50 protein-coding genes (1 of these 50 only partly in view) are annotated in these 57,671 nt (G+C 31.5%); 29 read left to right on the forward strand and 21 right to left on the reverse strand.

All coding sequences use genetic code 11. The features are described from left to right. Positions 1-632: hypothetical protein (locus AXG55_RS14805; protein WP_233231361.1), on the reverse strand; the 632-nt coding region annotated here is incomplete at its 3' end. Positions 633-719: 87 nt separating this feature from the next. Continuing rightward, complete coding sequence (locus AXG55_RS03985) at positions 720-1,094, reverse strand: ester cyclase (protein ID WP_148696840.1); 375 nt, start codon at positions 1,092-1,094, stop codon at positions 720-722. 377 nt (positions 1,095-1,471) lie between these two features. On the opposite strand from AXG55_RS03985, the gene AXG55_RS14810 reads away from it, so the two are divergent. The 3 genes from AXG55_RS14810 (at position 1,472) to ilvD (ending at position 3,646) form a co-directional block, all read left to right on the forward strand. Further along, positions 1,472-1,660, forward strand: a complete 189-nt coding sequence (locus AXG55_RS14810) for a Rossmann-fold NAD(P)-binding domain-containing protein (protein ID WP_233231362.1) — start codon at positions 1,472-1,474, stop codon at positions 1,658-1,660. 54 nt (positions 1,661-1,714) lie between these two features. Next, positions 1,715-1,867, forward strand: coding sequence for a hypothetical protein (locus tag AXG55_RS14815; protein ID WP_237243993.1), 153 nt, complete (start codon positions 1,715-1,717; stop codon positions 1,865-1,867). A gap of 99 nt (positions 1,868-1,966) precedes the next feature. Further along, on the forward strand, positions 1,967-3,646 hold the full coding sequence (gene ilvD, locus AXG55_RS03995; RefSeq protein ID WP_148696841.1) for a dihydroxy-acid dehydratase: 1,680 nt from the start codon (positions 1,967-1,969) through the stop codon (positions 3,644-3,646). 8 nt (positions 3,647-3,654) lie between these two features. Here the strand turns inward: ilvD and AXG55_RS04000 are convergent, their stop codons facing one another. Next, positions 3,655-4,023, reverse strand: a complete 369-nt coding sequence (locus tag AXG55_RS04000) for a response regulator (RefSeq protein WP_148696842.1) — start codon at positions 4,021-4,023, stop codon at positions 3,655-3,657. Positions 4,024-4,253: 230 nt separating this feature from the next. Between AXG55_RS04000 and AXG55_RS04005 the strand changes: the two genes are divergently transcribed. The 10 genes from AXG55_RS04005 to AXG55_RS04050 all read left to right on the forward strand — a co-directional run bounded on the left by AXG55_RS04005 (position 4,254) and on the right by AXG55_RS04050 (position 17,731). Then, positions 4,254-5,462 carry a GAF domain-containing sensor histidine kinase gene (locus AXG55_RS04005; RefSeq protein WP_148696843.1) on the forward strand — a complete coding sequence of 403 codons (1,209 nt, stop codon included), beginning with the start codon at positions 4,254-4,256 and terminating at the stop codon, positions 5,460-5,462. Positions 5,463-5,607: 145 nt separating this feature from the next. Continuing rightward, positions 5,608-6,243 carry a hypothetical protein gene (locus AXG55_RS04010; RefSeq protein WP_148696844.1) on the forward strand — a complete coding sequence of 212 codons (636 nt, stop codon included), beginning with the start codon at positions 5,608-5,610 and terminating at the stop codon, positions 6,241-6,243. Between the two features lie 112 nt (positions 6,244-6,355). Continuing rightward, the gene (locus AXG55_RS04015; RefSeq protein ID WP_148696845.1) at positions 6,356-8,104 is read left to right on the forward strand and encodes a chemotaxis protein CheA; all 1,749 of its coding nucleotides are present in this window, start codon (positions 6,356-6,358) and stop codon (positions 8,102-8,104) included. Beyond that, complete coding sequence (locus tag AXG55_RS04020; RefSeq protein WP_148696846.1) at positions 8,101-8,583, forward strand: chemotaxis protein CheW; 483 nt, start codon at positions 8,101-8,103, stop codon at positions 8,581-8,583. Before AXG55_RS04015 ends, AXG55_RS04020 begins: the two co-directional genes overlap by 4 nt. A 16-nt stretch (positions 8,584-8,599) precedes the next feature. Then, complete coding sequence (locus tag AXG55_RS04025; RefSeq protein WP_233231363.1) at positions 8,600-10,834, forward strand: methyl-accepting chemotaxis protein; 2,235 nt, start codon at positions 8,600-8,602, stop codon at positions 10,832-10,834. Continuing rightward, positions 10,834-13,191, forward strand: coding sequence for a chemotaxis-specific protein-glutamate methyltransferase CheB (gene cheB / locus AXG55_RS04030; RefSeq protein WP_148696848.1), 2,358 nt, complete (start codon positions 10,834-10,836; stop codon positions 13,189-13,191). Before AXG55_RS04025 ends, cheB (AXG55_RS04030) begins: the two co-directional genes overlap by 1 nt. Positions 13,192-13,200: 9 nt before the next feature. Continuing rightward, positions 13,201-13,905 (forward strand): response regulator, encoded by a 705-nt coding sequence (locus tag AXG55_RS04035; RefSeq protein ID WP_148696849.1) that lies wholly within the window; start codon positions 13,201-13,203, stop codon positions 13,903-13,905. A gap of 112 nt (positions 13,906-14,017) precedes the next feature. Then, complete coding sequence (locus tag AXG55_RS04040) at positions 14,018-14,506, forward strand: hypothetical protein (protein ID WP_148696850.1); 489 nt, start codon at positions 14,018-14,020, stop codon at positions 14,504-14,506. Between the two features lie 120 nt (positions 14,507-14,626). Continuing rightward, complete coding sequence (locus AXG55_RS04045) at positions 14,627-16,162, forward strand: methyl-accepting chemotaxis protein (protein ID WP_233231364.1); 1,536 nt, start codon at positions 14,627-14,629, stop codon at positions 16,160-16,162. Positions 16,163-16,201: 39 nt separating this feature from the next. Further along, on the forward strand, positions 16,202-17,731 hold the full coding sequence (locus tag AXG55_RS04050) for an AarF/UbiB family protein (protein WP_148696852.1): 1,530 nt from the start codon (positions 16,202-16,204) through the stop codon (positions 17,729-17,731). Positions 17,732-17,741: 10 nt separating this feature from the next. Here the strand turns inward: AXG55_RS04050 and AXG55_RS04055 are convergent, their stop codons facing one another. Then, positions 17,742-18,395 carry a globin domain-containing protein gene (locus AXG55_RS04055; protein ID WP_148696853.1) on the reverse strand — a complete coding sequence of 218 codons (654 nt, stop codon included), beginning with the start codon at positions 18,393-18,395 and terminating at the stop codon, positions 17,742-17,744. 242 nt (positions 18,396-18,637) lie between these two features. Here AXG55_RS04055 and AXG55_RS04060 point away from each other — a divergent pair, with 242 nt between their 5' ends. The 10 genes from AXG55_RS04060 to AXG55_RS04105 all read left to right on the forward strand — a co-directional run bounded on the left by AXG55_RS04060 (position 18,638) and on the right by AXG55_RS04105 (position 32,301). Next, complete coding sequence (locus tag AXG55_RS04060; RefSeq protein WP_148696854.1) at positions 18,638-21,487, forward strand: hybrid sensor histidine kinase/response regulator; 2,850 nt, start codon at positions 18,638-18,640, stop codon at positions 21,485-21,487. Positions 21,488-21,491: 4 nt separating this feature from the next. After that, positions 21,492-21,983 (forward strand): chemotaxis protein CheW, encoded by a 492-nt coding sequence (locus AXG55_RS04065; protein WP_148696855.1) that lies wholly within the window; start codon positions 21,492-21,494, stop codon positions 21,981-21,983. A 17-nt stretch (positions 21,984-22,000) separates the two neighbouring features. Beyond that, complete coding sequence (cheB, locus tag AXG55_RS04070; protein WP_148696856.1) at positions 22,001-23,068, forward strand: chemotaxis-specific protein-glutamate methyltransferase CheB; 1,068 nt, start codon at positions 22,001-22,003, stop codon at positions 23,066-23,068. 12 nt (positions 23,069-23,080) lie between these two features. Then, the gene (locus AXG55_RS04075) at positions 23,081-23,962 is read left to right on the forward strand and encodes a hypothetical protein (protein WP_148696857.1); all 882 of its coding nucleotides are present in this window, start codon (positions 23,081-23,083) and stop codon (positions 23,960-23,962) included. Between the two features lie 4 nt (positions 23,963-23,966). Then, on the forward strand, positions 23,967-24,335 hold the full coding sequence (locus AXG55_RS04080) for a response regulator (protein WP_233231365.1): 369 nt from the start codon (positions 23,967-23,969) through the stop codon (positions 24,333-24,335). A gap of 1 nt (position 24,336) precedes the next feature. Beyond that, entirely contained in the window at positions 24,337-25,191 is an 855-nt protein-coding gene (locus AXG55_RS04085; RefSeq protein ID WP_148696859.1) for a CheR family methyltransferase, read from the forward strand. A 25-nt stretch (positions 25,192-25,216) separates the two neighbouring features. Further along, on the forward strand, positions 25,217-26,335 hold the full coding sequence (locus AXG55_RS04090) for a response regulator (protein WP_148696860.1): 1,119 nt from the start codon (positions 25,217-25,219) through the stop codon (positions 26,333-26,335). Positions 26,336-26,341: 6 nt separating this feature from the next. After that, complete coding sequence (locus tag AXG55_RS04095) at positions 26,342-28,927, forward strand: chemotaxis protein CheW (protein ID WP_148696861.1); 2,586 nt, start codon at positions 26,342-26,344, stop codon at positions 28,925-28,927. A 75-nt stretch (positions 28,928-29,002) separates the two neighbouring features. Then, positions 29,003-31,177: a histidine kinase dimerization/phosphoacceptor domain -containing protein gene (locus AXG55_RS04100; protein ID WP_148696862.1), complete on the forward strand. Its 2,175-nt coding sequence runs from the start codon at positions 29,003-29,005 to the stop codon at positions 31,175-31,177. Continuing rightward, positions 31,174-32,301, forward strand: a complete 1,128-nt coding sequence (locus tag AXG55_RS04105) for a sensor histidine kinase (protein WP_148696863.1) — start codon at positions 31,174-31,176, stop codon at positions 32,299-32,301. The genes AXG55_RS04100 and AXG55_RS04105 overlap by 4 nt, the downstream gene beginning before the upstream one ends. Here the strand turns inward: AXG55_RS04105 and AXG55_RS04110 are convergent. From AXG55_RS04110 to AXG55_RS04160, 11 genes are all read right to left on the reverse strand, one after another. After that, the gene (locus AXG55_RS04110; protein ID WP_148696864.1) at positions 32,298-32,894 is read right to left on the reverse strand and encodes a biliverdin-producing heme oxygenase; all 597 of its coding nucleotides are present in this window, start codon (positions 32,892-32,894) and stop codon (positions 32,298-32,300) included. The genes AXG55_RS04105 and AXG55_RS04110 overlap by 4 nt on opposite strands. Beyond that, positions 32,878-33,213 carry a hypothetical protein gene (locus AXG55_RS04115; protein ID WP_148696865.1) on the reverse strand — a complete coding sequence of 112 codons (336 nt, stop codon included), beginning with the start codon at positions 33,211-33,213 and terminating at the stop codon, positions 32,878-32,880. The genes AXG55_RS04110 and AXG55_RS04115 overlap by 17 nt, the downstream gene beginning before the upstream one ends. 170 nt (positions 33,214-33,383) lie before the next feature. Beyond that, complete coding sequence (locus AXG55_RS04120; RefSeq protein ID WP_148696866.1) at positions 33,384-36,062, reverse strand: 1-acyl-sn-glycerol-3-phosphate acyltransferase; 2,679 nt, start codon at positions 36,060-36,062, stop codon at positions 33,384-33,386. Positions 36,063-36,082: 20 nt separating this feature from the next. Continuing rightward, a complete protein-coding gene (gene panC / locus AXG55_RS04125; RefSeq protein WP_233231366.1) occupies positions 36,083-37,000 on the reverse strand; it encodes a pantoate--beta-alanine ligase in 918 nt (305 codons plus the stop codon). Positions 37,001-37,004: 4 nt separating this feature from the next. Next, the gene (locus AXG55_RS04130) at positions 37,005-37,712 is read right to left on the reverse strand and encodes an ABC transporter ATP-binding protein (RefSeq protein ID WP_148696867.1); all 708 of its coding nucleotides are present in this window, start codon (positions 37,710-37,712) and stop codon (positions 37,005-37,007) included. Next, the gene (locus tag AXG55_RS04135) at positions 37,699-38,514 is read right to left on the reverse strand and encodes an ABC transporter ATP-binding protein (protein ID WP_148696868.1); all 816 of its coding nucleotides are present in this window, start codon (positions 38,512-38,514) and stop codon (positions 37,699-37,701) included. The genes AXG55_RS04130 and AXG55_RS04135 overlap by 14 nt, the downstream gene beginning before the upstream one ends. Beyond that, positions 38,507-39,469 (reverse strand): branched-chain amino acid ABC transporter permease, encoded by a 963-nt coding sequence (locus AXG55_RS04140; protein WP_148696869.1) that lies wholly within the window; start codon positions 39,467-39,469, stop codon positions 38,507-38,509. Before AXG55_RS04140 ends, AXG55_RS04135 begins: the two co-directional genes overlap by 8 nt. A gap of 5 nt (positions 39,470-39,474) precedes the next feature. After that, on the reverse strand, positions 39,475-40,350 hold the full coding sequence (locus tag AXG55_RS04145; RefSeq protein WP_148696870.1) for a branched-chain amino acid ABC transporter permease: 876 nt from the start codon (positions 40,348-40,350) through the stop codon (positions 39,475-39,477). Positions 40,351-40,384: 34 nt separating this feature from the next. After that, on the reverse strand, positions 40,385-41,524 hold the full coding sequence (locus AXG55_RS04150) for an ABC transporter substrate-binding protein (RefSeq protein WP_148696871.1): 1,140 nt from the start codon (positions 41,522-41,524) through the stop codon (positions 40,385-40,387). 212 nt (positions 41,525-41,736) lie between these two features. After that, a complete protein-coding gene (locus tag AXG55_RS04155) occupies positions 41,737-42,870 on the reverse strand; it encodes an ABC transporter substrate-binding protein (protein WP_148696872.1) in 1,134 nt (377 codons plus the stop codon). 219 nt (positions 42,871-43,089) lie between these two features. Beyond that, entirely contained in the window at positions 43,090-44,220 is a 1,131-nt protein-coding gene (locus AXG55_RS04160) for an ABC transporter substrate-binding protein (protein WP_148696873.1), read from the reverse strand. A 195-nt stretch (positions 44,221-44,415) separates the two neighbouring features. Between AXG55_RS04160 and nadE the strand changes: the two genes are divergently transcribed. Together nadE and AXG55_RS04170 are read left to right on the forward strand one after the other, a co-directional pair. Beyond that, positions 44,416-46,320, forward strand: a complete 1,905-nt coding sequence (nadE, locus tag AXG55_RS04165) for an NAD(+) synthase (RefSeq protein WP_233231367.1) — start codon at positions 44,416-44,418, stop codon at positions 46,318-46,320. A 310-nt stretch (positions 46,321-46,630) separates the two neighbouring features. After that, complete coding sequence (locus AXG55_RS04170; protein WP_148696875.1) at positions 46,631-47,215, forward strand: hypothetical protein; 585 nt, start codon at positions 46,631-46,633, stop codon at positions 47,213-47,215. Positions 47,216-47,280: 65 nt separating this feature from the next. On the opposite strand, the gene AXG55_RS04175 is transcribed toward AXG55_RS04170, so the two are convergent. Genes AXG55_RS04175 through AXG55_RS04190 form a run of 4 tightly spaced genes read right to left on the reverse strand, consistent with a single transcriptional unit; the run spans position 47,281 to position 50,149 of the window. Continuing rightward, positions 47,281-47,589, reverse strand: a complete 309-nt coding sequence (locus tag AXG55_RS04175) for a Trp family transcriptional regulator (protein ID WP_148696876.1) — start codon at positions 47,587-47,589, stop codon at positions 47,281-47,283. A 12-nt stretch (positions 47,590-47,601) separates the two neighbouring features. Next, entirely contained in the window at positions 47,602-48,324 is a 723-nt protein-coding gene (locus AXG55_RS04180; RefSeq protein WP_148696877.1) for a motility associated factor glycosyltransferase family protein, read from the reverse strand. Next, positions 48,308-48,751 (reverse strand): hypothetical protein, encoded by a 444-nt coding sequence (locus AXG55_RS04185; protein WP_148696878.1) that lies wholly within the window; start codon positions 48,749-48,751, stop codon positions 48,308-48,310. The genes AXG55_RS04180 and AXG55_RS04185 overlap by 17 nt, the downstream gene beginning before the upstream one ends. Before the next feature lie 36 nt (positions 48,752-48,787). After that, complete coding sequence (locus tag AXG55_RS04190; RefSeq protein WP_148696879.1) at positions 48,788-50,149, reverse strand: 1-acyl-sn-glycerol-3-phosphate acyltransferase; 1,362 nt, start codon at positions 50,147-50,149, stop codon at positions 48,788-48,790. Between the two features lie 91 nt (positions 50,150-50,240). Here AXG55_RS04190 and AXG55_RS04195 point away from each other — a divergent pair, with 91 nt between their 5' ends. From AXG55_RS04195 to murB, 4 genes are read left to right on the forward strand one after another with little or no spacing between them, the layout of a single operon-like run. Then, entirely contained in the window at positions 50,241-50,927 is a 687-nt protein-coding gene (locus AXG55_RS04195) for an alpha/beta hydrolase (protein WP_233231368.1), read from the forward strand. Continuing rightward, a complete protein-coding gene (hflX, locus tag AXG55_RS04200; RefSeq protein ID WP_148696881.1) occupies positions 50,924-52,276 on the forward strand; it encodes a GTPase HflX in 1,353 nt (450 codons plus the stop codon). Before AXG55_RS04195 ends, hflX begins: the two co-directional genes overlap by 4 nt. After that, on the forward strand, positions 52,270-52,599 hold the full coding sequence (locus tag AXG55_RS04205) for a hypothetical protein (RefSeq protein ID WP_148696882.1): 330 nt from the start codon (positions 52,270-52,272) through the stop codon (positions 52,597-52,599). The genes hflX and AXG55_RS04205 overlap by 7 nt, the downstream gene beginning before the upstream one ends. Before the next feature lies 1 nt (position 52,600). Further along, on the forward strand, positions 52,601-54,328 hold the full coding sequence (murB, locus tag AXG55_RS04210) for a UDP-N-acetylmuramate dehydrogenase (RefSeq protein ID WP_148696883.1): 1,728 nt from the start codon (positions 52,601-52,603) through the stop codon (positions 54,326-54,328). Positions 54,329-54,364: 36 nt separating this feature from the next. Here the strand turns inward: murB and AXG55_RS04215 are convergent, their stop codons facing one another. Beyond that, positions 54,365-56,275, reverse strand: a complete 1,911-nt coding sequence (locus tag AXG55_RS04215) for a chemotaxis protein CheB (protein WP_148696884.1) — start codon at positions 56,273-56,275, stop codon at positions 54,365-54,367. Then, positions 56,272-57,671 carry the 3' portion of a methyl-accepting chemotaxis protein gene (locus tag AXG55_RS04220; protein ID WP_148696885.1) on the reverse strand. It continues 763 nt past the right edge of the window, so the window shows 1,400 of its 2,163 coding nt (coding positions 764-2,163); its start codon lies beyond the right edge, outside the window; the stop codon is at positions 56,272-56,274. Before AXG55_RS04220 ends, AXG55_RS04215 begins: the two co-directional genes overlap by 4 nt.

The following is a 57,671-nucleotide window of genomic DNA, read 5'->3' on the forward strand; positions in this document are numbered from 1 at the left end:
TTAAGTACAATCCTAAAGTCCATTCCATTTTCTGAAAGTAAAATAGTAACATAATTTTCTTTAGGAATTGAGAAATAATCAATATTTTTAACAATATTAATAGCTAATGGTATTGATTTTTTGCAATTACTTTTTTCTGTTAATAAGGAATCATTTTGAAGAAATTCAATTAAAGAAGATTTATATATATTTAAATTTTCTAATTCATTTTTTACATAATTACATGATTCTTTAAAATTTAATTTTGAATTTAAATGTATTTTTAATATAATATTTTTTGAATTGAGTGAAGAATCTTTGGATAATAAATCCAGGGATTCTTCGTGATTATAGCAAATATAAAATTCTTTATAATTATTAATTTTAGAAAAATAAATAAGCAGTACGGTTAATATAGCTTCATAATTATAATATTTACTATCAATTTTCATTATCTTATTTGAGTTAAATATTTTTAATTTTTCGCTAGATATTTCTTTCCCAATTTCATAATAATTGTGATTTATTTTAGGTAAATATGGAAAATTTAAAAACTCCGCCTCGTTAAGTCTTGTTAACCAAAAATTTTTACTTAAGAATTTTTTTTCATCAAATTTAATTTGAGATAATTTATTCATATTGGTGTGATTCATAACTTGTTTTTCCAATCTAACTGTTACTGAATATTTTTAATTTTTCACGAGGCAGTAATATTTTAAAACATAATACTATTACGTTATTTAGTCATTCCAAATTGCAGTTACATCGTTATTATCGCAGATAGTCCAGACATGATTTATTTTTCCTTCATGAAAGTGCTTAATAATAATTAAATTCATGCTGATTTTTTTATTATCTTGTATGCGAACCATAGTTCTGCATAGTCTCGTAGCTGTCTTATTTTCAGTAATGATCATGTCTTCAATTTTTGTTTCAATAGAAGTATATAGTTTTGTTACTGTAGCAACCCCAGTTATCAAGTCTGTGAGTGTAAGCTCACGAGAATTAAAGTAGCCTTTTACATCAGGATGGTAGTATTTACTTATTTCATCCGATTTGCCTTCAGCAAAAATTGTTGTGTATAGATTCATTAAAATTTTTTTCTTATTTTCCATAAATAAATCCTTTAAAATAATTATGATCTTTAATTTTGCATTAAAGTATATAAAGCTTAATTGCTATGAAGTTAAGAGATTTTTTTATTTTCTCTTAGAATATTTTAGTTAAATATTAAAAATAATAAAGTCAATTTTGATAGATTTCCATAATCTAAAATTTAATATTTTATATTTGTATAAAAAATTACTAATTTATTTTAATTATAAAATATATATATAAATATAAAAATATTTTTTATATTTTATAATATAATATGGAAAGTTGAAATTTTTAAAATCTCTTTTATAAATGTATATTAACATATATAATAACCGAACCTGAATTTTCTAGTTCGCCGTGTTTTAGTTATTTGCAAACGGATTTTCTAACAGGTGTGATTCCAACTTCACACGTTAATGTCGTTTTAGTGGCACCAAAAGGTTCAGGAAGAATTGTGCGCTCTGTATTTCAACAAGGTAAAGGAATTAATTCCAGTTACACTTTGTATCAAAATTTTACGAAAAAAGCAGAAGAAAAGGCGTTAGCATTTGGAATTGGAATAGGATCGGGCTACTTATTTTAAACCACATTTAAACATGAAGTTTATAGCGATCTTTGCGGTGAAAGAGGCATATTAATGAGGGCACTGGCAGGAAGCATTGCGGCACAATATGAAGTCTTAAGAAAAAATGGTTATTCACCAAGCGCAGCTTTTAAAGTGTCTCTTCCGGTGAAGAAGCGCGCGTTGTTATTTCATCAAACAGCAAATCGGATTATAAAGAAAAATTGAATGAAGAATTAGTCAGATTAAGTAACGAAGAAATTAGGCAAGTTTTGAAAACAGTCCGTAAACTCCATCCCTAAATTAATTGTAAAGAAGAGTTGCTATATGAATTGCAAATTAAATAAATACAGTTCACGAATAACAGAGCTGGCATCACAGGGAGCTTCTCAAGCTATGCTTTATGCCACAGGTCTCAATGACGAGGATTTTTTAAAACCTCAAATTGGCATTGTGAGTATGTGGTATGAAGGAAACCCTTGCAATATGCATCTTTTAAGTCTTTCGGAAAAAGTGAAAGAGGGGGTTACAGAAGCGGGCTTGGTGGGTATGCGGTTTAATACTATTGGTGTTAGTGATGGCATTTCTATGGGTACAGAGGGTATGAGCTATTCGCTGCAGTCGCGCGATCTGATTGCAGATTCTATTGAAACCGTAGTTTCAGCGCAGTGGTATGATGGCTGCCTTGCCATTCCAGGGTGCGATAAAAACTTGCCCGGTTGTTTGATCGCATTAGGGCGTTTAAATCGACCTGGATTTCTTATTTATGGCGGAACCATTCAGCCAGGCAGTATAAATAACCAACCCATTGATATTGTCTCTGCTTTTCAATGTTACGGAGAATATCTTGCAGGAAAAATAAATGATGTGCAACGAAAGGCGATTATTAAAAAAGCCTGTCCTGGTGCAGGTGCATGCGGGGGAATGTATACGGCAAATACCATGGCGTGTGCCGTTGAAGCTATGGGAATGAGTTTACCTTATAGTTCTTCAATTCCTGCAAAGGATTCTTTAAAATTAAAAGAATGTTTTCAAAGTGGTTTTGCCATTAAAAAATTATTAGAAAAAGAAATAAAACCGCGCGATATTATGACGCCCAAGGCATTTGAAAATGCAATGGTACTTATCACTATTCTAGGAGGTTCTACCAATGCCGTTTTACATTTATTGGCAGTCGCAAAGTCTGTAGGAGTTCCTTTAAATTTAGATGATTTTCAAAATATAAGTAACAGAATACCTGTGCTTGCCGATTTTAAACCCAGTGGCAAATATACTATGGCCGATTTACATCATTGTGGTGGGACACCCGCTGTAATGAAAATGCTTTTACATCAGGGATTACTACATGGAGATTGTATTACGGCAACTGGTGAAACTCTTGCTGAAAATTTAAATAAAGTACCAGATTTATCCCGCGATCAAAAAATAATTCATTCTTTTGAGAATCCCATTAAACAAACGGGTCATTTGCAAATATTAAAAGGAAATTTAGCACCTGAGGGCGCGGTAGCAAAGGTAACTGGCAAGGAGGGGCTTCATTTTAGAGGAAAAGCGAGAGTTTTCAATTCCGAAGAAGAAATGCTAGCCGCTCTGGAAAAAAGAAAAATTTTTAAAGGTGATGTTGTTGTCATTCGTTACGAAGGTCCGAAAGGGGGGCCTGGCATGCCTGAAATGCTTGGTCCCACTTCGGCAATTATGGGAGCAGGGCTTGGGAAAGATGTTGCCTTGATAACTGATGGAAGACTTTCGGGTGGTTCCCACGGCTTTATTATTGGCCATATTTCACCTGAAGCGCAGGTGGGAGGTCTCATAGCACTTGTTGAAGATGATGATTATATTACAATTGATATTGATGAAAATTTAATTCATCTTGAAGTGTCTGAGGAACTTTTACAAAAAAGAAAATCGGTGTGGAAAATGCCAGAGTACAAAGTAATACAAGGTACCTTATACAAATATATTAAAAATGTTTCTTCGGCGAGTATGGGATGTATAACTGATGCTTAAAAGAAAAATTAAGAAATGAGTTTTTTAACCGCTTCTAGTAAAACTTCAGGTTTAAATGGTTTGATAATCCAGCCACTTGCACCCGCTTTTTTTGCCTGCTGAACCATTTCGTTTGCGCCTTCTGTTGTCAATATTAAAATAGGAGGATGAGGAAGGCTTGCGTTACTATTGATAGCGGCAACCATGGCCAATCCGTCCATATTCGGCATATTGATATCGCTTACAATGGCTTTGACATCTGTATTGGCTTTTAATTTTTCAATGCCATCTAAACCATCGACGGCTTCTATGACCTCAAAACCACCTTTTGACAATGTAAAATTCACTTGTTGACGTATTGTTTTTGCATCGTCCACAATTAAAACTTTGTTACTCATTATCAATTTTCCCCATTCAAATGAAAAAAACGTTTATGAAAAACAATTTCAATAAAGCATTTTTAATAAAATTTTATCTATTACCAATGTACAACTAAATATAAGGAGTACAATAGGCAAAATATTTCAAAAAATTTGCCAAATTTTTGTATCAAAAATAAGTTCTCTTTTTCAAATAAATTAAATTGTGTAGTCTAAAATGGAAAAGATTTAATTTTGGGAGAGTGAAATTGCCTAAAAACGAAAAAAGCAGATTAAATGATTTAAAAAGATATAAGGTACTAGATACCCCTCCCGAATTTCATTTTGATGAACTAACAAAACTAGCTTCCTTAATTTGTGACACGCCCATTGCACTCATTTCTCTAGTTGATGAAGAAAGGCAATGGTTTAAATCTAAAGTAGGGTTGGAAGTTAATGAAACACCTAGGGATGTTTCATTTTGTTCTCATGCCATTGAGCAGGATAAGGAATTTATAGTTGAAGATGCATTAAATGATGCACGATTTAAAGATAATCCTTTAGTATTAGAAGAACCAAAAATCAGATTTTATGCGGGGATACCGCTTAAAAGCAGCAATGGCTATAACATTGGAACTCTTTGTGTTATTGATAAAAAAGAAAGAAAACTTGATGAGAGACAAATTGAAATTCTGAAATCACTTTCAAAACAGGCTATGAATTATATTGAAATGTATAAGAAAATTTTTGAAATGTTGCATGTTAAAAATTCATTAATTCAAGCTGAAAGAATAAATTCAGCTTTAAATTTAGCGGCAGGCATATCACATGAGATTAATAATCCCTTAGCTATTATGCTAGGAAAATTAGAAATACTTAAAGAACGCGTTAATGAAGATGAGGTTATTGAAAAAGAAGAGCTATTAAAGGATTTTTCGAGCATTGCAAACGCAGGGACCCGTATTACAAAAATTGTTAAAGGCCTTAGGATGTTTTCTCAATGTGATGAAAATGAAGCCTTTGGAAAGGCTAAATTTTCAGAAATTTGGGAAAGTATCCTGATGATTTGTGAAAAAAGAATTAAAGATAAGGGTATTGATTTAAAAATAGATGAGTATCCGAATATTTTAATTCATTGTAAATTTATAAATATTTGCCATGCCATTTACAATATAATTATTAATGCTTTTGATTCTATAAAGCACTTAGACACAAAATGGATTCATATTAAATTTATTGAAGATTTAAAAAATAATAATATCAATATAAGAATTATTGATAGTGGAAATGGTATACCTCCTAATATAAAAGAAAAAATGATGGAGCCCTTTTTTTCAACTAAAGAAATTAATGTTTCGAAAGGATTAGGATTAAGTATTGCAAGAGGAATTTTTGAAGAAAACAAAGGAAAATTAAATTATGATGAAAAGTGTCAAAATACCTGTTTTGTAATTACTCTGCCCTTTATCAAAAAATAAAAAAAATTATGATTTTATTGGTTACCATTAATAATATGATATAAATTAAAAAATTTTATTTGCCTTTTCTTAAAATCATTGTAGATTAATTAATCTTGAAAAAGATTGCTTCTTATTAATATAAATTAAATTACAGGATATTTTTATGAAAAAATTTATTATTTTGATTCTCAGATTTTTTGTAATTTATTTCTTATTTGAAAGTAAAAATATATATTCAAATGCGATATTCCCTCATCCTAGATCAATAGTATTTGTTGATAATCAACTGCCAAATGATACACAAAGTCAATATCAAAATCAAGAAGTCACTTTTGTGTTCTGTTATTCTCCGTATTATAATAATTGGTACTGGCTTAAAGATGATTCAGGAAAATATATTAAAGTCATGGGATTATGGAAAAATAAGAAAATAAAAGGACACAGTTTTAGGTATTTTTTATTAAATAAAAGTAGCTATGATAGAGTTAATTTTTTAGAATCTAAATGTACTAAAATGTTTGGAGATATGTACCACATTGCACAACCTTCTGACGGAAATTTTCATGCATCATGGCATCCCTTTGCATTTGATGATGATACCTTTGCTAAAGGTCGTATTGATTTATATTATCAGTATTTCAAACATAAAAACATAGTTCAATTTACATTTACTATTTTTGACCACATGCTAAAAAATTCCTCACTCTATATTACGACTCAGCAAATTGAAAAAATGATTGATAAAAATATTCAAGAGAAAATTCAATGCCTATTTAGCGAAAATAAAGACTACTGCTAATTTTTCACTATCAAATTCTTGCATGAGGCAATTATTGCCTTTCAAACTTCTCATTAATTCTATTTTATCGACGATGACAATTACAAATAAATTTAGAATAAGGTTGTCATAAATGGATGAGGACTTTGAAAAAGAATTGCGGAATACTTTTTTCCAGGAAGCCGATATTAATACAGAAGAATCGGAAGAAGTCTATTTGCAATTCAGTGAAAATACTCCCATGGATTTATTATCGAGAAGCTTTCGCCTTGCCCATAATTTAAAGGGAAGCGCAAAGGCTGTGGGCTTTGCTAAAATTGCTGATATTCTACATCATTTAGAATCCTTGCTATTGCGACTTAAGAAAAAAGAATTAGAAATTAATAATAATATTATCAATACACTTCTTAAAACAAACGATAAATTAAAGGAAATGATCTCAAATTATAAAATAAATATGGATTATAATCCTGATATTTCAGAAATAATACATGAAATTTCAAATATAATACATCAGGAAAATAAAGAACTGACAAATGATCAAGCTTCTAATGTAGTTATAGAAAGCATTGAAAAACAATCAGATGAAGAATTGCAGCCTAATCAGGAATTTGGATTTTTTGCAAAAAATGAACCATCCAAAAGTCCAAAAAATGAAATTCATAAGGTTAAAAAAGATATTACTGATGATGTCATTAGAATTCCACTTGTAAAAATTGAAAAGTTGCAAAACTACGTGGGCGAGATCGTTATTGCCCAAAGTATGTTTGATGAGCAAATTAAAAATACGCAAAATCAAATTTTAAAAAATAGTTTTCGGTTATTAAAAAAAACTACAAAGAAAGTTCAAGATATTATTATGAGTTTAAGGTTGGTTCCCATTAAACCTATATTTCAAAAGTTAGATAGAACAGCTCGAGATACTTCTGCGATGCTAAATAAGAAAATTAAAATAAATTTTTCTGGTGATAATACAGAAATTGATAAGTTTATTTTAGATGAATTGTCGGATCCTTTAATGCACATGGTTCGAAATGCGATTGATCATGGATTAGAATTTGAAGAAGAGCGTGAATTAAAAAATAAGTCAAAAAATGGAAATATTTATGTTAAAGCTTCTCACGAATCTGGGAATCTTGTCGTAGAAATTCAAGATGACGGTAAAGGACTGAATCCAAAAATTTTATATGACATTGGGGTTAAAAGAGGATTAATTAAAGAAGGGCAAACTTTAAGTGAAAATGAATGCTATGAGCTCATTTTCTTACCAGGATTTTCGACTAAAGAAGAAACAACCGAAATTTCAGGCCGTGGTGTAGGGATGGATGTTGTTAAAACAAATATATCAATGTTAAATGGAAATATTGATATATTCTCAAAGATAGATAAAGGGACAACATTTAAAATTAAAATTCCGCTTTCAATTGGAATTATGGACGCATTTATTGCAGAAATTGCAAATGATAAATTTGTTATTCCGGTTAGCCAAGTTATTGAGTGTCTAAGTTTAAGTAAAAGCAATGTAACAAAAATTTCAAGTTCAGATAAAGTCATTATTTTAAGAAATGAAGAAATTCCTATTATTGATCTTGCACTAGGTTTAAATTCAAAAATAAATGATTTAAAAAATAACACTGATAAAGTTATCATTATTACACAAAAAAATAATAAAAAAATTGGTGTCACAATAGATAAAATAATTTCAATTCAATCTGTAGTTACAAAATCAATTGGTGAAGAGCTGAGATGTGGAAAAGGGATTTCAGGAAGTGTTATTCTTGGTGATGGAAGGGTAGTTCCCATATTAGAAGTTTCAGATTTAGTTAGTGATAAATTATTTCAGCAAAACTTTCAAAGGAACTTGAGTAGGCAAAATTTATGACTGAAGATATAAAAAATTCAAATCAACTTTTTGGAAATGACAATCGTTATCTTTGCTTTAGTTTAGGAAGCGAACAATTTAGTATTCCCTTACTCCAAGTTAAGGAAGTGATTGGAATTCCTGAATTTACGCCAATTCCTTTTACCCCAAATTATTTTTGCGGTATTATGAATTTAAGAGGAAAAGTTATTAGTGTAATTGATCTCAGAAAAAAATTAAATATTCCATCTAAGGGAAAAGAAGAAAATTCTGTTATTGTATGCGATTTATCTTCAATAACTATTGGTGCTTTGGTAGATTCTGTTGATAATGTAATAAATATTGAAAAAGAAAAAATTCTTCCAAAACCCGAAATGCAATCAAGCATTAAAAATGATTACATAGATGGTTTAATAGAGTTTAAAAATAATTTAATTGTTTTAGTAAATTTGGCAAAAACTCTTAGTGTTGAAGATCTTGTTTATATTGAGAATAAGTAAGAATGAGGATTTTATGATGTTTTATAAAATTATGAATTCATCTCTAAAAGTGAAAATATTTATTTTAAATATTTCTGGAATAATTATTTTAGGTATTACATTTGTCATATTGTCTTTCATGAATTTTAATAGTCAAGAAGAACTAATTAAAAATAAATTATTTCTTACTTCCGACAATCTTTCAGATTCTATTCAAGATCAATTTTATGAAAGATATGGTGATGTGAAAACATTTTCATTGCACTTTAAAAATTTTACAACAAATTCAAGAGAATATGTAAACTATTTAAATCAAATTGTAAAATTTTATGGAATTTATAGCATAATTACTGTATGCGATTTAAATGGCAGATTGCTGAGTGTAAATGATGAATCTCCTGACGGAAAAAAAATAAATAGTGAAATATTGTATAAAGATAATTTTTCTAAAACGAATTGGTTTCAGGAGACTATACAGAAAAAATTTCTTGAAGATACAAAAAAAGATTTTACGGGAGTGAATTTTCAGGATGCATATTTTGATGACTATATTGAGAAAGTATATAAAGAAAAAACGTACTCGACAACTTTTTCAACCTTTATATATAATTCGAAAGGGGATCCCATTGGCATTATCAGTACTCATCCTAATTTTAGCTGGGTTGAAGCTGTAGTAACAAGAGTCTATGATAATTACTTAAAATCAAATTATAAATCATTTCAGGTCACTTTATTAAATAAAAGTGGTGATGTTATTCTTGATTATAATCCGTCACAAAATAATGATAAAAAAGAAATTCAGCACGATGAAAAAATATTAAACAGTTATAATTTGTTAAAAGCGGGGCAACCGGCAGCAGAAAAACTTTTTCAAGGAGAAGAAGGGACTCTTGAATCGAAAAATTCAAGGACAGGAAATAATCAAATTCAAGCATTTAAGAAAGTCATTGGTCCCAAAATTGTAGATGAATTAGGCTGGAAAGTTTTAGTAAGAGTCAATGCAAGTGAAGTCTATTCAACTATTATAAATAGTAAAATTACATTTTTTATTTCGTTTATTCTTATATTTTCTTTAATTGTTTTTATGAGCCTATTTTTTAGTAAAAATCTTGGAGAAAAACTTAAGATGGTTGCGCGAAATCTTGCGGTAGGAAATCAAAAACTAAATAAAACATCGAGTGGAGCATCAGTAGATAGTCAACAACTGTCTGCTTCTGCAATTGAGCAAGCAGCGGCATTGCAAGAGACCGTGACTGCGGTGAATCAAATTAATGCCATGATGAACAAAACTTCAGAAATGGCTTCAATTTCAAGAAAAAAATCAGATGAAAATAAGTCAAAGGTCACAAAAGGAAAAAATATAGTTCGTAATATGGTTGAATCAATTTCAAATATTAAGAGTAGTAATACTAATATAATGGATCAAGTTATAGAAGGAAATAAAAGAATTTCTGAAATTGTTAAAGTTATAGCAGAAATTGAAAGCAAAACAAAGGTTATTAATGAAATTGTTTTTCAAACGAAATTACTTTCATTTAATGCTTCTGTTGAAGCAGCTAGAGCGGGTGAGCATGGCAGAGGTTTTTCTGTTGTTGCAGAAGAAGTAGGGAATTTGGCTCAAATGAGTGGGAATGCTTCTAAAGAAATTTCATCCATGTTAGAGAATAGCATTCATAAGGTTACAAATATAATTGACGATACGAAAGTGAATATTGAAAAAATATTGAATATTTCTAAAGATGCTATGAAAAGTGGAGAAGATATTAGCAAAGAATGTGCCTTAATTTTTGAAGAAATTTTTGATAATACAGAGGAAGTAAATAATTTAGTATATGAAATTGCGAATTCTGCTCAGGAGCAGGCAAAGGGTGTTAATGAAATCACTCATGCCATGCATGAGTTGGATTCTGTAACTCATCAAAATTCAAATATTGCTCAAAAATCAGCACAGACTGCTGAAGAATTACTAAATCAGAGTTATGAAATAGAGCAAATGGCTTCGCATCTATTAAAAATTATAGATGGTGATAATATAAGTAGCACAGGAATAGATAAAGATAAGGGCACTCCCAATTCGGGGCATAATTTAAGACAATTCCAAAATCTGAATACTCAAAATTATGAAGCTAAGAGTGATAAATTTAAAGTAGATGGCAAAAAAGCGACTTCTATTAAGCCTCAAAATACACCACAAGATGTTAATGGGAAAGTAAAAACACCTCAACCAGATGAGGTTCCTTCTTACAATGACCCTAGATTCGAGGAGCTCTAATGGATTATGAATGGGATTCCTTAATAAAAAAAATCTCTAGTATTGCGCAGCAAGAGACAGGCAATCAGATAAATGAAAAAAATTATTCTATGGTTGAATCGAGATTGTCTAAAAGATTAAGTATACTCGGTATTGCTACTCCAAAAGAATATTTGAAATACTTAGAGTCTAATTTTGAAACTGAAAAAAAATCTCTAGTCTCACTTTTAACAACTCATCACACTTACTTCTTTAGAGAATATTTTCATTTTGAGGATATTGAGAAGCATTTATTAAAGAGCATTTTAGAAAATAAAAAAGATAAAGTCATTCGTATTTGGAGTTCTGCGAGCAGTCAAGGACAAGAAGCATATTCCTTATCAATGTTTTTTTATAAATTAAAGAAAGAAAATTTATTAAGTGGTTGTGAATATAAAATTTTAGGAACCGACATTGATCATAAATCAATTCAGAATGCACAGAACTCTGTTTATTTTTATAAAGAGTTATCTCAAATACCAATGACTTTTATTCATGGAAATTGGGTAAGGGGTTTGGGATCAATTAGAGATTTTGTAAAACCTAAAAAGCATATTAAAGATCCTATTACTTTTGAAGAGGCAAATTTATTAAAACTAGGTAATAAATATACAAGTGAAAAGTTTGATATTATCTTTTGTCGTAATGTCTTAATTTATTTCAACCAAGATCAGGTTCATGAAATTATTAATAGTTTATTAAGCCGTTTAGAACCTTATGGGATTTTAGTTCTTGGAATTAGTGAGTCAATTTTAGGAATGAATTTGCCAGTAAAACTTTTGTCAAATTCCATTTATCGTCATAAAGACTATCTAGAAAATGAAAAAATAATAATAGAGGAAGTTAAAAAGGTAGAAAAAAAATTTATCCGTGTGTTGTGCGTTGATGATTCTCCCACAATTTTAGTTTTATTAAAAAAGATTTTAACAAAAGATAAGGGCTTTGAAGTTGTAGCAACCGCTGCTAATGCAAAAGAAGCTCGTGAACAAATGAAAAAGAACTCCGTGGATATTATGACATTAGATATTCACATGCCCGAAGAAACTGGAATTGACTATTTAAAGTCTGATTTTGTAAAGGGGCAACATCCACCTGTATTGATTGTAAGTTCTATTGAACGCGATGGAACATCAATTGCTAAAACAGCTTTGGATCTTGGTGCTTCTGATTATGTTGAGAAACCTGATTTAAAAAATATTGAGGAATCTAGTGAAGAAATTTGTTTTAAGCTTGAAACGATATTTGATGAAAATAAAAATGATAAAACTATAAAAACCAACAAAATTAAATCTGAAGTATTGATAAATGATAATCCTATTAGGTTATTAATTGTTGATGATTCACCAACGATAAGATTGCAATTAAAAAATATCTTGTCAAAAAATAGTAATATATTAGTTGTTGGTGAAGTTGAAGATCCAAGGCAATTAGAAAATCAAATAAAATTATTAAGACCCGATGTCATTACACTAGATATCAATATGCCACATTTAAGTGGTATCGATGTTTTAAAACTTATAATTCCTCAATATAAAATTCCTACAATTGTTGTGAGTGCGTTAAATATGGAAGAAGGTTCATTGGTTTTAGAGGCATTAGAATTAGGAGCCGTTGATTTTTTTCATAAGCCTAATTTTGCTAATCTTGAATCTGAAGGAAAAAATTTAATAGATAAAATATTTCAAGTAAAATCTGCAAAAATACTAAGTAGAAAATTTAAGTCAATTCAAAATACAGATTCTGGTTTTCAAATTGATGATAATTATTTAATTGCAATTGGTTCATCCACAGGAGGTACTGAAGCATTAAAGCATATACTTCAGCAATTGCCTTCTCAAATTCCTCCTATAGTTGTTGTGCAACATATTCCAGAAATTTTTTCTAAAGCATTGGCTGATAGATTAAATAGCATCTGCCCTTTTGAAGTGATTGAAGCAAAAAATGGGGATATTATTGAAAAAAATAAAGTCTATATTGCTCCAGGAAATATGCAAATGAAATTGATACAAAATAAATATTCTTTACAAATAAAAATTGAACAGTCTCCGACAGTAAATGGCCATAGACCTTCTGTGGATGTTTTATTTGGCTCTATTGCAGAGCTTAATTTAAATAAAACAATTGGAATTATTTTAACAGGTATGGGTAATGATGGAGCTAAAGGATTAAAGAAACTAAAAGAGTCTGGTGCAAAGACAATTGCTCAGAATGAAGAAACATGTGTTGTTTTTGGTATGCCTAAAGAGGCAATAAAATTAAATGCGGTTGATTATGTTGAACCAATTGAAAATATTGCAAATAAAATATATAATCTAGCAAAAACAAATAATTCCATTTAGGGGTTTTAAATGCTGAATAGATATAAAAATAAAAAGATATTTATTATAGATGATGAACCTGAAATATCAGAAATATTTTCAATACTAATTCAAAGAAATTTAGATTCGGAAATATTTGTTTTCAACTCACCTCTTCTTGCATTAGATGCTATAAAGCTTGGAAATCAGCCAAATTTATTTTTGGTTGATATTAAGATGCCTAAAATGACGGGGATTAAATTTATTGAGAAAATAAAGGAAATGGATATTCAAAAACCTGTTATATTTATTTCAGGTCATGCTGAAAAAGAAGAGGCAGTCGCTTGTCTTAAATTAGGAGCATTTCACTTGCTAGATAAGCCAGTTCATAATGATGTGTTATTTCATACTGTTATTCAGGCATTAACTTTGGAAGAAATATCATTAAAAAATTCTGAATTAATTTATGAGAAAGAATTGCTTATTAGTTTATTTCAGAAATTTATAAATATAAATGAAGAAAGATTGAGCGAAATTGAAAATTTTGTTTTAGATAACTCGAATTTAATTCAAGAAAATAGGGATTTTGTTAAATGTTTTTTGTCTAAAATTCAGGAAAGTAATAAAGTTGATAGAGAAATTAGTCAGAAGTATTTTTTAATTTCTCAAATTATAAATTATCGAAGTCAAATTTTAAATGGCTCTCATTTATCAGAATCTAAATTGGATAATATTAAGAAAAAAAAGTATTTATAATTTTTATTTTTCTAATATTATAAGTGTATGTCAATTTATTGATTATCGCAGTCACAAAAAAAGATATGATAATTATGATACCCCAAAAATTTATTTTGTTGAGAGGAATTGAATGAGTTTATTTCCATTGAAAAGCATTTCAAATAAACCATTCCATATGAAAAATATGATATATGCAGAAGTTGCTTTAATTATTCTTTTCTCAATTTTAGTAAAAATTTTTGCAACAGCATATATGTCATTTGCGACATTAGCTTATGGCTTTATGCTTCTTGGAGTTTTGAATCGAAAGACTTCTAAAATTCATGCAAAATTTATGGGATCCGCCATATTTATAGATCTTTCTATTGTACTGGTATTAGAGTTAAAACGTGATGCCGTACAAAAAGCATTAGAGTTTTCATTAACTTTTTTTCAGCAATTGCATATTGGGATGTCCACTTTAGCATTGCTGTTTTATTTTCCTATTGTTTATTTAGGTATCAAAGCTCTTCGCACAGGTCTGACGCATTTGGAGCGAAAAATTCATATATCATTAGGTATCATTGCTTTTGTTTTTAGAACTATAGGCTTTATACTCATGTTTTCAATGTTGAAATAAGCAACTTTGCATTCGACAAAAATTAAACACTTTGAATTATAAAATAAATATAATAAAATTGTAACATTATATTTATGATATTCTATGAAAATATAAATGGGAGAGAAAATGGAGCAGGGAATGTCGACAAATACTCAAGTTCTTAATGCAGATGATTATGTAGGGATGTCTGAGAACTCACCTATTAATATTTTGTATTGTAATCTGGATTTTGTGATTATCTATATTAATCATATGAGTCGTCAGACTTTGACAAAAATTGAAAAACATTTACCAGTACCAGTTCATGCTATTGTAGGTGGATCTATCGATGTTTTTCATAAAATTCCGGCACATCAAAGGCGTATTTTAGCGAATGATAAAAATTTGCCGCATAGAGCTATTATTAGTGTAGGGCCTGAAAAACTCGATCTGTTGGTTTCAGCAATTTATGATAAAAATAGAACATATATTGGTGCCATGGTGACTTGGGACATTGTGACACAAAAATTAGAAGCAGCAACTTCTCTGGCACGCATCAATTCCATGATGGAAAATATTCCGATCAATGTTATTTTTTGTGACCTTGATTTTGTTATTAAATATGCAAACTCAGCAAGTATAAATACGCTTGCTTCTCTTGAAAAATATCTTCCAATAAAAGTGAGTGAATTGATTGATTCTAGTATTGATGTTTTTCATAAAGTTCCTTCACATCAACGTAAGCTCTTATCAAATGAAAAGAATTTACCGCATAGAGCTATTATTAATGTGGGACCAGAAAAACTCAGTTTGTTAGCATCGGCTGTTTTGGATGATAAGGGTAAATATATGGGTGTGATGATTACTTGGGAAATTATCACCTCACGAGTTACTTTAGTTGAAAATATTGGTGAAGCTTCGCGCCAATTGGCTGCGGCTTCAGAAGAATTGAATGCCACGGCAAAACAGATGAGTCTCAATGCGGAAAAGACAACTTCGGTAGCGAATTCTACAGCGGCGGCGTCTGAAGAGGTTTCCCACGGAGTGCGTTCTGTAGCAACAAATACAGAGGAAATGTCTTCGGCAATAAAGGAGATTGCGCGCAACGCATCAGAAGCGTCATCAAGTAGTTCATTGGCATTAAAACAGGCTCAAAATACCAATAAAATCATTACGCAATTAGGTGAGAGTAGCAAAGAAATTGGAAACGTCATAAAAGTAATCAGTTCTATTGCACAACAGACAAATTTATTAGCTTTAAATGCCACGATTGAAGCTGCTCGTGCAGGTGATGCGGGGCGTGGATTTGCTGTTGTTGCTAATGAAGTTAAGGAGCTCGCGAAGCAGACAGCAAAAGCGACGGAAGACATTACAAATAAAATAACGGGCATTCAGACTGATTCCAAGAGTTCTATTGATGCTGTCACTCTCATAAGTCAGTCCATTGAAAAGTTGAATAGTATTGCGACAGCAATTGCTGCTTCTGTAGAAGAGCAATCCGCAACAACAAATGAGGTGGCGCGCATTGTGAAACAGTCCGCTGATGGCGTGGCAAGCATTACTGAAAATGTGAAAATTGTTTCTGAAGCCGCAGTGCAAACATCGAATGGAGCTTCACAAGTTCTTATTTCAGCAAAATCGCTTAGTGAACTGGCGACAAAATTGGATGTTTTAGTTAAAACTATAAAAGTTTAATTGATTTCATAATAAAAAATTAAAATTGAGAAATGCACAATGGGTTTGAAAAATTCAATTCAATTTATTCGTGCTGTGTCAAAAATTGCCGTTAAAATGTCTAAAAATAAAATTTTAGGTCAAAAAATGGATGATGTGGCACAACGCTATATTCTTTCTGCAATGACTGAGATGGGCTCTGGTTTAACAGCGAAAGCGGCTCAAGTCTTGAGTGCAAAGAATTTAAATGGCAAAATAGATTTAGATGATTTACTTATGAATGAAGAGGAAGTTTCATCTATATTACAAAATAATGAAGAGTTATGGAATGAGTTGAGCGTTTTTTCATTTGACGGCATTCCGGGATCCTTGGGGGAAGTGCATAAAGGCGTATTAAAAAATGGAATGGAAGTGGCTGTTAAATTGCAATACCCAGAAGTGGAATCTAAAATAAATGGGCAACTCAATATATTATTAAATGCCATGGGATTTGTCGCAAAGCTAAATTCAACAAAATTTAAATATAATGAATATCTAAGTTTGTTTAAGAAGAATCTAAATGATGAAGTGAATTATTTTCAGGAATTAGAAAATCAATTGTATTTTTATAAAAATCTTTTAAATTTTGAAGATATTATTATTCCAAATATTTATTCACAGTATACGACTCGTAATATTTTAGTCCAAGATTGGATTAAATTTACTCCTTTAGATCAATTAGATTATTTATCGCAAGAGACGAAGTCATATTTAGCAAATTATTTATTAGAAATATTTCTTTACCAGTTTATGAATTTGCATAAAATTCATGGTGATTTTCATTATGGAAATATGGGAGTGACTCTTTCTCAGCCATATAAACTGGTGCTTTTAGATTTTGGTTCTGTATTAGATATATCAACTGAACATATGAATACATTAATGCAAGTGATTTATTTTTTGAGAAATAATATTGCATTTAATGCATTAGATATATTCGAAAAATTAGGATTTAATAAGGACTCCTTGTTGCTGATTGAAGATAAATTAGAGAGATTAATAAGAATTATATTATTTCCCTTTGTGACTAAAGAAAAGTTTGATCCCTCACAATGGGATTTTTTGCAGCAATCGCAAGATCTTTTAGGCCCCCATCGGATGCTTTTTCGTATGTCAGGTCCTCCGTGGTTTTTATTACTGATGCGCACATTTTCAGGGTTAACAAGCTGCTTTAAATTATTTTCCAGTAAAATTAATTCTAATTTGATTGTAGAAAAATATATAAATGAATTTATTAAAATAAGTTCAATTGAATTTATAAAATCAAATAAAGTTAAAGAAATTACATTAAATAACATGATAGTTAATGTCGCAAGTTTTTTATGTGTTCAGATGATTGAAAATGGAAAAGAAAAAGTTTATATAGAAATGCCTGCAATATCATATGAAAGTTTGGAAGATATTATTCCTGATAATATAAAAGATAAAATCATAAATTTAGGATATAATATTCAAGAAATGAAAGAAAAAATACTAAGTTCTAGTATGATTCCTCAATTAATATTCGAATTAAAAATAGATTCTCGTGAGATTAAGATATGGTTAAAATAAAATAAAAAATTTATTCTTGAAATGCCTTTTCAAGGATTTCTTCGGGGTTCATAAGATTTATCGCCTGAATTTCTTCGTCTATATATTTTTTTACTTCAGATTTAATTTGCTTCATAACCATTGTTTTTACAGCTTGTTGTAAGCTATTTTTAATTTCATTCGTCAAATAAGGGAACTCAATTTTATGATCGGGTAAATACTCTGGAATTTGAATTTTGATTTCAGATAGGCTTGTATCTTGTTTTTGATTTTTCATCTTATTTTGAGCCCCTTTCTTTAAATTTAAGGAAATAAATTTATAAACCTCGTTCCATTGCCTATTAAGCTCATCTGACCAATATCTTCCTAAAAATTGTGAAAGAGTTTTAATAAAGTTTCTACCAATAAAATCATTGTACATTTCAATCATATTATAATTTAAATGTTTTTCGCCCAAATGGATTAAAAAAGACGAAAGCGATTCGGGTTTGTCTAAATTATCAATGGTTGTTACAAGAGTATTTAAAAGAATTTCTTTTTGTTTTTGGATATCACCTCTGCTTAAAAATTCTTTCAATTCAGGATGTTCTAAAAAAAGGTTTTCATAAAATCTATTTATAATTTGGTCTCCAATTGGTTTTGTAAGCTCAAAGGAGTCTCTGATAATTTGAATATCGATATTCATTCTTGTTCCTTTATTTTTGAGTTAATACGTAATCATAATTTATATTTTAAATTTTTTGGTTTAAATAGGAAATTTTTTTTCAAATGTCATTAAATAACATACTTTTCAAATCAATAATCAAATTATATAGGAAAAATTTATCTTATATCATGGAATTTTTATTACTTAATATACCATTTATAAAGAAAGTAAATTAATCTAAATTTATATGTGTATATATAAATTTAAAGGGATTAGAAGATATGACCTCTCTTTCAAAAAAAGAATCTGCATTGAATGAGTATTTTGATGAATGCCAAGAGATGGTTGATCGGATGTCTAAAAATGTAGATATTACAGAAAAAGTGGGGTTTGATAAGGAAATCTTTGCCGCTATATATAGAGATATGCATACGATTAAAGGAACATCGCAACTTTTTGGATTTTCTAAAATCGGTGCTGTGGCGCATGTTATGGAAACCTGTCTAGACCCGATTCGGAAAGGAAAATTAGCTGTATCAAGCGCCATTCTTGAGAGTTTGTATTTTGGAATTGATTTTATTGCTGTGTCCTTAAATGAGATTCGTGAGCATCACAAGGAGTCTGAAAGTAACGATAATCTTCTCCGATTACTTGGTAAATTTATCGACACAATTGAGTCCTCATTAACCGGACTTATGCAATTATCTAAAGATAAATCAATACTTTCCGAAGAGTTTAATTATCAAAATTTAAATTTAGAGAATCATAGCGAGGGCAACACAGCAGTGGTTGATGATAAGAATAAAGATCAAGAAAGTCCAGCATTTGAAATATTTGAGAGGCCTTCTGCGGCTGCTCAAAACCCTGCTGCTGCCTCTGCTGTAAAGACCTCGCTCCCTTCCATTTCTCAAGCGGCTCCTGTGAAAATAGATCCTAATCCTTCCAATCAAGATAACGCTAAAAAGAATGTCCAGGAGGAGCAAGTTTCTGAAACGATTCGTGTTCAAGTTACATTGCTGAATAGTTTAATGAATTTAGTCGGTGAGCTTGTTTTAATCCGTAATCAGCTTTTGCAACATGCTAAATTAAATGACGAAGATTCGGAATTTTTAAAAATTAGTCAAAGATTAAATGTATTGACTGCGGAATTACAAAATGAAGTCATGAAAACAAGAATGCAACCCATTGGAAATATATTGACAATTTTTTCTAGGGTTGTCCGTGATTTATGTAGAGAACTTGGGAAAAAAATAGATCTTGTTTTGCATGGCGTTGAAACAGAGCTCGATAAGACGGTGATTGAAGCGGTTAAAGATCCCTTAATGCATATTGTTCGCAATGCGGTTGATCATGGTATTGAATCTTTAGAAGAAAGACGCAAAGCGGGGAAAAAAGAAGCGGCTCAAATTACCATTAATGCATTTAATGAGAGTGGACAGGTTATTATTGAAATAAAAGATGATGGACGTGGTTTAGATCGTGATAAAATAGGCAATAAAGCTGTTGAAAAAGGCCTTATTACAAAAGATGCTCTTGATAAAATGTCCGATAAAGAAGTACAGCTTCTTATCTTTTCTCCAGGTTTTTCAACGGCTGCAACTGTTTCTAATATCTCAGGAAGAGGTGTGGGAATGGATGTGGTTAAGACCAATGTGGAACGCATTGGGGGACTTGTTGATATTTACAGTGAAGTGGGAATAGGGACCACAATTATTATTAAAATTCCATTGAGTTTAGCAATTGTTCCTGCATTAATTGTTCAAGCCTGCGGTCAGAAATTTGCAATTCCTCAATCGAAACTTGTTGAGTTATTAAGAATTGATAGCTCAGATAGTAGTTCTGATAAAATTGAATCATTGCATGGAAAATTAATTTTACGTTTGCGTGGAAAACTTCTTCCCATTATTTCCTTATCTGAAATACTATTTGTGAATAATAAAAATATACATTCATCAAAAGCCGAAGTATTACATAAAAATAGTGAAAATGTTTCAAATGTTGTTGTATTAAATGCGGATAATTTTTTATTTGGATTAATTATTGATGAAATTGATGATTCAGCAGATATTGTTGTAAAATCATTAACCTCTTTTTTAAAAGATTTAAAAGTATATTCTGGTGCCACAATTATGGGAGATGGTGCAGTCGCATTGACTATAGATGTTTTAGGAATTGCTGAAAATGCAAAAATTTCTGCTGAAAATACAAGCGAGCGCAAATCAGAAATAATAAAAAATAATTCATCAAGCAATTATCATTCTGATGTTTGTGAATATCTTCTTATTGATATTGGGGCGCCAAGTACATATGCAATTCCCTTATCAATTGTAAATAGACTTGAAGAGTTTGAAAATTCGAGATTCGAATATTCAGGCGATCAAAAGGTCATTCGTTATCGTGATTCCCTTTTACCTATTTTTTCCTTGAGCCATTATTTAAATCTATCAATTATGAATAAAAATGAAATTCATAAAGAAAGAACTTCTGTTGTTGTTATAAAGCGGGGAGATTTTTATTATGGCATAGAGGTAAATGAAATTTTTGATATTATTGCAATTTATGCACAAATTGAACGTACTGTTAAGGATCGTCATGGTATATTAGGTACAATAGCTGCAAACGATAAAATCATTGTGGTATGTGATATCTTTGGTATGATTGATGTCCTTAAAGGAAAATTAAGTCATGATGACAATTTTTCAGAACAAGAGAAACCTTCGGATAAAAAAGTTGTTCGTCCCAATTATAGAATATTATTAGCAGAAGACAGCTCCTTTTTTAGAAATTATGTTAAAAATATTATACAAGAGTCTGGTTATCAAGTTGAAACAGCTTATGATGGTTATAATGCTTTTGAAATTTTAGAAAATAATGCCGAAACTTATTTTTCAATTGTCTTATCAGATATCGAAATGCCTGTTCTTGATGGCCATGGATTGGCTCGTAAAATTAGAGCATCTCAAAAATTTAAACATCTTCCTCTCATAGCAATTACAACTAAATTCAGTCAAAAAGATAGAGAAGAAGGAGAACAGTCAGGATTTAATAGTTATCTTGAAAAACTTAATGCTGATATTCTTTTAGAAGAGTTAGATAATACAATATTAAGATTAAAAAATAAAAAGGAATAACATCATGTCTGAAATTCAAGAGTATAACTCAAAAAATAAAATTATTTCAAATTCCAGCAACGTAACAAAGCAATTTTCAGCATTTTATTTGGAAAATAGACTTTATGGAATTGAAGTGGGTCGCGTGCAAGAAGTTGTCAGATCGATGTTGATGACTCCTATTCCATTGGCTCCTGATTATGTTTGTGGATTGATTAACTTACGAGGTCAAGTGGCTACAGCAATAGGCTTAAGACAATTATTTGGCTTTCATAGCGAGATTCCGCAAGATTTAATAAATATCGTCTGTAAAGTAGATGGCATGCTCATTTCTTTTCAAGTCGATGAGATTGGTGATGTTATTGAAGTTTCTGAATCAGAATTTGAACCTACACCCCAAACTATTTCAGAAGATATTCGTAAATTTATGCAGGGTGTGTATAAAGTTTCAAATTCCTTAATGAGTGCTATTGATGTTGATAACATTATTAAATTTTTAAATAATAAACTTAAATAATGTAAATTGGAAATATTATGCGCGTACTTATTGTTGATGATTCTGTGGTTTTTCGCTCACAAATAAAATCAGCTCTTGATGGTATCGATGATATTGTCGTTGTTAATACAGCTGCAAATGGGAAAATAGGAATAGAACGATTGCAACAAAATGAAGTTGATGTCGTCATTTTAGATTTAGAAATGCCCGTCATGGATGGAAAACAAATGTTGCAGGAAATGCGAAAAAATAATTTAAATCAAAAAGTAATTGTTTTTGCATCTCCTACAGGAGAAGGAATTGATCTCACTCTTTCTGCATTAGAAGCAGGTGCTTCGGATTTCATTACAAAACCCAATTCAAATGGCTCCCTGGAACAAGCTTTAGAGGGTATTAAAAAGGAATTGGTTCCTAAAATATTGCAGTTTAAAAATAAAAATCATTTTAAAACTCCTGTTCCCATAAAAAAATCATACGAACCTGTCAAAGTTCAAGAAATCATACCAAATAAAAACTTTTCAATATTTAGACCAAAGTGCATTGGTATTGGATCTTCCACAGGGGGACCAAATGCGTTGGAACATGTCCTTGCTAAATTGAAAGGTCTTAGTTTAGAGATCCCCATTTTTTTGGCGCAACATATGCCGCCAAAATTTACCGAAGCATTAGCAAGACGTCTTGAAGAAGTGAGTGGTCATCCCTGTCATGAAGGAAAAGAAGGACAGCTGGCTTTACCAGGACATATTTATGTAGCTCCAGGAGATTATCACATGACTGTAGAGAAGTTTGGCGATAATGCCCAAACCATGATCCGTTTAGATCAAGGATCTAAAAGAAACTCGGTGCGTCCTGCTGTAGATAATCTTTTTGAATCTTTGGCGAAGGTCTATGGAAATTCTTGTGTTGCTTTTGTCCTTACTGGGATGGGAGAGGATGGGCTTGTGGGAGCGCATGCGATTAAGGCGGCGTCGGGAAGTGTGATTATCCAAGATGCGGCATCCTCTGTTGTATGGGGAATGCCTGGAGCCATCTTCGATGCGGGTGCTTATGATGCTATTGGAAACTTAGATGAATGTTCTGAGTATCTTGTCCAACTGATTCATTGAGGGACTTAGGCAATGGAAGGTTTGTTTAGTGAATATTTGATAGAACAAAATATTATAAATCAGGATCAACTCTTAGAGGCTTTCATTGCTCAATTAAATTCAATTCCTTCGCTACCCGAATTACTCTATGATTTAAATTTAATATCTAAGAAAGATCTTTTAAGAATACTCCTTCATCAAATGTATGAAAAACAAGACTTTCAATCAAGTGCGATAAAATTAGGCCTTTGGAGTGCAGATATTTCAGATGAAATCCAAAATAAAATTCAAAATATGGTAAAACCTTTAGGAGAAATTTTAATTCAAAAGGGTTTTGTAAATGCAGCTGTTTTAACGAGTACATTTGCAACTTATGTAGAACAAAAAAATATTTCTAAAATAAATGAAAATGCTGTTAAAAATACTGTTATTTCCGAGAAAAAAATTGAAGTTCCAGAAAAAAGTACTGAAAAATCTTCACCATCCCCTCCTACTGCTTCAAAATTAAACTCTTCACTTATAAAAGAATATATATCTTGTATTGAAGAGAACATTTCTCCTAATTTGACGAATATATTAGCTAAATTAAAATCCGATGGACTTACAGAAGACAAAATTAAAAAAGATATTCAAAGTGTATTATCCGAACTTGTGGCCGCACGTGCAGCGGCCGATTTCTTAGGTGCAAAGCTGAGTCTCAATATTGCTAATAAAACAATTGTAACCTTAGAAAGTTTTATCAATTCCAAAAGCATTTTAACTCTTGCTCAAATTATTGAAGTGATTGAATGCTCATTAAATATTTTAAATGTCTATGCAAAAATGATTAAAAATTTAAATATTGAAAATGATGAGGATCCAGAGACCAAAAAATATGTTGATCACTTTAATAATATTATTAGCAAGAAGGAATAAAATTGTGAAAATACTTGTTGTTGATGATTCAAAACCGATACATTCTTTGTTAGAAGAAATGCTTGAAAGTTATAATATTGTTTTTCATCATGTATTTAATGGACAAGAAGCAGTAAATACAATTCAAGATGAAAAATTTGATGTTGATGTCATATTGCTTGACTGGGAAATGCCTCAATTAACAGGAATTGAAGCTTTGCCATTATTAAAAAAATTGCGTCCTGATCAAATTATATTAATGATGACGTCGAAAAACTCAATGCTGGATATTGTTGAAGCAATTCAAAAAGGTGCTAAAGATTATATTATGAAACCTTTCACAAAAGATATTTTAATTGGCAAAATTACCGCTGCCATTGGAAAGGATTTCTAATATGCACGAACTTAATGATGAAGTATTTCTTTTCTTTTCAAGATTTATTGAGTCTGAAATAGGGATACAATATAATGAAACGAATAGATATTTATTATTAAGCCGTATTCAAAATATTGCCAAATTTTTAAATTTTTCTGATATTGATTCTTTGTGGAAAGATATTAAAACACATGGCGTGAATGAGTCTGCAAAATCACTCATTTTAGATATTGCGACTAACAATGAAACTTCATTTTTTAGAGATCCTCATGTTTTTGATTTTTTTAAGAATGAATTTATATTGAATATAATGAAAAATAAAGACAAAATTCGCATTTGGAGTGCGGCCGCAAGTACGGGTCAAGAAGCATATTCTCTAGCGATGATCATGTCAGAATTAAATGAAAAAGGATTAAATAAATCTTATGAAATTATTGCAACAGATATCAGTGAACGTGTCTTAAAACAAGCAGAAAATGGAACGTATTCTCAGTTGGAAATTCAACGTGGACTTCCTATGAATCTCATGGTGAAGTATTTTGATCAGGTCTCAATAGATAATTCGTCTTTGCCTTTCTATAAAGTGAAAAAAGAATTGAGTTCACATATTAAATTTATGCAATTAAATTTGCTGAATCCATGGCATCACCAAGGAAATTTTGACATTATATTTTGTAGAAATGTATTGATATACCAGAGTGTTGAAAATAAAAAGCAAATTATTTCGCGTTTTGCAAAAATGCTTTTACCTGGGGGATATTTGATTCTTGGTGGTGCAGAAAGTTTATTGCAATTATCAAACGATTATGATTTAGAAGTCTTTGGTAATGCCAGTGTTCACAAACTTAAAGCAGATATAGTTCAAAATATTTAAATGAGTTTATGGAATAAATAAATTTATGAATGAATTATCTTTTGAAATAGAGCTACGCAATACGTTTATAAGTGAAACTCAAGAAATGCTTGAGGAGACAGAAAGCATTTTCATGCAGCTTGAGCTTCATCCAGAAGATTTATCAAAAATGGCAAAGCTATTAAGAATAATTCATACCATTAAAGGATCAGGAGCTGTCGTTGGCTATAATGATTTGACAAATTTTATACATAAATTTGAAACTATTCTGGTTGCAGCTAGAGACAAAATCATTGATTTATCTTCCGAACTATTGGATTTATTTTTACAAATTAATGATATTTTAAAAAAAGTAATTACGACTCTTCAAGATAATCAAAATGCCTCGCTCAGTTTTTTAAATGATATTGAAAAAAAATTAGAGGAAGTTTTAAAAGATAAACTCAATCTTGTTGTTAAAGAACATAAATCAAAAGAGTTAAATGAAGATGTTAATAAAAATAATGAGAAGCAAGCTGAACAAAAGAAAATTCAAAAATCTTCTAAAGCAAAAATAAAAGCTCCCAGCAAAGGAAAAATTTTACTATGTGATGATGAAAAAGATATTTTAGAGTCGTTGCAACAAATATTAGAAATGGATAACTACACCGTCTTAATTACGGAAAGAGCATCAAAAGCATTAGAAATTTTAAAAAGTGAAGAAATAGATATCATCGTGACAGATTTAGCAATGCCTGAAATGGATGGTCTTACCTTAAGTAAAGAAATTCGACAAATTAATCAATTTATTCCTATTGTTTTTGTTTCAGGCCATATAGCTAGGGAACATGCTAAAAAATTCATGGAACTTGGTGTCACTGATTTTGTCGATAAACCATTTACAATTGATACTTTATTGCTTGCTATAGATAGAGCGTTGCAAAGTAAATCGTTGTGGAAGGAAATTTTAAAAATATCGAGAGCGTGTTTTAAGACCTTCGTTTATATTCAAAAAATGGAGAGTCTTTTACTTAATACGGAATTAGAAGCAGAAATATTAAAGGAGAGAACTTTACTTAAAGAATGTTTAAATGAAATTCAGAAATCGACTATGCGCTTATTAGAAATTGAAAAGGATAATAAAGAAATTCAATCAAAAGTAAATATTGAAGATGGGAATTCATAATATTTTATGGAAAACTTTGACTGCAAAGTACTCTGGATTGATGATGAGCCCAATATTTTGGAAGGATATGAATATGTCATAAAAGAAGCGGGTTATACACCCCTTTTAGCCGTTTCTCCAGAACAAGGAATTGAATTATTTAAAGAAGAAGTTCACGATATTGTATTTGTCCTTTGTGATTTTAGAATGCCTAAAATGAGTGGATTTGATGTGAGACAGGCTATTATGTCTTACGATGATTCCATTCCCTTTGGCATTGTTTCTTCATTTGTTACAAAGGAAATGGCATTAGAAGCTCTCTCTCTAAAAGTTTGTGGCTTTTATGATAAGCCCATTGATATTCAGCAAATTGTTGAATTGATAAAAAAAGAATCCGCTCCTCGTAAGCAATTTATAAAAGAAAATAGAATTATTGAAAGTGTTTTTGTTGAAGAAAGTCATGCCATACTTGATGAAATTGAACCTTTGTTACTATCTTTAAATTATGATCGTGGGAATTCTGATATTTTAAAATCAATTGCGAGAGGCGCTCATACCTTAAAAGGTTCCAGTGGGTGTTTAAGTTCTAATATTATAACAAAATATGTTCATAAATATGAAGATCTTGTTTCTGGACTCATAAAAAAAGAACTCATTTTAACTGATGAAGTTTATGAAACTTTATTTAAAGGACTAGACCGCATTAAAGAGTTGGTCTCAAGTGTCGTTACTAAAAAACTTAGAAATTATAAAATTGATGACATAATTAAAGAAGTGACTTTGGATTTTTCAAAATATCAGTTTGAAGAAAAAATCAAAGCAATTGAAAATTTAAAGGAACCTATAAAAGAAGCGGCATTAGGGCAAGCTCCGGTACAAAAGCAAAAAGAATCTATTTCAGTCCCTATTTTTATGCTTGATGAACTTTCAACATTTTCTGGAGAAATTACTGTTATACGCAATATGGTCAATAAAATCATACGCAGTTTGGAAAATAAATATATTGATAATAAAGAAATTCAAGGGTTGAGTGAATTATTTGATGAAATGCACAAAATCAATGGTACCATTCAAAATCGTATTACAGATTTATGTAAAGTACCACTATCTGGAGTTTTTAAACCCATACCTCGCATTTTAAGAGATTTGGCGAGAGATTTGGGGAAATCAATTCAATTAGAGATTCATGGTGAAAATATTCGAGTGGATAATAGTTTAGTTCTTGTTTGTAGTAATAGCTTAATACATTTAATACGCAACAGTGCTGATCATGGTATTGAAATTCCCGATGAGAGAATTAAAATAGGCAAGCCTTCTATGGGAACTGTTCAAATATTTTGTACTGAAAATAATAATGAATTACAAATTATTATAAAAGATGATGGCAAAGGAATTGATCCAAATAAAGTTAAAAACAAAGCACTTGAAAAAGAACTTTACTCCTTTGATGAACTTAATTTAATGACCGAGCAACAAATTTTTGAAATTATTTTTTCATCTGGTTTTAGCACTGCTTCAAAAATTACTGATGTTTCGGGGCGAGGTGTTGGAATGGATATGGTAAAAACATCTGTAAAATCGGTGGGAGGAAGTATACAAATTGATTCCATTTTGGGTAAGGGAACAACATTTATTATGAGATTGCCTAAGCCTAAATCTGTTTTAATAATCAATTCACTACTTATTAAATGCGGAGATCAGTGTTTTGCTATTCCTCAAGATTCTATTTTGCATGTGATTCATATTGAGAAAGAGCAATATCACAATTTAGTGCAAAAAATTGCAGATGGTTTTGTTATTCGTGCTGATAACACTCTTTATCCTTTAGTTAATTTACAGAAAGTTTTAAGTATTTCTGGCTTCTCAAAAGAAAGTAAGCTAGAAAAATATGCAGAAATTATGGAAATTCTTATCGTTCAATCAGAGAATTTTATGTATGCTTTGCAAGTAGATGAAATATTAGATTCAGAAGAAATTGTGTTAAAAAGCATAAATTCATGTTTTAATTATAAAGGAATTTATGCTGGAGCTACATTTATGGGAGATGGGTCTATCGGATTAATTTTAGATATTAAAAATATTGCAGAGCTTTCTGGAATTAAATCTTTATCTTCTTATCAAAAAAATTTGAATACAGAAAAAGTATTTTCTAAAATTCTAAAAACAAGTGAAGAAATTTCGACGACTCAAAATTATTTATTATTTCATGCAGAGTCAAAATCTATTTTTGGAATTCCACTTGATCAAGTATTTCGTCTTGAAGAAATACCTAAAAAGCAGATTCAAATGAGTGGCTGTGAAGAAGTCGTTATTTATCGAGATGCCATTATGCCCATATATGTTGTTGATAAGATATTAAATTTAAAATATAATAAAACCGAATTAAAAACACAGAAAGATGTCATTTCAGTTATAGTAACAAGAAATGAAAATGGTTACAAAGGACTTGTGGTATCAGAAGTATTAGACATTGCTTTAGGGGATAAAGAATATTCAAAAGAAATTGTCGATCGCGAGGGGATTTCTGGAAATACTTTTATACTTGATAAAAATGTCACTATTCTTGATATGAAAAAAATTTTTAATTCTAAACAGAATGTTGACATAATTTAGATTTGCAATACGAATTTTTATTGCGTATAAATAGATATTCATTCTTATTTATAAACTTTTTTAGAGAAATTTTTTATGCTAACCTCTCAAACTTCTATTTCAAATAATTGTGAAAAGCAAGAGGTTCATGTTGTCAACTCAATCCAACCTGCTGGTATCTTTGTCGCTATAAACAAAAATAATTTCAAAATAAGCCATGTTTCTGCCAATTGTAATTTCGTATTTTATAAAGATCCTCAGGATATTATAAATACTTCATTGGAAAATTACTTTTCCGAGCGTTCGATTCAAAAAATTATCTATTACAATGACTTATTAAGAAATAATTCATTCCCAACACGTTCTATAACTGTACTTGAGATTTATAATTTAAATAAAAATTTTGAACAAATGTATTTTCTTATTTATGGAACAGATAATGAAATTTGTATTGAATGTGAAATTGGGAGCCAATTCATTGATGCAAAATATAAAAATGAAGAATTATTAATTGAAGGAATGATAGAGGAAATAACTTATTATAATGGTCATCGCAATGCCCTGGCATCATTAGTTTGTAAGTATATAAAAAATCTCACTCATTTTGAAAGAGTTTATTTTTGTGAATTTCTTGAAGATGGCCATGGATACGTCCCAGCAGATTTTTCAGAAAGTCCTCTTGAAAGTCTCCAAGATCATCATTTTCCTGCAACAGATGTACCTATGGTTGTGAGAAGTCTCTATGTAAAAAATCGCTATCGTATGATATGCAAAGCTTCTTATGAAGCTGTTCCTATTGTGGGATTAAAAGGAAAAATGAATTTAGAGCGCTCACTTTTTCGCAATATAGGTTCTACTCATCTTCAGTATTTAAAAAATATGGGGATTCAAGCTTCTGCTTCTTTTTCGGTCATTGAAGAAAATAAATTAAAAGGGCTCATTGGATGTCATGCTGTTCAAGGACGTGTTATTCCCTTATTTCTTCTTCCTAAAATTCAAACAATAGTGGAAATTTTTGCGACAAAGCTTATGACTTATAAATTAAATGAAACTATCGTTGTAAGTCAGAATTTTATTCTACCACTTATTGATTTTGCAAATTTATATTCTGAAATTGACTGTGATCTTTCTAAATTAGAATATGAAAAGTTATGTAGATTAAAAAAAATTTTTAATGCTGATTTTATTTTTTATCGTTCAAATAATAAATTACAAAGTAATACTGAAATACCTATTGAATTAGTTCAGTATTTAACGAGTTTTATTGATAAGAATATTTCAGATCAGGAATTCTATGTAAGTAATAGACTCTTCGATTCAGATCCAAAATTTGATGAATGGAAGCATTTTGCATCAGGCATAATTCTTATATCTTTAGAAAAGAATCATTCATCATTTATTGCTTTATTAAGAAAAGAAAAAATTCAGACGCGAACATGGAGTGGAAATCCAGAATCAACTCAAGTGCAGAGTGATGGCACTCTCAGTCCACGAAATTCATTTAATACCTGGTACCATCAAATTAATAGAATGTGTGAACCTTGGTCGCATGAAGAAATATCCTTAGCCCAAGAATTTAGAAAAAAGCTATTGGACATTCGTTCTGGATTTTTAACTAAATACTCCGAAAATATGGCAATATTATCTGAAAAAAACAAAGAAAATGAAACTCTCTTAAGTGAAGTGCATCATAGGGTAAAAAATAATCTTGCTATTTTATGTTCCTTTTTTGATTGGAAAATTCGTGAATCACATAATCAAGAAGTGATTAATGAAATGCGCGAAATGAAAAGTAGAGTTACTGCTATTTCAACTCTTCATGAAGTTTTATACCAGGGCGGTAGTTTTGGTACGGTTAATTTAGCAAGGTATTTACGTTCCATTTTTAGTGCTGTTTATTCTATTGTAAAATTGCAAAATTCAGAAACTATTGACTTTAGATTGAATGTTCCTGGGAATATTATAATTTCTATAAATGATGCTTTGCCTATAGGGCTTATTACTCATGAATTTATTACAAATTCAATTAAGCATGCTTTTTTAGGTGTAAAAGAACCTATATTGTCTTTCGAATGGAAGTATGAAAATGAAAATACATTTTTTATTTTAAAAGATAATGGCAAAGGATGTGAGGATATTGCAATCAAAAAAGGCTCATCCTTGGGTTTAGAACTTATTAAATTACTTATTGGACAGTTAGATGGGACAATGAATTGGGAAGGAAAAAATGGTGTTGAATTAAAAATTCAATTTAATAAAGGATTTTCATGAACAAAATTCAAAATAATCTAAAACCTAAAATATTAATTGTGGAAGATGAAGCTATTCTTGCTAAAGCTCTTGAAGAAACATTGAACATCATTGGTTATGAAGTAACTGGTATTGCAGATAATGGAATGAAAGCTATTTTATTAGCTATATCCAGTGATGCTGATTTGGTTTTAATGGATATTCGTTTAAAAGGAAAAATGGATGGTGTGGAAGCTGCCGAAAAAATTAGAGAACAAAAGAAAGTTCCTATTGTTTTTCTAACGGCAAATCAAGATTCCGCCACATTTGAACGCGCTAAAATTGAAGGTGCTTATGGGTATATTTTGAAACCCTTTCAAGAGAGAGAATTGCAAATTGTAATTGATATTGCATTAAATCAATTTAAAGAAAGAAAAAATAATTCTGACATGGAGCATGCTTTATTAAATTCTGAAAAATTAGCAATTGTAGGAACTTTATCTTCAGGAATTATTCACGACATCAATTCTCCATTGACAAACATTTTTTTAAATATCGAAATGCTCAATAAAAAAATATTAAATGATTCAGATATTGTTATTCCTCCTCAAGTTGAAAATGTCATTAAAAATATCGAAAAAAATGCACATTCAATTAGCACCACTGTTAAAAACTATAGAAGTATGATTGAATCAACTGATGCCGAAGTTTCTACAGAGTTTAATATTAAGTTATTATGTAAAGAAGTTCTTGAAGTTTGTGGTTATTTAGCTCTTGAAAAAAAAGTTAAGTTTAAAGAATTATCAAGCGTTTCTGATACAAAAGTTTGTTTTGGTAGAACATCATTATTTCAAGTTATGGTGAATTTAATTCGCAATGCTTGTGATGCTGTTGAAAATACAAAGGATGCTTGGGTTCAAATATTATGGGAAGACTCCTCTCCTAATTTTATTATATTGAAAGTGATTGATAGTGGTGTAGGAATCCCTGCAGATATACATACTAAAATTTTTGAAACATTGTTTACGACAAAAAGTCCGGGTAAAGGAACAGGGTTAGGATTAAGTCTATGTAAAAGAATTTTAGATAAATTTAAAGGCAGTATAGAGCTTGATATCAATTATCCAAATACATGCTTTATTTTAAAAATACCAAAGAATAATTAATTTGCAAATTCTTTCTCAAAACATTCAAATATTTTTTTGGCATATTTAATAATTTCTTCATTATGATTAGGATTTAATTCAGAATATTCAATTAAATGATTCAAGAAGTATTTCCAATTTTTAAAAGTTTCAGAGCCTTTGCCAAGTAGAAAATTCATTGCTCCTTTGAGTTTATCTCCATGAATTGACGATAATTTTTTGTAAAGGACTTGTCCTCCTAAATTTGAACCTTCCAAAACATATAATATTCCAAGACACTGAGGTATTGAGTTTATACATGGAATAAAATGAGATGGAGTTAAATTTGATTCGGGAATATTTAATTGTTGCAGGTCTAATTTTAGCAATGGAATTCGAATAAATGCATTTATATTTATATTAAAAATTTCTTCTAAGGAAACTCTATATTTTAGCAATTCTTTTTCAATGGGATTGAGTATACGATACATAATGGAAATATATTGAATATAATGATTTATGCTGGGTCTGTCGAAAGTTAAGGTATTTACGTTTTCAACTTTTTTATGTAAAGATGCTGTTGCTTCCTTAAGCAAGTCATGAATTTTAGGAAATGAATTATTTTTTATGTTCATAAGTAAATATTAACAAAAAAATTTTTAAACACAATACTCCAGCTTGAAAACCTGTTCCTATGCTATTGCTCATGAGTTTATCATTGCCACAATTAGGTGTAACGGAAGGATTGTAACAGAGAAAATCGTTATTTAAAAGGTTTATATAAAAACCCCTTGGTCTTAAATAAAGCCCATCATTTTCACCAATATAAAGATCTGGTGTGCTTTGTTCAAAACCATTTAAGAAATCAGCCGCCAAAGCATCTCCTGAACAAAATAGGATTAAATATACAAATGTTATAGTAAATACTAAATAGTTCAAATTTATTTTTGGCATTGAACTTAACAATCCTTTTAATATTGTTGGTTTTTATATCAGAATATTATTTCAATGCTTGCACAATTGATATGTCATTTTATATATTTTTTTTCAAATATTATTGACATAAAAAAATTTGAGGAGGAATTTCATTCTTAATAAAGATTGGGAGTAAATAATATGTTAAATTAGGAAACAAATTTACGCCAGATATTGACATTGAGGAATGAAGAAATACCCGCCAGTGCTGTGGCATTAAGTGAAATTTTTTGGTTTTCTCGAATAGCAAATACGCCTGCTTTATTTAAGGATTCAAAAGCTCTTTGAGAAAAGACTTTTGAAAACATCGGAGGCTGTGTGGCTGTGGTTCTTAAGAATGCGGCAGAATGTGCTGTAATAGATTTTTGTATTAATTCATCTTTTGAAAACATTCCCTTAGATTTGATAAGTTCAAGAGCTGTGGCCATTTGAATACCATAGAGTTCAATTTCTGGTTGTATGGAATAGGCTAGAAACTCGAGAGCCTGTTTTATTTTTTTATTGTTTGAAATATTAATTTTTATTTTGTTACCTTCTTTTGAGGTTAATGTGATAAAATTAAGCTTTTGAAAAATATGCAAACAGGCATCGGCAATGCTGACACTGGAAGTTTTGCTGTCCCAAAATAATTCATCTTGCCAAATGCGGCGCACCGCAGATATCGTATTTTCAATTTTTTGAACGGTGACATCATTATTATTTGAATTAAGTAAAATATGACTGATAATGCCAAAGGGTGCTACGACATGAAAAATGGTTCCGCGATACCACCATAAGTTGAATTCTTTATCGTGATTTTTAGTATAAATTATTTTTTCTTTATCATCGGTGCTCTTTGACATCAACTGCCATTTTTCACCCATTGAAAAAATTTGCTCTGTGAGTGAGTGAATTCCTGGCAGGTTAGTATGCATAACGAGCATTTTTTCTGAAGTGATACTTATATTTTGTTGTTCATCAAATTCATTAAAATATGCATTTAAGTATTCACTTATATGCTCCGTATTATGACTTGATGAGATTTTCCACTTTGTTAATTCTGAAAAGGCATTAATTAAATAATTTAATAATAAGGATTGATATTGGAGTTCTTCATATTCTAAAGTTTCACTTCGCTGAGATAATAGGCTTGTCGCAAGAATAGAAGTCCCCGATGCAATGGCAGCACAATTGATTTTTTGATTTACTCTTTTAGCAATGTGTTTTACAAATCCTTGAATTTGTGGATCGCGGGTATCTATTTCATCAGGAACATTTTTTAAATTCTTTGGAAGTAATTCGTCAAAAGAAATATCTTGCGGTAGTTCTTTTGCTAATTTCTCATGATATTCTTGCCAAATATCTCCTATTTTAATCGGATCTCCAAACGAAACATCAACGCATCCAAAATTGCTAAAAACTTTACGAATTCCATTTAAAAATTGCAATGCATTTTCTTTTTGTTTTTTAGCGCCTCTAAGTTCCTTGGCATAGGAATCATCTTCCATAACTTTGTCATATCCAAAGTAAACAGGAACAATATAAGTATTTTCTGCTTTACGTTTAATAATACTTTGCACACAAATATTTAGCATTCCAATTTTAGGAGATAATAATTTGCCAATGCGGCTTCTTCCGCCTTCTTGAAAAAATTCAACGGGAAAACTATTTTGTAAAAGAAAATTTACATATTCAGAAAACGTATGCGCATATATTCTGTTCCCAGAAAAGCTTCTTCTAATAAAAAAAGCTCCTCCCCGGCGTAAAATAGAACCAATAGGCCAAAAATTTAAATTAATTCCTGCCGCAATATGAGGTACAACCAAACCTTTTTTAAATAAAACATAGGAAAGTAACAAATAGTCAAAATGACTGCGATGGCTTGGCATCCAAATAATTTGACCATCTTTTGCAAGACGCTCAATATGTTCAAAATTGCGAACCCTGACTCCTTCAAATATTTTAGTCCAAATAAAATCAAAAGCTTTTTCTAATGCTCGAATTGTTACGTAATTATAATTTGCACCAATCTCTCTTATATATTTAACAATTTGTTCCTCTGTTTTAATTGGATTTTCGGAAGCAGCAATGAATTTTTTAGTACCGGGAGTGGAAAGAATCCATTGGCATATTTTTTCCTTATCGTAAAGAGTGGGGCCAAAGGCAGCGGCGCGTTCTTTCGCAAATTCAATGTGAAATTGGCGGCGCATACGACGGGCATTTTCAAAATCTTGATCGTTATTATCGCTATTTTCTATAGTTTCGGTTTCATATTTTCCTTGTAAACCAAACTCAATTTGAGGTGAATAAAAAGTTTTTCCAAATGAAATATTCACTTCGCCTCGATGCAAAATGAGCATAAAAAGTTTTTGCAAAGCATTGCCTGTGCCATCGTCAGGAAAGAGTGATCTTAATAAAAATCCTTTTTCATTGCGCTCGGGAGCACGACTCCAAAAAATACTCACAGGAACAAAAACTAATTTTTCGCTTTTTGCTCTGGGATCATTGCTAATGAGCCGGATAAAGTCATTTAAAAAGCGATCTTTATGTAAGTTTGAAAAGTGTAATGTTCCTGATTTGATTGCCATTAGGGCTGCATATCGAAACCTTTTGGGTTTTGCTTCTGTGGTTATTTTTTTTTGATTAAAACTTTTTAGTGTTTTATTTAAAACAAGCGTATCCATAACAGACATTCGCGGAAGTACATAGACAACAGATTTATTTGAAAAATTATTAAAAAAACTTTCTTGAGTTAATGATTTTGGATAAACTCTTACCCGCATAAACCAGGAAAGTGGTGCATATAGCCATGCCCAACGTGTAAAATGGATTCCCATTATTTTGTACATATTTTATTTTCTCCGCAAAACTAACCTAATGCCTTTGCAATAAGATCAGTAAGTGCATTAGTTGATGCAGAATCGTTGCCAAGCACGATGTTGTCAATAAGCCGCGTACACGTTCCTTCAAATTCAATGATAATAGCAATAGCGACCACAGCCTCTTTATCTACAAGTATTTCGCATTTTTGAGTTAATAAAGCTGTACTACGGAATTCAAAATACTGGGGAATGAGGTTTTCTTTATTGAGTTCGGAAGAGGCAATTTTGAAAAGTTTTTCTACGGATTTTTCTCCAGACAAATAGGATTTTGCAATAACGGCAAGAGCCTTTGGGATGGCAGAAGCTTTTTTCCGAGATGCGGGGCTTAAATAACGATTGCGGCTGCTAAGAGCCAAACCATCTTGTTCTCTTACAGTGGGAACCATGACAATTTCAGTGTGGAGAGCCAAGTCATCTATCATTTTTCTAATGACTTGAAGCTGTTGAAAGTCTTTTTGACCTAAGTACATTTTGTGGGGTTGCATTAAATTCAATAAAAGTAAAACGACGGTGGTGACTCCATTAAAATGTCCTGGTCTGTACTGACCACATAAGACTTCACTTATTCCTTGAACAATAACTTGAGTTTGAAATGTGGAAGGAAACATTTCTTCAATGGTGGGCGTAAATATTACTTGTGCCCCATGATGTTCTGCGACATTCATATCATCATGAAATGTCCGTGGATATTTTGAAAAATCTTCTTTGGGTCCAAACTGCTTGGGGTTTACAAAAATAGAAATAACGGTGCAATCGTTTTCCGATGCAGACTGTGAAATAAGTTTGCCATGTCCCTCATGAAGTGCACCCATGGTAGGTACAAACCCAATTGATTTTCCCATTGATTTTTGTTCTTTAAGAAAAATCAGAAGTTCACGGCGACGTGTGATTACCGAAAGAGCCACAGGATTATCCTCCGAGATAAGCTCGTTGAACGTCTTTGTCGTGGAGGAGGGATGATGCCTTTCCCTGTTTCAGGAGTGCGCCTAATTCTAACACATAGGCTCTGTGAGAGATTTTTAAAGCCAATCGTGCATTTTGTTCCGCAAGCAAAATCGTTACACCTTCACGATTGAGTTCAACGATGATTTTAAAAATTTGTTGAACGACTATGGGAGCGATTCCTAAACTAGGCTCATCCAATAGAAGCAACTTGGGTTTTGCCATGAGCGCGCGAGCAATGGCAAGCATTTGTTGCTCACCTCCTGACAAGAGAATTGCTTTTTGCGACATGCGCTCGCCGAGGCGTGGAAACCAAGTCACCATTCTATCAATATTATTTTGAATTTCGGCTTTTGAATAATTAAAACAGTAACACCCCATGATTAAATTTTCTTTGATCGTCATATCTGGAAAAACCATGCGTCCTTCAGGAGATTGGCTCACTCCTAAACTTACAATTTCATGGGTGGGAAGTTGAGTGATATTTTTCTTTAAAAAATGAATTTGTCCTGTATTTGGTTTTATGAGGCCAGAAAGAGTTCTTAAAAAAGTTGTTTTTCCAGCTCCATTACTTCCCACTAAAGAAACAATCTCTCCTTCAAAAACTTCAACGTGAATTCCTTTTAAAGCTTGGATAGCACCATAATTGACAGAGAGGTTTTCAACGAGAAGCATATTCCGTTTCCTTTTCTAATGATTCGATAAAATCGTCTTCCACATCGGAACCTAAATAAGCTTCAATGACGTCATGATTGGATTGAATGTCTTTGGGAATTCCTTCTGCAATAACACTGCCATAATTTAAAACGGTAATATGTTCACATAAATTCATAACAAACTTCATGTCATGTTCAATTAATAATATAGATATGTCTTGTTGAGAGATTTTTTTTACAAGTTCTTGAAGAGCTATTTTTTCTGTTGGATTCATTCCCGCTGCAGGTTCATCTAATAATAATAATTTGGGATCAGTCATTAAAGCACGGGCAATTTCCAGTTTGCGTTGCATGCCATAAGGTAATGAGGTGGCAGGGTGATTTTTATATTTTTCAAGTCCACAAAATGCGAGTAATTCATTCATTTTTTCATTTATTTGTTTTTCATTTTTACGTGCTTTAGGAAATGAAAATAGAGATGAAAAAAATTCTCCTTCTCTCTTAAGACTGGCTCCTGCCATGATATTTTCACTGACAGACATATTTGCAAATAAACGAATATTTTGAAATGTTCTTGAAACGCGATAATGAGCTATATCATGAGTAGGTTGCCCTACAAGTTCAATGTTTTCAATTAAAACCGATCCAGAAAATGGTTTATAAACACCCGTTATAATATTAAATACTGTTGTTTTACCAGCTCCATTAGGACCAATAACACCTGATATTCCACCTTTTCGGACATTGATGTGAAAATTATTTAACGCAACAAGTCCACCAAATTTTACTGTTACATTAGAAATTGAGAGAATATTACTCATGTGTTTTTCTCATTCTATTTTGAAATCTTTCAAATAATGATGCTACTCCTTTAGGGTTAAGTAACATGATTATTATGACAAGCACTGAAAAAACTAAGGTTCTGTTAGAAAAAATAGAATCAAATATTGGAATAAATGATTTGCTAATAATTCCATAATCTGCCAATTTTGTAAGATATGGATTTACAAAACTGGGAATAAAGCGGAGGAGTTCAGGAACAACAACAATAATAAATGCTCCAAAAATGCTACCAAAAACACTGTACATGCCACCGATTACGACGGCCAAAACAAGAACCACACTATTGTAAAATCCGGATTCGTCAGGACTGATAAACTGAAGAGTGTGCGCATAAAAAACTCCCGCTAATCCTGCAATCGATGTTCCCATAAAAAATGAAAACAGTTTGGTTTTATATATATTTATGCCAAGGCTCTGGGCTGAAATTTCATCATCGCGCGTGGCACGAACCGCATATCCTATATTTGTTTTATAAAAACGAACCATAAAAAAGGCAATGGCAATCATAACAAGAAAAATTAAAAGCGGAGATCCTAATTTAGGAATATCTTTAAATCCTCTTGTGCCACCTACAAAATCGAGGTTTTTAAATACAGTTCCTACGATTTCACCTACTCCTAACGTTGCCATGGCAAGATAATCACCGCGCAATTTTAAGCAGGGAATGGCGACAACCAATCCAGCTAAGGAAGCGGAAATCATTCCTACACAACAAGCAAGCAAAAGTAACAAAGTTTGATTTTCTATTCCTAATTTTGGTGCAAGAAATACGGTAAATATAGCAGAAGTATAGCCACCTACTGTGTAAAATGCGGCATGACCCAGTGAAAGCAATCCTGTTCCTCCAAGAACGACTTGGAGACTCATTGCTTGAATTGCTAAAATACAAAACATAATAAAAGGTAACTGACTGTAATTTAGAAAATCTGTCATAGGTGCTAAACTTTAACAAGCTGGGCTCTTCCGAGAAGGCCTTGAGGCCTAATCAAAAGAACGAGTATTAGAATTACAAATGCAAAACCATCTTTATAAGTTGATAATTCATAACTTACGAGCATGCTTTCGGAGATACCAAGAAAAAGTCCCCCTAAAACAGCTCCGCGAAGATCACCAATTCCTCCCAGAACAGCGGCAGCAAAAGCCTTGAGTCCGGCATTGACTCCCATGAGCGGAAAGATTTGATTTGTCGCCATTCCCTGAATGGTTCCTGCAATGACAGCAAGTAGGGCGCCAATAAAAAAAGTGAGGCTTACTGTTCTGTCAAAGGGAACTCCGCAAAGTTTAGAAGCTTCAGAATGCATGGCAAGCGCTTTAATTCCTTGACCAGCCTTTGTTTTATTAAGAAAAAGTTCTAAACAGAAGGCAAGTAAAATTGTTAAAATAAATATTCCAATGTCGCGAATACGGACATAAAGATCTCCTAAAGTAACAATGGTGCCAGGAATATTCACAGGATAACTTAATGAGTTAGGAGAAAATAAAACTTGTACAACATTTTGTAAAAATAAACTCATTGCCACTGCTGTAATTAATGGAGCGAGTCTATTGTGTTTCCTTAATGGTTTGTAAGCAATGCGTTCTATTACAATAGCAATCGTACCCACTGCTAATATGGCAAATAAGAGCGCAGCCCAAACGGGTGCTCCCATTGTTAAGAAAAGCATGACAAAATAAGCACCCAGCATGAAAAGCTCACCATGGGCAAAGTTAACAAATTGTAAAATTCCAAACACCATTGAATAACCAATAGCTATAAGTGCATAGAGGCTTCCAATCGCGACTCCATCAATAATTGCTTGAAGAAAATCTGACATAAAAATATGTTACCTTAGAAAGAAATCCGTTGCTTTAATACTTTTCTGGGTGAATGCTCGTAATAAATTTATAACCCTCAGGTACGTATTTGAGAATGACCGCTGGCTTTATGGGATTGTGGTTTTTGTCCATTGTAATTGATCCTGTTATACCTGGAAAATCCTTTACCTTCGAGAGTGCTTCCGTAATTTTTTGAGAATCACTTGATTTTACCTTATGAATTGATTCTACAATAATTTTAAAAGAATCATAACCGAGTGCTGCATGAGCACTGGGACTTGTTTTATATTTTTTCTTATAAGCTTCAACAAATGCTTTTACTTTAGGTTCATCGCTATCTGTTGAATAGTGGGTCGAAGTGTATCCTCCATTTTCAGCACCTTTTGCAATGCTTCTTAATTCGGGAGTAAACCAGCCATCGCCACCAAGCATTTTAGATTTAATTTGTAAATCTTTTGCTTCACGTAAGATAACTCCGACTTGTTGATGAAAACCAGGGATAAAAACAACATCGGGTTTTAATTTGCGGACATCGCCAAGCTGTGCTGTAAAAGATGTGTCCTTTTGAGAATATTTTAAATTTTTTAAAACTTTTCCGCCGTTACTTTGAAATGTACTTAAGAAATTATTGCTTAAACCTTTACTGTAATCGGAATCCGCATCTTCCAAAATAATTGCTGTCTTTGCATTTAAGTTTTTTGCCGCAAAATTTGCCATGACGACACCTTGGAAGCTATCGATAAAACATGTCCTAAAGACATATTTTTTTCCTAAAGTAACATCGTCATTTGTGGCAGCGGGGGATAAAATGGGTACTTTTGCTTTTTCTGAAATGGAGGCTGCGGCAATAGCATTAGAGCTTATAACCTCAGCAATCACAACAGAAACTTTATCTGATGTGATGAGTTTATTAATTCCTTTTGCTGCTTCTAGTGGTGTGCTTTGCGTGTCTTCAACAATTAATTTTAAATTTAAATTAGGATCGTTAATTTCTTCCATTGCTAAATCAATACCATTTTTGGCTTCTTTTCCATAGAATGCTTGTGTTCCCGTCAAAGGTAACAATACACCCACCTTAGCATCAAGAGCAATTGCATGAGCAGAATATATAATTCCTGAAGTAATAGAGATTAACGTAGCAACAAACTTTCTTCGGGTAACAAGAAAAATCATATAAAAACTCCATATGCTCTAGGATGCTATTAAAAATTTTTTGCCATTGGTAATCAAAAACTGGATATTAATAGAATATAATTTCCTGAAATTTTCGGATACTGATTACTTAATATCATAAATTGTTAATTATAGCAAATTTTAACGAAGATGTTTTATAATTTTTCTAATAATATACCATAACCAAAATTAATTATAATAAAGAATTATTTTTAATTTGGTTTCACGCTCGTGATATATTTATACCCAGTAGGCATAAACTTTAAAATAACAGCAGGTTTTAAAGCATTATGATTTCCATCAATTGTTATGTCACCTGTAGCTGCTTTAAAATTTTTAATTTGAGATAAAGCGAGATTTATTTTTTCAGAATCTGCGGATTTTGCATTTTTAATTGCTTGAATCACTAGATTTGCGGAGTCATAACCTAAAGCAGAAAAAGAACTGGGTTCTGATTTAAATTTTTCTTTATACGATTTAATAAAATTTTGCAGTTTGGGATCTTTCGATTCTGAGGAATAATGATTTGAAAAATAGCTCCCTATTTCTGAACCTTTTGCAATTTGTCTGAGCTCTTGAGTGTCCCAGCCATCGCCTCCGAGCATTTTAGATTGAATTTGTAAGTCCTTAGCTTCTCTTAGAATCACGCCAACCTGCTGGTGAAATCCAGGTATAAATACAACGTCAGGTTTTAACTTACGCACATCGCCAAGTTGTGCAGTGAAGTTTGTATCCTTTTGTGAATAGCGTAAAGATTTTAAAACTTTTCCGCCATCAGCAGTAAATCGATTCTCAAAATTTTTACTTAATCCAATACTATAATCGGAATCGGCATCTTGAAGAATGACAGCTGTTTTTGCTTTTAAATTTTGTGTCGCAAAATTAGCCATGACAAGGCCTTGGAAACTATCCGTAAAACAGGCTCTATAAATATAATTTTTCTTTAAGGTCACGGAGTCATTGGTTGATCCTGGAGAAATTATTGGTATTTTTTCTTTTTCAGCAAGTGAGCCTGCGGCAATGGTATTTGAGCTCACCATATCGCCAATAACCACAGTGACTTTATCTTTTGTGATAAGTTTATTAATGCCTTTAGCCGCTTCCGATGGATTGCTTTGAGTGTCTTCAACAGAAATTTGAATTTTGAGATTAGGATCCTTATTCTCTGCCAAGGCGAGATCGATGCCATTACGGGCTTCCTTACCATAATACGCTTGGGAGCCTGTAAGTGAAAGAAGAATGCCTATTTTTACATCGAGTGCAAAGGCATTAAAAGTGAAGCTTATTGAGACTGCTGCGGTAAAAAGAGAACCTAATTTCCATTTTTGATTGGCCGTACAGCCCATAAATTGCTCCTGTTTTTTCTATTCGTGACTTTGAATACTGTGTTTGGTTAGCAACTGAATACTCTAAATTTAGCTCAAATTAAACTATGATATTATGAGATAACAGTTCTTTAAATTAAATGCAATTATTAAAATGAATATATTAAATATAAAAAATTTTATCTTTTGATTTTATTAAATTTAAAAATATTTTTTTATAAAATGTGGTTAAAAATATAATTATTGTTTCATGCTTGTAATATATTTATAACCTTGATTTGTAAATTCTAGAATTACAGCAGGTTTCATGGCATTATGATTGTTGTCCATTGAAATGGCTCCCGTCACACCATCGAAATTTTTTATAGCTGCAAGTTTTTGAGATATTTTTTCGGGATCGTTCGAACCCGCTGCTTTAACGGCTTGGCGAACCATATAAATGGAGTCATAGGCAAGTGCGGCAAAAGAGCTAGGCTCTTCGCCGTATTTTTTCTTAAAGGCTTTTACAAAATCTTGTGATTTTTTATTATTTCCAGAGACACTATAGTGATTTGAAATATAGCTGCCATTTTCTGCTCCTTTGGCAATTTGCTTTAGCTCAGGAGTATCCCAACCGTCGCCACCTAGAAATTGTGATTTAATTTGCAAATCTTTCGCTTCGCGCAATAAAACGCCTACTTGTTGATGAAAACCGGGGATAAAGACGATATCTGGTTTTGCTTTGCGGACTTCACTCATAAGGGAAGTAAATGTGGTATCCTTTTGTGAATAGCGTAATACCTTAATAATATCTCCGCCATTTTTTTTGAAATTATCCACAAAACTCTTGCTAAGTCCTTTGCTATAATCGGAGTCGGAATCTTCTAAAACAATTCCTGTTTTTGATTTTAAATTTTTTAAAGCAAAATTAGCCATGACAATTCCTTGAAAACTATCAATAAAGCAGGCTCTAAATATATATTTTTTTCCTAAAGTAATAGAGTCGTTGGTTGCTGTTGGGGAAAGCAACGGGATTTTTGCTTTTTCTGCAATAGATGCTGCGGCAATGGTATTTGAGCTCGTCATGTCTCCAATGACCACTGTAACTTTATCCGAAGTAATGAGCTTATTTATAGCTTTTGCTGATTCTGCTGGTGTGCTTAGGGTATCTTCTGTGAGTAATATGAGTTTGGGATCCTCTTTTCCCATTTCTTCTAAAGCCATATCCATCGCTTTTTTAGCATCTTGGCCATAGGATCCCAGGGTTCCTGTTAATGACAGTAGAGCTCCGACTTTGACTTCAATCGCCTGGGCTGCTGCCATATAAAAACTGGTAAGAGAGAGTACAATTGATGGAAATAAAAAAACATTTCTTATTAGATTTCTCTTCACAATAGTTATCTCCCCTATGTTTTTATAAAATATTTAAATAAATACTCACTTTAAATGGAACGTCTTTCTATTAATTATGACAAGTTTTTTTTAAAAAACAAGAAGGCATAAGAAATCCTTGTAGATAAGTTCAAATTCATATTAACTTAAGAAAGCTGCGACTTATGTAGGGCTTATTAAGAGGTAGAGGTTATCATGAAAATTGCAATGGCGCAGATTCCAATTATATCTGCTAACTGCATGAAAAATTTTGAAACAATGAAACAGCAAATTGATTTTGCAATACAAAAAAAAATGAATTTAATTATTTTTCCTGAAATGTCAGTTCCTGGATATTTTATTGGAGATACATGGGAACAAAGTTCATTTTTAAAAGAGTGTGAATATTTTAATCAGCAAATATCAATATGTTCTAGTCATATTGATATTATTTTTGGTTCCATAGGCATAGATTGGGTAAAGAAAAATGAAGATGGCCGGGTTCGTAAATATAACTCAGTTTATTATGCTTCAAAAGGGAAATTCATTATTAACAAAAAAACAAATTATCCCTTTTGGATAAAATCTCTCATGCCGAATTACCGAGAGTTTGATGATTCCCGTTATTTCTATGATTTGCGAAAATTATCTCAAGAATTATCTTGTTACCCAAAAGATTTATATGAGCCTATTGAAATTAAATTTAAAAATAAAAAATTACAAATAGGTATTACTGTATGTGAGGATGGTTGGAGTCAAGATTATACATTTAATCCTTTTCAACAATTTTCTGAAAATTTTAAGCATGATTTTTTTGTTAATTTAAGTTCTTCACCTTTTACAAAAGGAAAAAAAGAAAAACGTGAAACATTATTTTCTTCAATAAGTAAAAAAATCAAAACCCCTATTTTTTATGTGAATGCTGTTGGTGTTCAAAATGTGGGAAAAACAGTCTACGGTTTTGATGGCTCTTCTGCATTTTATTCTAAAAAAGGAGAGACAAAAAGATTAGGTGGTTTTTTTAATGAAAACCTTGTCACAGGTGAATTTCATTTTGATTCACAGGATTTTCTTTGCTCGAATGAGGATTCTAAAGAAACCGACAAATCTTTAAAAAATATTGAAGAAATGCAAATAGCTATTGAATATATTATAAAAAATTGTATGCAGCAGTGGCAAATAAAAAAGGTTGTTATTGGGGCAAGTGGAGGCATTGATTCCGCATTAAGTGCCGTGCTCTTTGCACGGGTATTAGGCTCGGAAAATGTTTTCTTAATAAATATGCCTTCAAAATTTAATTCTGAATTGACTAAAAAAGCAGCTTATATCTTAGCAGAAAATTTAAATTGTCCTTATACATCTGTAAGTATCGAATCATCTATAGAAATAACCAAACAGCAATTGATAAATTTAAAATTTAAAAATTCCTCTGTCATTCCTAACTTAACAGGTTTGGTTTTAGAAAATATTCAAGCGCGGGATCGTGGCGGAAGAATATTAAGTGCCATTTCTGCTACTTTAGGAGCTGTCTTTTCTTGTAATGCAAATAAAGTCGAATTAACTGTCGGATATTCTACGTTATATGGTGATCAGGCTGGTTTTTTATGCCCTCTTGCAGATTTGTGGAAGCATGATGTTTATGATTTAGCGCAGCATTATAATGAGAATGTTTATCAAAAAGAGATCATTCCTAAGGAAACATTAGAAGTTGTCCCCAGTGCGGAATTAAGCGAAAATCATAATGTTCTTGAAAATAAAGGTGATCCTATACAATATCACTATCATGATTACTTATTTCGATCTTGGGTAGAGCATTGGGATAGAAAAACACCAGAGGATTGTTTGCAAGCGTATTTTGATGGAACTCTAGACAAATTAATTGGTTGTGAAAGTGGTTTATCCCTAAGACTTTTTCCATCAGCAAAATCTTTTATAGAGGATTTGGAACGTTGGTGGTTATGCTATCGTGGCATGGGTGCTTTTAAAAGAGTTCAAGCGCCTCCTATTGTTGCCGTCACAAGGCGTGCTTTTGGATTTGATCACAGAGAGCATATTGGAAACCCATTATTTACCAGTTCTTATATTAATTTAAAAAATAAAATCCTTAATAATAATGTTTAGGTTTAAAAATCCATTTTGAAATATATTAAATCATCTTATGTAGATTTATTCTCTATATAAATTAAAATCAAATGGATGAAATTCTATTTTAATATTCATATCGTTTTTTTATTTATTTTAATTTATAATTGGTTATCTATTTGATATCTAGGATTGATATCTAGATTGTTGAGATGACTTGTATAGTGTGAGTTTACGCAATTTACAAATTCAAGTTCAATAACTGAAATAGATTGATTGTAGCGCATGCAGTAACAAAATAGGCTTTTGAAGAAAGGATTCTTCAGGAAAGCTAAGGAGCATATACTTTATGGATGAAGTGAAGCTAAATAAAGACGAAGAAAAACATATTCGGACTTTATCACAATATTTAGAGAAATTTCATGTGGCGACAGGCTTTCAAAACAAGGAAGTTGCTGAGTTACTTAATATGGATAAAAGCTATTATAATAAGATTAGACTAAAAAAGTTTTCTCCTATTTCTAATAGTATTGCTATTCTAAAGAAATTTGCATTTCTTAATAATCAAAGTCTTATAAAATTTATTTCTGAAATCGAGGAAATGAAACCACATTCTGATTTACAAGAAATAGAAGAACAGGAGTGGGAAGTTATTATTAAAAAAGCCTTTGCTGATATGGGACCTGTTCTCAGAAAAGTTCTGGTTCAAGAAAGAATTAAAAAAATTCTTGATAATGATGAGAAATGCATAGAACTTTTGATTAAAAACTTTGTCCTTTTATCTATGATCATTGATATTTCTGAAAATGATAAGTGGTTTCGCGTTATATTAGATCTTATTTTAAATATTCATAAAAATTTAGAGGGTGAAATTGATCTCGATTTGAAAATGCTTATCGAAAGAATGAAAAAAATGACTTATCAATCACAATAATTCATTAAGCAATAAGTTACAAACTAAAAATTGGATATGCTATTAAAATTAAGAATTTGATTTGTTTAGGATAAGTTTTGATCAGTTCTTGGAAATACTTTGTGAAGCAATTCGTTATTTTCTTGTAGCATGCGACTTCCTCTTGTTACGGTAGCAATACCTACTCCTAATTTTTCTGAAATTTCTCTTTGTGCAATTCCTTTGGAAATCATATCGACAATTTGTAATCTTTGTGAGAGGGCATCTAACTCTGCAGGTGTTAAAAATACTCTTAAAAGTTGCTCGCATTCTATATCATCCAGGTTTTTTTCATGAACCTCTGCTATAAATTCGAGAATTTCTCGAGTTGATTTATGGGAACGCGGATGAATCATAAGTTCTTTCCTTTAAAAATAAACTGAAATGAGAGAGGAACTTGGTCTTATAAGAATTCTGCTGTTTGAAGCGCTATTGCTTAAGCCATGTGAAGGGCGTTCCAAATTAAATTTGCCACTGTAAAGGGCTCCTATGATTTCAACTTCAGCCATTTCTTTTTTACAAAACAGAGAAAAACTCATATTTTTGATTTTCAATACTTCAAATTCAATAGACGATAATATGAGTCCGCCATGAAAGTAACAAATGCCACCGTTGGGTAGTAAAGTGAGGAATCTTTCTGCTTCTAAAATATTTGCATTTTCGTGATCACGTCTGCCTCCAAGACCACAAAAAATTTCAAGAAATACTTTTTCATCAGAAGAATTTTGCAAAATGTGATCAAGCAGAGCTGCAAAATCACTATAATTTTTATTTTTCTTAAGAGAAAGTATATGAATTTCAGGATTCTTTAAATTCAGGTTTGAATTTCTGTTACTTTCAAGCTTTTTTTCAAGGTACTTTGTTGCGGTTGGGTTCAAACTATCAGCATCACCTACCCAAATTAATTTAGGATATCTTATTTTATTTTTAATAATATAATTTAATCCACCATCAGCAGCAAATAAAATAGAATTATTTATTTTTTTTATGGAGGTTGATTTAATGTTATGTGATAGTACTTGTGTGTTTGTTATTAAATTTTTTCCATTTAAAAATATAATATATTTTTTAATATTAAGCCTCTGATTCATGTTGGTTTGATGATATATTTTCAGCTAACCAGATATGTCTCATTTCTGCTTCAAGTTGTTCTGCTTGGAATAAAAGATCTCTTGCTTTTGCAAAGCCAAGTAATAACCCAATTATAAAACTCATAAAAGCAAAAATGATACCAATTCCACAAATGGCAGCAACAATAGTTTGAACTGATGTGTTATTTATCACTTCAGATAGTTTTCCATTTTCAACACTAGAGACTATTGTTGCTTTTAAAAAAGTGATAACAAGTGCTAAACTTGCAAAAAAAACAACGGGAATTAAAAATGATAATAGGGGATAAAAAAAACGTACCAAGTTCGCATTGCCTCGTGCTTGTAAAATACGACGCGCATGTTCTGGAAAATGTTTTTTTAAATACAATTCAAATTGTGAATTATAAATTTTTTTTATTTGAGTCATAATATGAAAAAGCCTTTAAGGTGTGGCTAAAGGAGGTTATCCTTTAGTATTTTGTTCTTCTTGCTTTTTTATTTTTTGCAAAGTGCCGTCGGATATTTCTCTCCACTCTTTCATCAACTCATACCAGCCTCTGGGAAAGAAAAAACGCAGTTTTGCAAGTCGTAAAAAACCTGGGAAAAAATTGATACTTTCCTGAACGATAAGACTCAACACAAGAAATGTTGGAGTCAAAATCAAGAATGCGACCCATATTACGACTTTATTGTAGCTGGGTAAATAGATTCCAAAGAAATAAGTAAAAACCGAAGACGTAAAAAATGCCCAAAGAGGGAAAAACCACATTCCGTGAGCGATTTTCATAGTTGCTCGGACATCTCTATCTGATGTGCTTTTTTTAGCTAAACGTTCACAGAATTTAGCAGGCATACCCCACACAATTGTCCCTAAAAATTCTACAGGAAATGCGATAAATAAATAAAACCATCCGTGTCTTAGCATGATCCAAAAAAAGTTTCTTCTCTTGTAATGCGCATCACCCCAGACCAGTTGCAGGGGCGAGACATTGACGGCTTGCATCATGCGCCGCATGGTTTGAATTCGTGCCATGAGAATGGGGTCAGCATCGAAGTCAGGTCTGTATTGTTCAACAAATATACGAAATTCTCGTGATGAATGAGCTTGTCTACCATATGCAAGTTCAAATAAAAATCTCCAATTTCTTTTTTCATCCCAGCTAAAGAAGCTAGCAAAGCCTTGCTCTAAGGAATCTCTTACACCATCCATTATGTCTTTTACGGAATACTCACTTGAAGTGATTACAACAGGTTCACAAAAGTGTAGATAAAGTTCACTTCTAAATTCATCTTTTTCTGAATAGTCAATAACGGCGGGCTGGACGACAACGGAAAAATCGGGATTACTTGCTTTGCTCATTGCTTGCAGAGCCATACGAGCTAATCCTGTTTTTAATTGATAAATAAAAGGGTCATCATGGCTGACTCCTTCGGGAAATATTAAAATACAATCACCACCTAAGAGAGCTTCACCTACTTTTTGAAAGGCTTCACTATTTGACTTTGCGCGCCAATCTGGGTCAAAATTTCCTTGCTCCAGCATTTCCTTTTGTGCTTGTACATCTTTTTTGATGTCTTGCAGCCTGGTGACAGGAATTGCTTTTGTTATAGCTAAAAATTGTTTCATAACGGGCATAGACCACAATGTGTGTTTTGCTAAGGGACGTATTGTAACAGGAGCCAATCCCAGCATGACCGCAGGATCTACAATTCCACTGGAGTGATTTGCTGCCCAAATGGCACCACCGCCTGTATAGGGAGTTCCTGAAATGCTTATTTTTTTAAAAAAAATCCGGCAAAGGATAAATGCGAGTAAGCGAATCATGAAGTTGCCCCAGGGTTTTGCGATATCTTATTTTTAAGTATATTGCCTTGGCGGTCATTAGAAAATGTCAAATTCACCTAATGGAGAAAGAATGTCATTACAACGGAACATGAAATGGATTGGTTCAAAAAGTATTAATCAGCTTGAAAGTCCACTGAAAACAATTGCCCTATGCAAAGGTAACAATATTAAAAATGTCATTATTTGTATGCATGGATTTGGCGATAATGCGGCAAATTTTTCCTCATTAGGCAATGAAATTAAAATTGATGATGTTTTATGGTTATTCCCTCAGGGACCAAGAAGTTATCCCATGGGCGAGGACGGTTCTCAATGGTTTCCTTTATTTAATAATCCAACTGAAGAAAGAAGAGTTTCGGAAGATTCCATATTGCAATTATTATTTAATGTAACAGAGTGTTTAAAATTAGAAATGAATAAAATTTTTATTTTAGGTTTTTCTCAAGGTGCTGCGATGTCACTTCTTTGTGGATTGAAAAGTAAAGAAAAACTAGCGGGAATTCTTTCCCTGAGTGGATTTCTTATTCAACCGCATGTTATAAAAAATACTTATTCTGGTGAGGGAATTGAAACCCCGTTGTTTATTGCACATGGAAATCAAGATCAAGTTATTTTTCCGGCAACTTATTTTGAAACAATTGATTCTCTCAAAGATATGGGATGTAAAAAACTGCGATCTAAAATTTATTCGATGGGACATTCTATTTGCCAAGAAGAAATTAAAGATATTACTAAATTTTTAGAGGAATATCGTTGACAAAAATAAATATTGATATTGAAAAAACGCTGGAATTAGAAAAATCAAGGTTACAACTTGAAAACCGTGATCAAGGTGGGATGACGGCTTATTTAGTCAGTTTAGAACTTCCCGAAGATGATCCTGCTGATATTCAAGAAAGTCTCCAAGAATTGGGAGCGTTAGTCAGAACATTAGGTGATGAATGTATTGGCGTCACGGTGCAAAAAAAAGCGAAACCTGTACCTGCAACATATATTGGACTTGGTAAAGCAGAAGAAATTAAAAATTCATGCGTTCTTTTAAAAATTGATTATGTTGTATTTGATCAAGAACTTTCACCCACTCAGGTAAGAAACTTAGAAAATTTAATTGCAAAACCTGTTTTAGATAGAACAAGTATTATTTTACAAATATTTAAGAAAAATGCACGCTCAAAAGAATCGAAAACTCAAGTTGAAATTGTGCATTTGGAATATATGGCTCCCCGACTTTCTAATGCTTGGATTACTTGGGAAAGACAAAGAGGCGGTGGTGGTGCCGGTGGCCGCGTGAAAGGTGCTGGGGAAACACAAATTGAAATCGACCGTAGGCGCATGAAGGATAAAATTTCTTCCTTAAAAAAAGATCTCGAAAAAATATTAAAAGAAAGAGAAACGCAAAGAAAAAATAGAGCTGATGAGTGGAATGTTGTGTTGGTTGGTTATACCAATGCCGGAAAAACAACATTAATGAACGCCCTTACAGAAAGTCATTTGTCTGCAAAGGATTCCTTATTTGAAACTTTAGATTCCAGTGTGCGACGTATTCGTGGCACAAATAATATGAATATTCTTGTAACCGATACTGTTGGTTTTATTCGTAATTTACCTCATGGCTTGGTAGCAAGTTTTAGAAGTACTATGGAAGAAGCGAGTAAGGCCGATTTATTGCTTCATATTGTAGATATATCGCATAAATCATATAAAGAACATATTAAAGTAACAGACGAGGTTCTTGCTCAAGTAGGGGCTGCAGAAGTTCCAAAAATAATTGTTTTTAATAAGATTGATAATATTGTCGGTGAGCCTCGATTGCCTCGTATTTTAGCACGAAGTTATCCTAAAAGTATATGTATTTCAAGCCATAAAGAAGAAGATATCCGTCGGTTTAGAGAAATGATTGTACAATTTCTTGCTCAAAATATGGTTGAAAGCACGTTTCATGTAAATTATGGTGATTCCAAAATGCTTTCGCTTATTTACTCTCACACGCGAGTTTTAGAATCGAACTGGACACAAGACGAAGGAATATTTAGAGTGCGTATGTCAAAAAGCGTTTATCAACGCTATTTTGTGAGTGGAAAAAATGAGGATATTCAAGAATGGTAAATCAAAATAATAAACAAATCCCTGAAAATATTAAAAATAAAATATTAGAACTCAAAGCTCTCGAAACAAAATTGGGTCATTTGCCACCTGAAAATTGGACTGTGGGAGAGCTTTATTCAAGAATTGAAAATCAAAATTATTCTCAAAGTGCAACACAAATGGAAAAACAAACGGAAATTTTATTTGCTGAAATTTGTGAAGAGTTGGTGATTCATAATTTTGATTACTCTGAAATTGTAAAAGAAGTGAATGCGCAGCTCTGTTATACGGGCGGTCCTAAATATTGTAATGAAGAAGAGGTTGTGGAAGCCTTAGGAAAATAAAATGCAAAGCTCACTGCCAAGTTTTTTTTTACAAAATCAATCTTTAAAAGATAAAACATATTATAAAATGGGAGGAATAGCCCGTTACTTTGCCGTTCCACAAAATATCAATCAAATTCAAGAATCTCTTTTTTGGTGTCAAAAGAATAAAATTCCCTGTTCCGTATTAGGCTCTGGAAGCAACTCTATATATGCTGATGAAGAGTTTAAGGGGCTGGTTATTTCTTTAGAAAAATTAGCCAAATGGTTTTGGGAAACCGATGAATTTTTATTTGTCGAGGCCGGTGTTACGAATACGGAAGTATCAGAAATATGTATGGCCGCCAATAGAGGGGGGGCATCGTGGATGCACCGTATGCCCGGTCAAATGGGAGCCTCTATTCGTATGAATGCCCGCTGTTATGGTGGAGAAATTTCTCAAATCGTAAACCAGATTTTAACTATTGATACCAATGGAATTTTAAAAACATATTTGGCAGAAGACGTTTTTAAAGGTTACAAAAGTACTTTATTAATGAATGTTCCCGAAATTGTTATAGGAGCAAGACTGCATTTTCCCCATGTTGTGGCAGCAGAAAAATTAATTCAACATATGCTTGAGTGTGAAGCAGATCGCCATAAAAAAAGACATTTTTATATGCCCAGCTGTGGCTCCACGTTTAAAAATAACTATTCTGTGGGACGGCCTAGTGGACAAGTGTTTGATGAACTTGGATTTAAAGGTTACAGCGTTGGTAGTGCGGAGGTCAGTCAGTTTCATGCCAATTTTATTTGGAATAAAGGTCATGCTTTGACATCTGATTTTCTCAATCTTACTGCCCAAATGCGAAAAAAAGCATTTGAAAAAGCTCATGCCGTGTTGGAATTAGAGGTACAACCCGTGGGTCTTTTTTCTCAAGATCAATTTGAAAATTGTGGCATGGAAAAATTAGGACCTTCCTATAAAGCGGAGAATGAAAAAAGTTGGGTTGGCTTATTGTTTTATCCTGATGAGAAATTAAAGGAAAAAAAAACAATTGCAAAAAATGAAACCTCATTCCCTTTTAAAATATTTGATTCTTCTTTTATAGAATATTCACAAACTCCTCTTAATGGCTGCACTTCTGTAGGAGTGCAAATATTACAACAAATTCCATTTGAAATAGCGAAGAATTTTCCTGATAAACCTTTCTTAGAATGGCAGACCTATTTAACGGAAGATCCACAAAATATATTTCTATTAAAAGTAAATTTAAAAAATAAAAAAAATCCACAAAATAAATTTGTAGATGAGCTCTGGCAATATAGTGTAAGTGAAATTTTTTTCGCGGACTCCTTAAATCCTCATAATAATTATTTAGAATTTGAAATGACTCCAAATGGAGAATGGGTTGCTATTGAATTTATGGGGGTAAGGCAAAGAAGTAACAGAAATGAAAAATTAACTAAAAATATTTGGAATAATATGATATTTAATAATTTATGTCATAGCTTTTACAAAGAAAAGCAATTAAGATATATTTTTGGTATGACTTTTACATATGCACATTTAGAAAAACTCTTAAAAAATAAGAATCACGAGATACTCATTCAATGCGCTTTGAGTTTGGGTAATTCGAGATATTATTTAGCACCCTATTGGAAACACGAAGAGTTTATTCAAAAACATGATAATGGGATAATAATTCAAAATAACGCAATGCCTAATTTTCATCAGCCTGAAAAATATTGGAAAATAAAATTATTTTAGAAAATTCTAAAAAATTTTTGATGCTTTTTAATTTTATCATTTAACTTTGATATGATTTAAAAGAAGTTCTCTAATCTCATGTAAATCACCACTAAAACAACTTGCTCCCAGGGCTTCTGCTTCTTTTGGCATGCCATATATGACGCAAGATTCTTTATTTTGTGTGAAGGTAACGCTGCCATTTTGTATTAATTTTAAAAGCCCATGTGCTCCATCATTTCCCATACCAGTCAATAATATGCCAACCCCTTTTGCTTTAGTCTTAGCCAATGATTCAAACAGAAAATCGATACAGGGGCGCAGCTGATTTTTGGGTGGCGACATATCGGGTTCAATTCTCAATTGTCCCTCTTTTCCTTTCACTATGATATGATTATCTCCATCTGCCATATATATGTATCCTGGTTTTAATAGGGGACGCTCTGAAGGAGAAATAAATTTTAAACCAGAAACTTTTTTAATTTTTTCAATAAAATCTTTAGAAAAAATATGCGGTAAATGTTGCACTATTAAAATGGGTGGAAAATTTGGTGGCATATTTTTTAATAACTCAGCTAGAGCGATTGTACCTCCCGTACTTGCTCCAATAGCTATAAAATTTGGTAATAAATTTTCTAATTTTTTCTTAATTTCTTTATGCTTTATAACTTTATTCTCTTTATTATTATTTTCTGGATTTATACTTTCATTTGAACTTAAAATTCTTTTTAAGTATAAAATTGTTTGAGATGTTTGGTTTTCAAAATTTCTCCAGTCAATAAAATCTTTGAATATTTGGCTTTCATGAAAAATATCAATATTTTTAATTTCTTTTTGTAATGGATATAGAATGGACTCAATGATAAAAACATTTTTATTTGTTTTTAGATAATTAAATAGAAAATGAATTAATTCAATCGTCTTGTATTCTTTGTCTATAATTATGATTTTAGGTTTTCTATTTTCAAGAAATTCTTTTAAATTTGATATTGACTCAATTATTTTAAATGTTTTTAATTCTTTTTTAACTCTCTCAATAAATGGCTTAATTCTATTTTGATCAACTAGGGTGTATAAAATGATATCATCATCATTTTTTGAGATATTTAAATTATCTTGTAATAACTTTTGATAAATTGAATTACCAATATGAATAAGATTGTGCTTCTGTGCTTCAATTTTTTCACTATGACCGAGGCAAAGATATCCATTATTTTTTAGCAAACTATAAAGATTTTTTGATATCTTATTTGAAACCTCTGGTTTAAAATAAATAAACAGATTTCGACATAAAATAATATTGAAGCTATCATTTTCAATTTCTGAATTTTTTATTTTGATAATATCTTTATATGAATTGATATTTCTAATATCGACATTATAAAAAGTACAATGTTCTCTAATTTCTCTGCTTATCGCAAAAAAATTTTTTGCTTCGTCTCTTCCATTTAAAATGTATTTGCGATATTCCAATGGAATATTTGCTAATTCTGTTTTTGAATAGACTGCATTTTGACATTTTTTAATAGAATGATAATCAATATCAAAGCCATTTATAGCGAAATTTAAACCTAAAAGTTCATTACACAGTGACTTTAAGACAAAGGCTAGGGAATATACTTCCTGTCCTGTGGAACAAGGTACCGATAAAATATTTACAAAACGGAGATTGTTTTTTTCGTACTGATTTTTTATTTCTTGTGCAAGTAAAGTAAAGTGTTTGTCTTCTCGAAACCATCCTGTCGTATGAATTGTGACTGCCGATAAAAAATTTTTAAATTCTTCATCGGATTTATCAATCAAATTAAGATAATTTTTAAAATCAAAATGTTGAGTTTCAGTCATTCTTTCAAGAACATTTTTAATAACATAATTTTTAATTTGGGGTGATTTTGCCTCAATTCCTGTGATACTGGATGACAAATCCAATAAAACTTCTATTTCATAATTACTTAAATTTATTTTCATAAATTTTTTATTTCATTAAACTGTTCATCTTCAGCAGTCAATTCGACTTTTTCAAGTGGATGACTGACTTCAGTTTTAGATTTTATATTGTCTGCCACTTTTCCTAATAATGATTTCACTTCTATTTTTGAAGGATCTATGGTATTAAAGTTGTTAATTTTATTATCTTCTTTCCAGGATTCTGAAAGTTTTTCAATTAATTGCATTTCTTTTTCTTGTCGATTATTTAATGAAATATTTCCCAAAATAAGAACTTGAACGGCCTTCATAATTTTTTCTAATATCAGTCCTTCTTGTTTTAACTCTTTCGACAATTCATTAGTCTCTAAAGCTAAGGAATTATTTTGTTTAGTGGCTTCATCCATTTTTGACATGGCTTTTACAACTTGGTTTACTCCAATTTGTTGTTCTTTTGTAGCCTGAGTAATTCCTTTCAATCGTTCATTTATGCTTTCTATTTCATTTGAAATAGTAACAAATTCTTTTGCTGCATCACTAGATACCGTTTGGGCATCAGATATCTTTTTTGATGTGATTTCGATAATTCTTGATATTTGGTTTTGACTGTCTAGTAATAGAGTTTGGATTTCCTTTGCAGCGTTTCCACTTGTTAAGGCTAAATTCCCCACTTCTTCAGCGACAACTGAAAATCCTTTCCCTTGTTGTCCTGCACGTGCGGCTTCTATGGATGCATTTATGGATAAAAGTTGAGTCTTAAATACAATGTCATTTATAACAGAAGTTTTATTTGTAACTTCTGTAATTATATTTGCCATATTTTGCAAATCTGCATTGGCATTTTGAATGGATTCCATAGAATTTGTAAGTTTATCCATAATAGCGTTACCTTGTTGCGTTTTTTCATTTACTGTAGATGTAAAAACGCTACACTCATTTACGTGCTCTACTGTTTGTGTGATCATACTGGATATTTCGCTCATAGCGCTCACGCTTTGTTCTACGGCATTGGATTGATCCGCGGTAACACAAGCTACTTTCCCGGAAGATTCGGACATATTATTGGCAGTAATAAATGTTTTAGCTGCCGAGTTTTTTAGGTGTTCACTTATATTAATAAATTTTTTACTAACAGAATTGATAACAAAAAATGAAATAATTATGAAAAATAGTCCGATTAAGCATATAGATATAAAAAACTTATACTTTAAATAATAAATTTTGCTGAAAAATGAGTCTGTTTCTGAGCGAACCAGCACTGTCCAGCCAATGGAAGAAATCCATTTAGGGGAATTTATTATCGAAAATCCACCAATTGTATCCAATTTTTTTCTAGGATGATAGGAGGAAATAATACCCATTTTTGTTGCTAGGATATAAGCAGCTCTATCGGGGTTTCTTTGAAATAAATTGAGTTTGTTTAATAGTTCATAATCTC

It is taken from the genome of Silvanigrella aquatica, from assembly GCF_001907975.1.
Classification (GTDB): domain Bacteria; phylum Bdellovibrionota_B; class Oligoflexia; order Silvanigrellales; family Silvanigrellaceae; genus Silvanigrella; species Silvanigrella aquatica.

Coding starts and splice junctions, on each gene's coding strand:
- AXG55_RS04145 (WP_148696870.1), bottom strand. CDS start 40,350: ATGTCAGATTTTCTTCAAGCAATTATTGATGGAGTCGCGATTGGAAGC.
- AXG55_RS04015 (WP_148696845.1), top strand. CDS start 6,356: ATGGATGAGGACTTTGAAAAAGAATTGCGGAATACTTTTTTCCAGGAA.
- AXG55_RS04135 (WP_148696868.1), bottom strand. CDS start 38,514: ATGAGTAATATTCTCTCAATTTCTAATGTAACAGTAAAATTTGGTGGA.
- AXG55_RS04025 (WP_233231363.1), top strand. CDS start 8,600: ATGTTTTATAAAATTATGAATTCATCTCTAAAAGTGAAAATATTTATT.
- AXG55_RS04215 (WP_148696884.1), bottom strand. CDS start 56,275: ATGAAAATAAATTTAAGTAATTATGAAATAGAAGTTTTATTGGATTTG.
- AXG55_RS14815 (WP_237243993.1), top strand. CDS start 1,715: ATGAGGGCACTGGCAGGAAGCATTGCGGCACAATATGAAGTCTTAAGA.
- AXG55_RS04040 (WP_148696850.1), top strand. CDS start 14,018: ATGAGTTTATTTCCATTGAAAAGCATTTCAAATAAACCATTCCATATG.
- AXG55_RS04180 (WP_148696877.1), bottom strand. CDS start 48,324: ATGAATCAGAGGCTTAATATTAAAAAATATATTATATTTTTAAATGGA.
- AXG55_RS04100 (WP_148696862.1), top strand. CDS start 29,003: ATGCTAACCTCTCAAACTTCTATTTCAAATAATTGTGAAAAGCAAGAG.
- AXG55_RS04045 (WP_233231364.1), top strand. CDS start 14,627: ATGTCGACAAATACTCAAGTTCTTAATGCAGATGATTATGTAGGGATG.
- AXG55_RS04195 (WP_233231368.1), top strand. CDS start 50,241: ATGTCATTACAACGGAACATGAAATGGATTGGTTCAAAAAGTATTAAT.
- cheB (WP_148696856.1), top strand. CDS start 22,001: ATGCGCGTACTTATTGTTGATGATTCTGTGGTTTTTCGCTCACAAATA.
- AXG55_RS04090 (WP_148696860.1), top strand. CDS start 25,217: ATGAATGAATTATCTTTTGAAATAGAGCTACGCAATACGTTTATAAGT.
- AXG55_RS04065 (WP_148696855.1), top strand. CDS start 21,492: ATGTCTGAAATTCAAGAGTATAACTCAAAAAATAAAATTATTTCAAAT.
- AXG55_RS04115 (WP_148696865.1), bottom strand. CDS start 33,213: ATGCCAAAAATAAATTTGAACTATTTAGTATTTACTATAACATTTGTA.
- AXG55_RS04155 (WP_148696872.1), bottom strand. CDS start 42,870: ATGGGCTGTACGGCCAATCAAAAATGGAAATTAGGTTCTCTTTTTACC.
- AXG55_RS04205 (WP_148696882.1), top strand. CDS start 52,270: ATGGTAAATCAAAATAATAAACAAATCCCTGAAAATATTAAAAATAAA.
- AXG55_RS04055 (WP_148696853.1), bottom strand. CDS start 18,395: ATGAATATCGATATTCAAATTATCAGAGACTCCTTTGAGCTTACAAAA.
- AXG55_RS04185 (WP_148696878.1), bottom strand. CDS start 48,751: ATGACTCAAATAAAAAAAATTTATAATTCACAATTTGAATTGTATTTA.
- AXG55_RS04130 (WP_148696867.1), bottom strand. CDS start 37,712: ATGCTTCTCGTTGAAAACCTCTCTGTCAATTATGGTGCTATCCAAGCT.
- AXG55_RS04095 (WP_148696861.1), top strand. CDS start 26,342: ATGGAAAACTTTGACTGCAAAGTACTCTGGATTGATGATGAGCCCAAT.
- AXG55_RS04170 (WP_148696875.1), top strand. CDS start 46,631: ATGGATGAAGTGAAGCTAAATAAAGACGAAGAAAAACATATTCGGACT.
- AXG55_RS04085 (WP_148696859.1), top strand. CDS start 24,337: ATGCACGAACTTAATGATGAAGTATTTCTTTTCTTTTCAAGATTTATT.
- AXG55_RS04190 (WP_148696879.1), bottom strand. CDS start 50,149: ATGATTCGCTTACTCGCATTTATCCTTTGCCGGATTTTTTTTAAAAAA.
- AXG55_RS04060 (WP_148696854.1), top strand. CDS start 18,638: ATGACCTCTCTTTCAAAAAAAGAATCTGCATTGAATGAGTATTTTGAT.
- AXG55_RS04010 (WP_148696844.1), top strand. CDS start 5,608: ATGAAAAAATTTATTATTTTGATTCTCAGATTTTTTGTAATTTATTTC.
- AXG55_RS04175 (WP_148696876.1), bottom strand. CDS start 47,589: ATGATTCATCCGCGTTCCCATAAATCAACTCGAGAAATTCTCGAATTT.
- AXG55_RS04035 (WP_148696849.1), top strand. CDS start 13,201: ATGCTGAATAGATATAAAAATAAAAAGATATTTATTATAGATGATGAA.
- AXG55_RS04050 (WP_148696852.1), top strand. CDS start 16,202: ATGGGTTTGAAAAATTCAATTCAATTTATTCGTGCTGTGTCAAAAATT.
- AXG55_RS03985 (WP_148696840.1), bottom strand. CDS start 1,094: ATGGAAAATAAGAAAAAAATTTTAATGAATCTATACACAACAATTTTT.
- AXG55_RS04000 (WP_148696842.1), bottom strand. CDS start 4,023: ATGAGTAACAAAGTTTTAATTGTGGACGATGCAAAAACAATACGTCAA.
- murB (WP_148696883.1), top strand. CDS start 52,601: ATGCAAAGCTCACTGCCAAGTTTTTTTTTACAAAATCAATCTTTAAAA.
- AXG55_RS04150 (WP_148696871.1), bottom strand. CDS start 41,524: ATGATTTTTCTTGTTACCCGAAGAAAGTTTGTTGCTACGTTAATCTCT.
- nadE (WP_233231367.1), top strand. CDS start 44,416: ATGAAAATTGCAATGGCGCAGATTCCAATTATATCTGCTAACTGCATG.
- AXG55_RS04110 (WP_148696864.1), bottom strand. CDS start 32,894: ATGAACATAAAAAATAATTCATTTCCTAAAATTCATGACTTGCTTAAG.
- AXG55_RS04075 (WP_148696857.1), top strand. CDS start 23,081: ATGGAAGGTTTGTTTAGTGAATATTTGATAGAACAAAATATTATAAAT.
- AXG55_RS04140 (WP_148696869.1), bottom strand. CDS start 39,469: ATGACAGATTTTCTAAATTACAGTCAGTTACCTTTTATTATGTTTTGT.
- ilvD (WP_148696841.1), top strand. CDS start 1,967: ATGAATTGCAAATTAAATAAATACAGTTCACGAATAACAGAGCTGGCA.
- AXG55_RS04020 (WP_148696846.1), top strand. CDS start 8,101: ATGACTGAAGATATAAAAAATTCAAATCAACTTTTTGGAAATGACAAT.
- cheB (WP_148696848.1), top strand. CDS start 10,834: ATGGATTATGAATGGGATTCCTTAATAAAAAAAATCTCTAGTATTGCG.
- AXG55_RS04120 (WP_148696866.1), bottom strand. CDS start 36,062: ATGTACAAAATAATGGGAATCCATTTTACACGTTGGGCATGGCTATAT.
- AXG55_RS04105 (WP_148696863.1), top strand. CDS start 31,174: ATGAACAAAATTCAAAATAATCTAAAACCTAAAATATTAATTGTGGAA.